Annotated in this window: 49 protein-coding genes and 3 pseudogenes (2 of these 52 cut by a window edge); 26 read left to right on the top strand and 26 right to left on the bottom strand. The window is 71.5% G+C overall.

Annotated features, from left to right (window positions below; translation table 11 throughout):
• Together IEZ11_RS15870 and IEZ11_RS15865 are read right to left on the bottom strand one after the other, a co-directional pair.
• A protein-coding gene (locus IEZ11_RS15870) for a sensor histidine kinase (RefSeq protein WP_189263369.1) crosses the window boundary here: on the bottom strand, positions 1-1,061 show its 5' portion. The gene continues 10 nt to the left of window position 1, outside the view; the window shows 1,061 of its 1,071 coding nt (coding positions 1-1,061); it begins with the start codon at positions 1,059-1,061; its stop codon lies beyond the left edge, outside the window.
• Positions 1,054-1,758, bottom strand: a complete 705-nt coding sequence (locus tag IEZ11_RS15865) for a response regulator transcription factor (RefSeq protein WP_189263368.1) — start codon at positions 1,756-1,758, stop codon at positions 1,054-1,056. Before IEZ11_RS15865 ends, IEZ11_RS15870 begins: the two co-directional genes overlap by 8 nt.
• Positions 1,759-1,845: 87 nt before the next feature.
• On the opposite strand from IEZ11_RS15865, the gene IEZ11_RS15860 reads away from it, so the two are divergent.
• A complete protein-coding gene (locus IEZ11_RS15860; RefSeq protein ID WP_189263367.1) occupies positions 1,846-2,979 on the top strand; it encodes an endonuclease/exonuclease/phosphatase family protein in 1,134 nt (377 codons plus the stop codon).
• A gap of 102 nt (positions 2,980-3,081) precedes the next feature.
• Positions 3,082-3,237, top strand: coding sequence for a DUF6131 family protein (locus IEZ11_RS15855; protein WP_189263366.1), 156 nt, complete (start codon positions 3,082-3,084; stop codon positions 3,235-3,237).
• A 138-nt stretch (positions 3,238-3,375) separates the two neighbouring features.
• Here the strand turns inward: IEZ11_RS15855 and IEZ11_RS15850 are convergent, their stop codons facing one another.
• On the bottom strand, positions 3,376-4,335 hold the full coding sequence (locus IEZ11_RS15850; protein WP_189263365.1) for an FUSC family protein: 960 nt from the start codon (positions 4,333-4,335) through the stop codon (positions 3,376-3,378).
• Between the two features lie 242 nt (positions 4,336-4,577).
• Here IEZ11_RS15850 and IEZ11_RS15845 point away from each other — a divergent pair, with 242 nt between their 5' ends.
• On the top strand, positions 4,578-5,369 hold the full coding sequence (locus IEZ11_RS15845; RefSeq protein WP_189263364.1) for a bestrophin-like domain: 792 nt from the start codon (positions 4,578-4,580) through the stop codon (positions 5,367-5,369).
• Positions 5,370-5,373: 4 nt separating this feature from the next.
• Here the strand turns inward: IEZ11_RS15845 and IEZ11_RS15840 are convergent, their stop codons facing one another.
• On the bottom strand, positions 5,374-6,072 hold the full coding sequence (locus IEZ11_RS15840; protein WP_189263363.1) for a DUF4232 domain-containing protein: 699 nt from the start codon (positions 6,070-6,072) through the stop codon (positions 5,374-5,376).
• Between the two features lie 186 nt (positions 6,073-6,258).
• Between IEZ11_RS15840 and IEZ11_RS15835 the strand changes: the two genes are divergently transcribed.
• Both IEZ11_RS15835 and IEZ11_RS15830 read left to right on the top strand, forming a co-directional pair.
• Positions 6,259-7,785, top strand: a complete 1,527-nt coding sequence (locus tag IEZ11_RS15835; protein ID WP_189263362.1) for a helix-turn-helix domain-containing protein — start codon at positions 6,259-6,261, stop codon at positions 7,783-7,785.
• Between the two features lie 310 nt (positions 7,786-8,095).
• On the top strand, positions 8,096-10,861 hold the full coding sequence (locus IEZ11_RS15830; RefSeq protein WP_189263361.1) for a SpoIIE family protein phosphatase: 2,766 nt from the start codon (positions 8,096-8,098) through the stop codon (positions 10,859-10,861).
• Positions 10,862-10,888: 27 nt separating this feature from the next.
• On the opposite strand, the gene IEZ11_RS15825 is transcribed toward IEZ11_RS15830, so the two are convergent.
• The gene (locus IEZ11_RS15825; RefSeq protein WP_189263360.1) at positions 10,889-11,575 is read right to left on the bottom strand and encodes a DUF2848 domain-containing protein; all 687 of its coding nucleotides are present in this window, start codon (positions 11,573-11,575) and stop codon (positions 10,889-10,891) included.
• Positions 11,576-11,835: 260 nt separating this feature from the next.
• Here IEZ11_RS15825 and IEZ11_RS15820 point away from each other — a divergent pair, with 260 nt between their 5' ends.
• The gene (locus IEZ11_RS15820; protein ID WP_189263359.1) at positions 11,836-12,192 is read left to right on the top strand and encodes a cupin domain-containing protein; all 357 of its coding nucleotides are present in this window, start codon (positions 11,836-11,838) and stop codon (positions 12,190-12,192) included.
• On the opposite strand, the gene IEZ11_RS15815 is transcribed toward IEZ11_RS15820, so the two are convergent.
• Together IEZ11_RS15815 and IEZ11_RS15810 are read right to left on the bottom strand one after the other, a co-directional pair.
• Complete coding sequence (locus tag IEZ11_RS15815) at positions 12,189-12,815, bottom strand: GntR family transcriptional regulator (protein WP_189263358.1); 627 nt, start codon at positions 12,813-12,815, stop codon at positions 12,189-12,191. The genes IEZ11_RS15820 and IEZ11_RS15815 overlap by 4 nt on opposite strands.
• Positions 12,816-12,903: 88 nt before the next feature.
• Positions 12,904-14,226: a phosphatase PAP2 family protein gene (locus IEZ11_RS15810; RefSeq protein WP_189263357.1), complete on the bottom strand. Its 1,323-nt coding sequence runs from the start codon at positions 14,224-14,226 to the stop codon at positions 12,904-12,906.
• A gap of 296 nt (positions 14,227-14,522) precedes the next feature.
• Here IEZ11_RS15810 and IEZ11_RS15805 point away from each other — a divergent pair, with 296 nt between their 5' ends.
• A complete protein-coding gene (locus IEZ11_RS15805; RefSeq protein WP_189263356.1) occupies positions 14,523-15,863 on the top strand; it encodes a S53 family peptidase in 1,341 nt (446 codons plus the stop codon).
• A gap of 212 nt (positions 15,864-16,075) precedes the next feature.
• Here the strand turns inward: IEZ11_RS15805 and IEZ11_RS15800 are convergent, their stop codons facing one another.
• Entirely contained in the window at positions 16,076-17,116 is a 1,041-nt protein-coding gene (locus tag IEZ11_RS15800; RefSeq protein WP_189263355.1) for a LacI family DNA-binding transcriptional regulator, read from the bottom strand.
• 495 nt (positions 17,117-17,611) lie between these two features.
• Here IEZ11_RS15800 and IEZ11_RS15795 point away from each other — a divergent pair, with 495 nt between their 5' ends.
• Positions 17,612-18,706: a sugar ABC transporter substrate-binding protein gene (locus IEZ11_RS15795; RefSeq protein ID WP_373294910.1), complete on the top strand. Its 1,095-nt coding sequence runs from the start codon at positions 17,612-17,614 to the stop codon at positions 18,704-18,706.
• Positions 18,707-18,715: 9 nt separating this feature from the next.
• Here the strand turns inward: IEZ11_RS15795 and IEZ11_RS15790 are convergent, their stop codons facing one another.
• A complete protein-coding gene (locus tag IEZ11_RS15790; protein WP_189263353.1) occupies positions 18,716-19,645 on the bottom strand; it encodes an AraC family transcriptional regulator in 930 nt (309 codons plus the stop codon).
• Between the two features lie 103 nt (positions 19,646-19,748).
• Between IEZ11_RS15790 and IEZ11_RS50805 the strand changes: the two genes are divergently transcribed.
• Complete coding sequence (locus IEZ11_RS50805) at positions 19,749-20,807, top strand: MBL fold metallo-hydrolase (protein ID WP_373294909.1); 1,059 nt, start codon at positions 19,749-19,751, stop codon at positions 20,805-20,807.
• Here the strand turns inward: IEZ11_RS50805 and IEZ11_RS15785 are convergent.
• Together IEZ11_RS15785 and IEZ11_RS15780 are read right to left on the bottom strand one after the other, a co-directional pair.
• Positions 20,708-21,988, bottom strand: a pseudogene (locus IEZ11_RS15785) (hypothetical protein); the annotation flags it as partial. The gene IEZ11_RS50805 and the pseudogene IEZ11_RS15785 sit on opposite strands and share 100 nt — an antisense overlap.
• Before the next feature lie 288 nt (positions 21,989-22,276).
• Complete coding sequence (locus IEZ11_RS15780) at positions 22,277-24,544, bottom strand: (Fe-S)-binding protein (protein ID WP_189263352.1); 2,268 nt, start codon at positions 24,542-24,544, stop codon at positions 22,277-22,279.
• Positions 24,545-24,744: 200 nt separating this feature from the next.
• On the opposite strand from IEZ11_RS15780, the gene IEZ11_RS15775 reads away from it, so the two are divergent.
• The 5 genes from IEZ11_RS15775 (at position 24,745) to IEZ11_RS15755 (ending at position 30,032) form a co-directional block, all read left to right on the top strand.
• Positions 24,745-25,764 (top strand): MraY family glycosyltransferase, encoded by a 1,020-nt coding sequence (locus tag IEZ11_RS15775; RefSeq protein WP_189263351.1) that lies wholly within the window; start codon positions 24,745-24,747, stop codon positions 25,762-25,764.
• Positions 25,765-25,858: 94 nt separating this feature from the next.
• A complete protein-coding gene (gene dnaK, locus IEZ11_RS15770) occupies positions 25,859-27,694 on the top strand; it encodes a molecular chaperone DnaK (RefSeq protein ID WP_189263350.1) in 1,836 nt (611 codons plus the stop codon).
• Positions 27,691-28,347 (top strand): nucleotide exchange factor GrpE, encoded by a 657-nt coding sequence (gene grpE / locus IEZ11_RS15765; protein ID WP_189263349.1) that lies wholly within the window; start codon positions 27,691-27,693, stop codon positions 28,345-28,347. The genes dnaK and grpE overlap by 4 nt, the downstream gene beginning before the upstream one ends.
• 36 nt (positions 28,348-28,383) lie before the next feature.
• A complete protein-coding gene (dnaJ, locus tag IEZ11_RS15760) occupies positions 28,384-29,565 on the top strand; it encodes a molecular chaperone DnaJ (protein ID WP_189263348.1) in 1,182 nt (393 codons plus the stop codon).
• Positions 29,566-29,570: 5 nt separating this feature from the next.
• Positions 29,571-30,032, top strand: coding sequence for a heat shock protein transcriptional repressor HspR (locus tag IEZ11_RS15755; protein WP_189263484.1), 462 nt, complete (start codon positions 29,571-29,573; stop codon positions 30,030-30,032).
• 66 nt (positions 30,033-30,098) lie between these two features.
• On the opposite strand, the gene IEZ11_RS50800 is transcribed toward IEZ11_RS15755, so the two are convergent.
• Complete coding sequence (locus IEZ11_RS50800) at positions 30,099-31,754, bottom strand: PA14 domain-containing protein (protein WP_229713039.1); 1,656 nt, start codon at positions 31,752-31,754, stop codon at positions 30,099-30,101.
• 292 nt (positions 31,755-32,046) lie between these two features.
• On the opposite strand from IEZ11_RS50800, the gene IEZ11_RS15745 reads away from it, so the two are divergent.
• A complete protein-coding gene (locus tag IEZ11_RS15745) occupies positions 32,047-33,156 on the top strand; it encodes a sugar ABC transporter substrate-binding protein (RefSeq protein WP_189263347.1) in 1,110 nt (369 codons plus the stop codon).
• Positions 33,157-33,369: 213 nt separating this feature from the next.
• Here IEZ11_RS15745 and IEZ11_RS15740 read toward each other — a convergent pair whose 3' ends face one another.
• Genes IEZ11_RS15740 through IEZ11_RS15730 form a run of 3 tightly spaced genes read right to left on the bottom strand, consistent with a single transcriptional unit; the run spans position 33,370 to position 36,690 of the window.
• Positions 33,370-34,212 carry a transglutaminase family protein gene (locus IEZ11_RS15740; RefSeq protein ID WP_189263346.1) on the bottom strand — a complete coding sequence of 281 codons (843 nt, stop codon included), beginning with the start codon at positions 34,210-34,212 and terminating at the stop codon, positions 33,370-33,372.
• A gap of 1 nt (position 34,213) precedes the next feature.
• A complete protein-coding gene (locus IEZ11_RS15735; RefSeq protein WP_189263345.1) occupies positions 34,214-35,146 on the bottom strand; it encodes an alpha-E domain-containing protein in 933 nt (310 codons plus the stop codon).
• Complete coding sequence (locus IEZ11_RS15730) at positions 35,143-36,690, bottom strand: circularly permuted type 2 ATP-grasp protein (RefSeq protein WP_189263344.1); 1,548 nt, start codon at positions 36,688-36,690, stop codon at positions 35,143-35,145. The genes IEZ11_RS15735 and IEZ11_RS15730 overlap by 4 nt, the downstream gene beginning before the upstream one ends.
• A gap of 395 nt (positions 36,691-37,085) precedes the next feature.
• Here IEZ11_RS15730 and IEZ11_RS15725 point away from each other — a divergent pair, with 395 nt between their 5' ends.
• Entirely contained in the window at positions 37,086-38,138 is a 1,053-nt protein-coding gene (locus IEZ11_RS15725; RefSeq protein WP_189263343.1) for a helix-turn-helix transcriptional regulator, read from the top strand.
• Here the strand turns inward: IEZ11_RS15725 and IEZ11_RS15720 are convergent.
• From IEZ11_RS15720 to IEZ11_RS15710, 3 genes are read right to left on the bottom strand one after another with little or no spacing between them, the layout of a single operon-like run.
• Positions 38,101-39,078 (bottom strand): helix-turn-helix domain-containing protein, encoded by a 978-nt coding sequence (locus IEZ11_RS15720; protein ID WP_189263342.1) that lies wholly within the window; start codon positions 39,076-39,078, stop codon positions 38,101-38,103. The genes IEZ11_RS15725 and IEZ11_RS15720 overlap by 38 nt on opposite strands.
• Positions 39,075-40,073: a helix-turn-helix transcriptional regulator gene (locus tag IEZ11_RS15715; protein ID WP_189263341.1), complete on the bottom strand. Its 999-nt coding sequence runs from the start codon at positions 40,071-40,073 to the stop codon at positions 39,075-39,077. Before IEZ11_RS15715 ends, IEZ11_RS15720 begins: the two co-directional genes overlap by 4 nt.
• Positions 40,070-41,035: a helix-turn-helix domain-containing protein gene (locus tag IEZ11_RS15710; protein WP_229713038.1), complete on the bottom strand. Its 966-nt coding sequence runs from the start codon at positions 41,033-41,035 to the stop codon at positions 40,070-40,072. Before IEZ11_RS15710 ends, IEZ11_RS15715 begins: the two co-directional genes overlap by 4 nt.
• A 171-nt stretch (positions 41,036-41,206) precedes the next feature.
• Between IEZ11_RS15710 and IEZ11_RS15705 the strand changes: the two genes are divergently transcribed.
• A complete protein-coding gene (locus IEZ11_RS15705) occupies positions 41,207-41,434 on the top strand; it encodes a hypothetical protein (RefSeq protein WP_189263339.1) in 228 nt (75 codons plus the stop codon).
• A gap of 40 nt (positions 41,435-41,474) precedes the next feature.
• Positions 41,475-41,771: a Rieske (2Fe-2S) protein gene (locus tag IEZ11_RS15700; RefSeq protein WP_189263483.1), complete on the top strand. Its 297-nt coding sequence runs from the start codon at positions 41,475-41,477 to the stop codon at positions 41,769-41,771.
• Positions 41,772-41,951: 180 nt separating this feature from the next.
• On the opposite strand, the gene IEZ11_RS15695 is transcribed toward IEZ11_RS15700, so the two are convergent.
• Positions 41,952-42,365 carry a pyridoxamine 5'-phosphate oxidase family protein gene (locus IEZ11_RS15695; protein ID WP_189263338.1) on the bottom strand — a complete coding sequence of 138 codons (414 nt, stop codon included), beginning with the start codon at positions 42,363-42,365 and terminating at the stop codon, positions 41,952-41,954.
• 113 nt (positions 42,366-42,478) lie between these two features.
• Between IEZ11_RS15695 and clpB the strand changes: the two genes are divergently transcribed.
• Positions 42,479-45,100: an ATP-dependent chaperone ClpB gene (gene clpB / locus IEZ11_RS15690; protein WP_189263337.1), complete on the top strand. Its 2,622-nt coding sequence runs from the start codon at positions 42,479-42,481 to the stop codon at positions 45,098-45,100.
• A gap of 156 nt (positions 45,101-45,256) precedes the next feature.
• Positions 45,257-45,784: a type III secretion system chaperone family protein gene (locus IEZ11_RS15685; protein ID WP_189263336.1), complete on the top strand. Its 528-nt coding sequence runs from the start codon at positions 45,257-45,259 to the stop codon at positions 45,782-45,784.
• Between the two features lie 9 nt (positions 45,785-45,793).
• Here the strand turns inward: IEZ11_RS15685 and IEZ11_RS15680 are convergent, their stop codons facing one another.
• From IEZ11_RS15680 to IEZ11_RS15660, 5 genes and pseudogenes are all read right to left on the bottom strand, one after another.
• Positions 45,794-46,975, bottom strand: a complete 1,182-nt coding sequence (locus IEZ11_RS15680; protein ID WP_373294908.1) for a putative hexosyltransferase — start codon at positions 46,973-46,975, stop codon at positions 45,794-45,796.
• A 135-nt stretch (positions 46,976-47,110) separates the two neighbouring features.
• Positions 47,111-49,066, bottom strand: coding sequence for a hypothetical protein (locus IEZ11_RS15675; protein ID WP_189263335.1), 1,956 nt, complete (start codon positions 49,064-49,066; stop codon positions 47,111-47,113).
• Between the two features lie 269 nt (positions 49,067-49,335).
• A pseudogene (locus tag IEZ11_RS15670) lies at positions 49,336-49,689 on the bottom strand (aminotransferase class I/II-fold pyridoxal phosphate-dependent enzyme); the annotation flags it as partial.
• Between the two features lie 157 nt (positions 49,690-49,846).
• Entirely contained in the window at positions 49,847-50,107 is a 261-nt protein-coding gene (locus IEZ11_RS15665; RefSeq protein WP_046730454.1) for a Txe/YoeB family addiction module toxin, read from the bottom strand.
• A gap of 10 nt (positions 50,108-50,117) precedes the next feature.
• Entirely contained in the window at positions 50,118-50,375 is a 258-nt protein-coding gene (locus IEZ11_RS15660) for a type II toxin-antitoxin system Phd/YefM family antitoxin (protein WP_189263334.1), read from the bottom strand.
• Between the two features lie 541 nt (positions 50,376-50,916).
• On the opposite strand from IEZ11_RS15660, the gene IEZ11_RS15655 reads away from it, so the two are divergent.
• Positions 50,917-53,991 carry an FG-GAP-like repeat-containing protein gene (locus IEZ11_RS15655; RefSeq protein ID WP_189263333.1) on the top strand — a complete coding sequence of 1,025 codons (3,075 nt, stop codon included), beginning with the start codon at positions 50,917-50,919 and terminating at the stop codon, positions 53,989-53,991.
• Between the two features lie 337 nt (positions 53,992-54,328).
• On the opposite strand, the pseudogene IEZ11_RS15650 reads toward IEZ11_RS15655, so the two are convergent.
• A pseudogene (locus IEZ11_RS15650) lies at positions 54,329-54,766 on the bottom strand (aminotransferase class I/II-fold pyridoxal phosphate-dependent enzyme); the annotation flags it as partial.
• 128 nt (positions 54,767-54,894) lie between these two features.
• On the opposite strand from IEZ11_RS15650, the gene IEZ11_RS51940 reads away from it, so the two are divergent.
• The gene (locus IEZ11_RS51940) at positions 54,895-55,023 is read left to right on the top strand and encodes a hypothetical protein (RefSeq protein ID WP_268239909.1); all 129 of its coding nucleotides are present in this window, start codon (positions 54,895-54,897) and stop codon (positions 55,021-55,023) included.
• Positions 55,024-55,032: 9 nt separating this feature from the next.
• The gene (locus IEZ11_RS15645; RefSeq protein ID WP_229713037.1) at positions 55,033-55,407 is read left to right on the top strand and encodes a Uma2 family endonuclease; all 375 of its coding nucleotides are present in this window, start codon (positions 55,033-55,035) and stop codon (positions 55,405-55,407) included.
• Positions 55,408-55,489: 82 nt separating this feature from the next.
• Here the strand turns inward: IEZ11_RS15645 and IEZ11_RS15640 are convergent, their stop codons facing one another.
• Complete coding sequence (locus IEZ11_RS15640) at positions 55,490-55,690, bottom strand: hypothetical protein (protein WP_189263332.1); 201 nt, start codon at positions 55,688-55,690, stop codon at positions 55,490-55,492.
• Positions 55,691-55,811: 121 nt separating this feature from the next.
• Here IEZ11_RS15640 and IEZ11_RS15635 point away from each other — a divergent pair, with 121 nt between their 5' ends.
• From IEZ11_RS15635 to IEZ11_RS15625, 3 genes are all read left to right on the top strand, one after another.
• Entirely contained in the window at positions 55,812-56,081 is a 270-nt protein-coding gene (locus IEZ11_RS15635) for a type II toxin-antitoxin system Phd/YefM family antitoxin (protein WP_005483715.1), read from the top strand.
• On the top strand, positions 56,074-56,328 hold the full coding sequence (locus IEZ11_RS15630) for a type II toxin-antitoxin system RelE family toxin (protein WP_189263331.1): 255 nt from the start codon (positions 56,074-56,076) through the stop codon (positions 56,326-56,328). The genes IEZ11_RS15635 and IEZ11_RS15630 overlap by 8 nt, the downstream gene beginning before the upstream one ends.
• Before the next feature lie 117 nt (positions 56,329-56,445).
• Positions 56,446-56,677: the 5' end (the start) of a prevent-host-death family protein gene (locus IEZ11_RS15625; RefSeq protein WP_229713036.1), read on the top strand. The gene runs 254 nt beyond the window's last position; only the first 232 of its 486 coding nucleotides appear in the window; its start codon is at positions 56,446-56,448; its stop codon lies off the right edge, out of view.

The raw sequence follows: 56,677 nt of genomic DNA, 5'->3' as shown, positions 1-56,677 counted from the left end.
GGTGCGGGCAGTTCCACGGTGATGCGCAGTCCGCCGGCGGGGCGCGGGGTGAGGGTGAGCGTGCCGTCGTGTGCCTGGGCGATGGTCTTGACGATCGCGAGGCCGAGACCGACGCCCGCGTGGTCGGCGTGGGTGCGTTCGGTGCCGCGCTGGAACGGTTCGGTGAGGGTCGCGGCCAGCTCGGGGGCGACCTGTTCGCCGGTGTTCTCGACGGTGAGCACCGCGGCCCCGGGGCGGACGCCGGTGCGTACCCACACGGTGCCCCGGCCGGGCAGGTTGTGGACGATCGCGTTGTGCACGAGGTTCGTGGTCAGCTGGAGCAGCAGCGCCGCCGATCCGCTCGCGGGGGTGATCTCGCCGCCGGTCTCCAGGGTGACGCGGTGCTTCTCCGCGAGGGGGAGCAGGGTCTCGGTGGCCTCCTCCGCCAGGAGGGACAGGTCGACGGGTTCCCGGGTGAAGGACCGCTGGTCCGCGCGGCTGATCAGGAGCAGCGCCTCGGTCAGCTCGATCGCCCGGGTGTTGACGGCGTGCAGGCGGCCGAGGATCTCGCCGGTGTCGTGGTCCGGGTCGGCGCGGGCCACGTCGAGCAACGCCTTCGAGATCGCCAGCGGGGTGCGCAGCTCGTGCGAGGCGTTGGCGGCGAACCGCTGCTGTCCGGCGACGTGGGCTTCGAGCCGGGCCAGCATCGTGTCGAAGGCGTCGGCCAGTTCGCGGAACTCGTCGTTGGGGCCCGGCAGCCGGATCCGGTGGGAGAGCGACCCGTCCGCGGCCGTGCGGGTGGCGTCCGTGATCCGGGTCAGCGGGGCGAGCATGTGGCCGGCGAGCAGCCACCCGCCCGCGAGACCGAACACCAGCAGGAACGTCAGCACGACGGCCGCGGTCGGGGCGAAGGCGCGCAGGACGGCGTAGCGGTAGCCGGGCATGAGGATGAGGCCGACGTGGTTCACCCGGTTCAGGAACACCCACGTGGCCGAGAGCAGCAGCACGCCGGCGACCAGGAGGAACCCGGCATAGCTGAGGGTGAGCCGGAAGCGGACGCTCCACCCGGGTGCCCTAGCCACGCCCGCCGTCCTCCTGGTCCCGGCCGGCCGCCGGCGGCCGGCTGTCGATGCGGTAGCCGACGCCCGGCACGGTGGCGATGATCCAGGGTTCGCCGAGCCGTTTGCGCAGGGCCGACACGGTGATGCGCACGGCGTTGGTGAACGGGTCGGCGTTCGCGTCCCACGCGCGTTCCAGGAGCTCCTCGGCGCTGACCACACCGCCCTCGGCGGCCACGAGGACGTCGAGCACCGCGAACTGCTTCCTGGTCAGCGCGACACAGCGGCCGTCCCGGTGGACCTCCCTGCGGAACGGGTCCACGCGCACACCCGCGATCTCCCGCACCGGCGGCCTGCTGTGGCCGCGTCTGCGGTCGAGCGCCCGGAGCCTGAGGACGAGTTCCTGGAGCGCGAAGGGCTTCGTGAGGTAGTCGTCGGCGCCGAGTTCGAACCCGGACGCCTTGTCGTCGAGCCGGTCGGCCGCGGTGAGCATCAGGATCGGCATACCGCTGCCGGAGGCGACGATGCGGGCGGCGACCTCGTCACCGGACGGTCCGGGGATGTCACGGTCGAGGACGGCGATGTCATAGGCGTTGACACCCAGCAGCTCCAGCGCCGTGTCCCCGTCCCCCGCGATGTCGGCCGCGATCGCCTCCAGACGCAGACCGTCGCGCACGGCTTCGGCCAGGTAGGGCTCGTCCTCGACGATGAGCACACGCATGCCGTCGAGGCTACGAGCCTGTACGTATCGCCGGCGTATCGAAATCCGCATACGCGCCGGCAACACGGCGCCGCCTTGGCTGACGGTATGCATCGATCCCCACGACCGGCGGGTACGACGCCCACCCGGACCCCGAGGGCCCGGCGGCCGCACCCGGCGGAGACCGCGACGGGCGGCCCCGTCCGCCCGAACCCCGGTGGTCCGGGCACCGCCTGGCGGGCGCGCCTGGGCCGGGCGGTCCGGGCCGGTACCCGGTCCGGGCCCTGGAAGCGCGGGCCGCTGCTCACGGCGTCGGCGCTGCTGCTCGGCCTGCTCATGCTGCTGCACGCGTGGATCACCGACCTCGCGGGCCTCGGCAGCCTGGTGGAGACCTTCCTGCCGTGGTTCGGCCTGTTCGTCCCGGTACTGCTGGCCGGGGCGCTGTGGCGGCGCTCCGCCGCGGCGGCGGCCGCGCTGGTGCTGCCGGTCACGGTGTGGCTGAGCCTCTTCGGCGGGCTGCTCGGCGACAGGTCCCGTCCGGGCGGCGACCTCACGCTGGTCAGCCACAACGTGGACGCGGGCAACCCCGACCCGGCGGGCACCGCCCGCGACCTGGCCGCCTCCGGGGCGGACCTGCTGGCGCTGGAGGAGCTCACCCCGCAGGCCGAACCGCTGTACGAGAAGGGGCTGGCGAAGGCGTACCGCTACCACGCGGTGCTGGGCACGGTCGGGCTGTGGAGCAGGCTGCCGCTGTCGGACACCCGGCCGGTCGACATCGAGACGGACTACGGGCCGCTCGCGGCCACCAGGCCGGCCGCCGTCAAGCTGGCCTACAACCGGGCGCTGCGCACCACGGTGACCACCCGCCACGGGCCGCTCGCGGTGTACGTGGCCCATCTGGGGTCCGTACGCCTGCTTCCCGGCGGCGGGTTCTGGACGGAGAGCCGGGACCGCGGCGCGAAGGCGCTCGCCGCGGCCGTCGCCGCCGAGCCCGACGAGCGGGTGGTGCTGCTCGGCGACCTCAACGGCACCATGGACGACCGGGTGTTCGCCGGCCTCGCCGCGCGGCTGCGGTCGGCGCAGGACGTGGCCGGGGACGGCTTCGGCTTCAGCTGGCCGGCCGGGTTCCCGGTGGCGCGGATCGACCAGATCCTGGTCCGCGGGGTGCGGCCGCGGAGCTCGTGGGTGCTGCCCGCCACCGGCAGCGACCACCTGCCGGTGGCGGCCCGGATCAGCTGGTGAGCGCCGGGCCCCGCCGGGTCCGGCATGACCCCGCCGCTTCGGGGAACCCGGGAGACGAACAGAGGTCATGGAAAGGCAGACGGAAAGGCAGGAGGGACAGTCATGATCGCCATCGGCATCATCCTGCTCGTCATCGGATTCGTCATGGGCATATCGATCCTGTGGACTCTGGGCATCATCCTGCTCGTGGTCGGCGCGGTCTTCTGGATCATGGGCTCCACGGGGCACGCGGTCGCCGGCCGACGCCACTACTGGTGAGCGGGACCCGCCCCGAAGTCACGGACGAAGGCCCGCACTTCAGTCACGGACGAAGGCCCGCACTTCGCGAAGGTGAGCCGTGCCCGGAAGCGGTAGCCGGTGGGCGTGGTGTCACCGGCGTACGGCACCGGGCTCCGCTCAGCTCCGGGAGTCGTCGCAGAGGTCGAGGATCCTGGTGAACGGCCTGCGGAGCACCACTCCCATCGGCTCCGGGTCCTGCCTCGCGTACCGGGCCAGTGCGGCGCGCGCGGTGTCCGTGTCCGTGCGCGGGTCCCGCCCCGCGAGGACCGACTCCAGGGCGCGCCCGGTGGCCTCGGCGACCGGGAGAAGAGCTGTCCGGGCCCGGGAGAGAGCCGGGGCGGGCCCGTCGCGCACGCTGAAGAACTCGACCTCGGCGGCCAGGGCGAGGAGATGCGGCACCGCCCGGACGGCGCGGTCGATCCGGTCGCCCAGTTCGGTCACCTCGGCGCGGTGGCGCCGGCGCAGCGGATTGAACCGCATCGCCTGCTCCGCCTCCCGGGCCTGCGTGCCGTAGCGGCGCAGCCGGTCCGCCTCCGCCCGCGCCGCCGTCCGGTTGGCGCCCGCCGCGTCCGCTGACCCGATCGCGCGCGTGCTCCGTACGAGGCCCTCCGCCAGGCCGGCCGCACACTCCCGCGCCAGCGTCGCCGCCTCCCGGCAGGGGTCGCGCGGCCAGAGCAACGGAGCGAGGACGGCGGTCACGGCACCCCCCAGCGCGTTCTCCCACAACCGGGCGAAGCCGTACGCCTCCGGCGAGGGATTGGCGAAGACCAGCAGCGAGGTCACCGCGACCTGCACATTCAGGGTCGTACCGGAGCTGATGACGGTCCCGCAGAGCAGGGCCAGCGCCATCACGACGGCGAGCACCAGGGTGGTCGGCCGGAAGAGGCTGACCATGGTGACGCCCAGCGCCACGCCGGCCATCACGCCGAGGATCCTCAGCAACAGGGCCACCAGGGAGGAGGCGGAGTCGCCGCGCAGGCTCAGCAGCGGAACGATGGCGGCGAACACCGGCGGCTGATCGGCACCGGCCCACAGGGCGGTCTGCCAGCAGAGCACCGCGATCACCAGAATCCGCAACGCCGCCGGCCCCTGCACCCGAACCCTGCGACACACCTGCCCCCACGGGGCAACACCCGTCACCCGCCCAACATAGCCACACACCACACGCTCGACACCCCGGGTGCGCCGTGGGTGGCACAGGGCGTGCTGCCCGGGAAGACGGGGCTCTCACTCGAAGGCGTGAACTTCTACCCTTATAGGTGTAGTTGCCGCTGAACGCGTGATTTTGGGCTGCTCTGTCCGGCCTAGACTCCACGCACATGTCGCTGTGGCTGCTCAACCATTTCAGCACGTTCATGCTGGCCGTCGTCACCGTCGGCGGCACCGTCCTCCTGGCCGTCACCGGCAGTGTGCTGCTGCGGCGCAGGTACCCGTCGCTGGCCGGCGGGGAGCACAACGACATGGTCGGGGTGACGCTGGGGATGTTCGGCGCCATCTACGGGATCATCCTCGCGTTCGTGATCGTCACGCTGTGGACGCAACTGGAGGAGACCCAGACCATCGTCGCCTCCGAGGCCACCGACGCGGCGCTCATCACCCGCGATGCCGCCGCGTTCCCGGCGGTGGTGCGGTCCCGTCTCGACTCCGCCATGAGCGGCTACGTGCACGCGGTCGTCGAGGACCAGTGGCCGCGGATGCGCGCGGGGCACCCCAGCTACGGGGCCACCGAGACCCATCTCCGGTCCGCCTTCCACGTGTTGCAGACGTACGCCCCGAAGACCGAGCAGGAGCAGGTCTTCTACGAGCAGACCGTCAGCCATCTCGACGACGTCGCCTCCCAGCGCCGCGCCCGCATCACCATGGCCCGCCAGGAACTGCCCGTGCTGCTCCAGATCCTGGCCGTCGGCGGCGCCCTGGTCCTGGTCCCGCTCACGTTCCTCTACGGCATGCGCAAACTGAGAGTCCAGATCCTGTTCGTGGCCTCGGTCGCCGGGCTCGTCGGCTTCAGCCTGCTCCTGGTCTTCGTCCTGGACCGCCCCTTCGCCGGCGACCTGAGCGTCAGCCCCGCCCCGTACCGGGAAGGCGCCCTCGCCCAGTACTGGACCCGGTGAGCCGTCACCAGCCGACGGCGTCGTCCATCGACTGCTGCCAGTAGGTGACCTTGAGCGAGTCGTCCACGTAGAGACCCTGCGCGGGCAGCGACGGGTGCGCGCCCGTGCCGACGCTCTCGTTGCCGGAGCGGCCCTGGAAGTAGACGGTCAGCGACTTCACGGTGTGGCCGTGCGTGCCGCTGCCGTCGGTGGCGGACAGGTTCACCGAGGCGTAGCCGGACTCACCCGGCGCGAGCGTGACGACCGCCTGCGGCTTCGAGTCCCCGATGACCGGGGGCACGGCCTGCGCCTCGCCGAAGCGGACGGCCGGGTAGCCGTAGAGGTAGCAGCTCCTGCTGCCGGTGTTGGTCACCGTGAGGAGCATGTGGTTCACGGGGCGGGTCAGCGGGGCCGCGACCGTCCTGGTGACGGACCCCTCGCAGGTGACCGGCCGGCCGGCCGCGGCGGGCGTCTTCGACGCGGAGGTGCCGGCCGCGGAAGCGGGGGTGGAGGTGCCCGACACGGAGGACGAGGACGAGGCCGCGGACGAGACGGGGGAGGGGGAGGAGGAGTGCGTGGCCGGGGTGCCGGCCGTGGCGACCTCCTCGGCGCGGACGCCCGTGCCCTCGGAGCACGCGGTCAGGGACAACGCGGCGAGTACGACGGTCGTGGCGGCGCCGACGAGACGGGTGCGGGAGGTGCGGGAGGCGCGGAGGTCGGACATGTGGCTGTGCCCCTTCGGTGTTCGGGTGGCGGTGGTGATTGGATGACCGAAGCCTGCGAGGCGATCTGTCCCAACTGCCAGCCACGGCGGGCAGTTGGGGACACCGGAACGCGAAAATGCGCTCTGGCCAGGGAGGATGTGGTGGCCCTGGAACGCGCGACTGGAACGTGAGGGGACGGGAAACGGGTGTCAGGGGCAACAGGGGCCGACGCGACGGAGGCGTTCGCGCTGCTGCTGCGGGAGCTCAAGGACCGCTCGGGACTGAGCTACGGGGCGCTGGCCAAGCGGCTGCACATGAGTACGTCGACCCTGCACCGCTACTGCAACGGCACGGCGGTGCCCGTCGACTACGCCCCGGTGGAGCGCCTCGCACGGCTCTGCCGGGCGACACAGCAGGAACTGGTGGAACTCCACCGACGCTGGATCCTCGCGGACGCCACCCGAGGAAGCCGAGCGGACCACCCCGCACCGCAGCGACCCGACGGAGAGAAGAAGAACGAGCCCGAGACCGGCGACCCGGCGGTCCCGGGAGGCCCTGGGGGCCTGGCGACCCCGGGAGGTCCGGCGGGGCCGGGAGGCTCGGTGGGGCCGGGGGTCCCGGGAGGTCCGGGGGGCCCGGTGGGGCCGGGAGGTCCGGTGGGGCCGGAAAGTCCGGCGGTCCCGGAGGCCGCGGCGGTCCCGGTGGGGCCGGGAGGGCCGGTAGCGGCGGCGGCCCCGGCGGGATCAGTGGTCCCAGCAGCACCGGCAGCATCGGGAGCACTGGCAGCCTCTGTGGTCCCCGCTGTCGTCGACATGCCGCGCGGGCCCACGGCGGCGCAGCCTCGGCGGCGTACCGTGCTGATCGTCTCCGTCGCGGCGGCCGCCGTCCTGGGGGCCGTCGTACTCGCCGTGAACCTGCCGGGCGGTGGCGCGGGTGGCCGGCGGGCGGCCGGTGACACCGCCGTGATCACCGGTGCGGCGGATGTCGGGAGGACGTCCGCCGCCTCGTCGTCATCGCCGTCCTCGTCCTCGTCCCCGAGCGCGACGGGACACCGGCCGTCCGGTTCCGCCTCCGCCACCCCCACCGACTCGCCGAACACCGGGGCCGGGAGCGCGGGGGGCGGGGCCGGTACCGCCGTCCCGCTCACCGTGAACACGCGGCCCTACGTCTACGACGACCCGTGCAGCCAGCACTTCCTCGTCGACAGCGAGCCCGCACAGGTCGGCCCGCCCGCGAACGAGCAGGACGCCCCGCGCTGGGCCGCGGCCTACGGGGCGGTCTCCTCGGGCGAACAGGAGATCGCCCTCACCGTCCAGGGCACCGGCGCGGAGACCGTCGTCCTGGAGGCGTTGCACGTGCGCGTGCTCAGCAAGGGCGCGCCGCTGGCCTGGAACGACTACTCGATGGGCGTCGGCTGCGGCGGTGGCGTCGGGACCAAGTCGTTCGACATCGACCTCGACAACGGCAGCCCCACGGTCACCGCCAAGAACGGCCAGCGTGACTTCCCGTACAAGGTCAGCGAGTCCGACCCGGAGGTCTTCTACGTCTTCGCCCGTACCAAGGCGCACGACGTCCGCTGGGACCTCACCCTGGACTGGTCCAGCGGGAGCCGCCACGGCACCGTCCGCGTCGACAACGCGGGCACCGCGTTCCGCACCAGCGCCGACGAGGGCCGACCGGGCTACGACTACCCGCTGGGCGGCAGCGAGTGGATCGCCCGGGAGGGCGGCTGACGTCAGCCCCGCTGTGCCGGGGTCTGCTTGCTGCCGTCGGCGACGGCGCGTCGCATCACGGCGCTGTCGCTCAGCCACCTCCCGGACGGCGCCTGACGAACAGGGACGGGCGTCTTCCCGTCCTTCACTCACCGCCAGGCGGTCTGGTAGCTCACCCCCACCCTCCCGAACGGACGGCCCACGCCACCGGGCCGTGTTGACGGGCCGTGCTCACGTGCCGTACGCGGCCGGATGCGGAGTGCCCCGGTGGCGCGAGCGGATGCCGTCCAGGGGTGATGTAGTCGTGGGTGTTTGGTGTTATATGAGCCGTATGCACCAACTGCTCCGGCGGGTGCGGTCCTGGTACGGGATACGCAGCGTTGCCGGCCAGATGTTCCTTCTGCAGGTCGGAGTCGTCCTGGTTCTCGGGGCGACGGCGGTCGCCGCCCTCCTGCTCCAGTCGCGGGCCGACGCCGAACGGGAGGCCCGCAACCGCACTCTCGCGGTGGCCTCCGCCGTCGCCTCGGACCCCACCGTGCGACAGGAGCTGGCCGGTACGCATCCCACCGCCGTGCTCCAGCAGTTGGCGGAGGAGACCCGTAAACGCTCGCACGTGGACTTCGTCGTCGTGATGAGCCCCAAGGGCATCCGCTACACCCATCCGAACCCCGCCCAGATCGGCCGCCGCTACATCGGCAGCATCGCGGCGGCGCAGCGCGGCGGCGTCGTCACCGAGACGACGACCGGGACCCTGGGGCCCTCCGTGCGCACCGTCGTGCCCGTGATCTCCGCCCAGGGCACGGTGGTCGGGCTGGTCTCCGCGGGCATCACCGTCCACCAGGTGAGCCTCGCGGCCGGCCGGCAGGCGCCGCTCGTCCTGGCGGGCACCGGGGTGGCGCTCGCGGCCGCCACCGCCGGCACGGCGCTCGTCGGCAGACGGCTGGGCCGCCAGACGCACGGCCTGGGGCCGGTGCAGATGACGCGCATGTACGAGCATCACGACGCCGTTCTGCACTCGGTACGCGAAGGCGTCCTCATCGTCGATCCGCACGGCCGCCTGCTCCTGGCCAACGACGAGGCCCGGCGCCTGCTGGGGCTCACGGCGGAGGTGGACGGCCGGCCCGTCACGGACCTGGGGATCGCCCCGGCGGCCGAACGGCTGCTCGCCTCCGGCCGGGCGACCACGGACGAGGTGATCGAGGTCGGCGACCGGCTGCTGGCCGTCAGCCAGCGCCCCACGGACCGCCCACCCGAACCGCCCGACCCACCGGGACCGCCCGACCCACCGGGACCGTCCGGGCTGCCCGGATCACCCGGATCACCCGGATCACCCGAAGCACCTGGACCGCGTGGACCGGGCGGCTGGGTCGCCACCCTGCGGGACACGACCGAGCTCAGCGCGCTGATGGGCCGGATCGAGGTGGTCCAGGAGCGGCTCAGGCTGCTGTACGACGCCGGACTGCGCATCGGCACCACCCTCGACGTGCGCCACACCGCGGCGGAACTGGCGGAGTTCGCGGTACCCAGGTTCGCCGACTACGTCACCGTCGACCTGACCGACGCCGTGCTGCGCGGCGAGGAACCGGACGGGGTGAACGCGGCGGAGCTGCGCAGAGTGACCCTGCACGGCATCCGGCCGGGCGTACCGCTCTACCCGCCCGGTGCGCTCATCCACTTCGACCCCTTCACCCCGCAGGGCGAGGGCTTCGGTTCCGGGCGGATGGTGCTGGAGGCCGACATGGCGGCCTTCACCGGCTGGCAGGCCCAGGACCCCGAACGGGCCCGGCAACTGGTGGCCTACGGCATCCACTCCATGATCGCCGCTCCGCTGCGGTCCCGCGGAGCCGTCCTCGGGGTGGTGACCTTCTGGCGCTCCAAGGAGCCGACCTCCTTCACCGGGGAGGACCTCTCGCTCGCCGAGGAGCTGGTCGCCCGCGCGGCGATCAGCATCGACAACGCACGCCGCTTCACGCGGGAGCGCACCATGGCGGTCACGCTCCAGCGAAGCCTGCTGCCGCACGCCCTGCCGGAACAGAACGCGGTCGACGTGGCGCACCGCTATCTTCCGGCGGGGGCGGGACCCGGCGGCGTCGGGGGCGACTGGTTCGACGTCATACCGCTGCCCGGGGCGCGCGTCGCGATCGTGGTGGGCGACGTCGTGGGGCACGGACTGCACGCCGCCGCCACCATGGGCCAACTGCGCACGGCCGTGCACAACTTCTCGACGCTCGACCTGCCGCCCGACGAACTCCTCTGGCACCTGGACGAGCTGGTCACCCGCATCGACCAGGACCGGGACGGCAACGGCGGAACCCCGACGCTCACGGGCGCCACCTGCCTGTACGCGATCTACGACCCGGTGTCCCGGCTCTGCACCATGGCCAGGGCCGGCCACCTGGAACCCATCATCGTGCCCCCGGACGGCCACGCCCACCTGCCCGGAACGCCGGCCGGCCCGCCGCTCGGACTGGGCGGCATGCCCTACGAGCGGAGCGAGGTGGTGCTGCCCGAGGGCAGCGGCATCGCGCTCTTCACCGACGGCCTGATCGAGGACCGGCGGGAGGACATCGACGAGGGCATCGAGCGCCTGCGCCGGGCCCTGGCGGTGCCGGGGCGCACGCCGGAGCAGATGTGCCGCGCGGCGATCGACGCCATGGTGCCCAGGGCGCCCCGCGACGACGTGGCCCTGATCGTCGCCCGTACCCGGGTGCTGGACGACAAGCACACCGCGTCCTGGACCGTGCCGTCCGAACCCTCGGCGGTCGCCGGTGTCCGGGCCGCGGCCACCGAGCTGCTGCACGACTGGGGGCTGGAGGAGGAGGCGTTCACCCTGGAGCTGATCCTCAGCGAGCTGGTCACCAACGCCATCCGGCATGCGACGGGCCCCGTCGGTGTGCGGCTGATCCGGGACCGCAGCCTCATCTGCGAGGTGTCCGACGGCAGCAGCGTCTCTCCGCACCTGCGCCGGGCCACCACCATGGACGAGGGCGGCCGCGGGCTCTTCCTGGTGGCCCAGTTCGCCGACCGCTGGGGAACCCGCTACACCGACGACGGAAAGGTCATCTGGACCGAGCAACGGCTCTCCACCCAGCTGTGAGCGGCGTCGGCCGACGCCGCCTCGGCCTCAGCCGATGGGCGCCGGCAGGGGCCGGACGTCGTAGTGCAGCCGGATCGTGTCCCCGGTGGCGGGGTCGGCCAGTTCCACGCTCCAGCCGTCGCCGAACTGGTCGACGCCGGGAGCCATCGGGATGGTGCCGGAGACCAGGACGGTGCCGGGGGTGAGCGCGCCGCGGGCACGCAGCACGTCGATCCAGTAGGCGGGGGCGAGGAGTTCGGCGAGGGCGCCGTGCTGGATCTCGGTCCGGGTGTCGCCGTGGGTGACCCAGGCGCGCAGGGTGAGGTCGTCGACGCGGGACTCCACGTCGGCCAGGCGCCAGGCACGCCGGGCGAGGACGTCCGGTCCCGCGTTCTTGCTCCAGGCCACGCCGAGCGCCTCCAGGTCGCGGTCGGTGTGGTCGCAGGCGGCCGTCAGCAGCAGCTCCCCGCCGTCCGCCACGACCAGCGCCCACTCCGCCTCGCCGGAGGTGTGCCCGTGCTGCGCGTGGACACGGTCGGTCTGCTGGGCGAGGTAGGGGGCGAGGGGGTAGAGGGCGGGCGTCACGGCCGGTCCGGGCACGCCGAGCTCGGCGAGCTCCGCGACATGCGCGGCAACGTCCTCCTGGCGGCGCCCGGCGTACCCGGCGTTCAGGACCTGGACGACGTCGACCTCGCGTGTCGAGCCGTCGGGCAGTTCGAAGGTCAGCAGGGCCATGGGCACTCCGGTGAAGTTCTCGCGCGGGGCTTGCGCATACGACCTGTATACAAGAAGTATGCCGAAAGGTCGATGTCCGCGATCGAGCAGGATCGAGCAGGATCGAGCGGGATCGAGCGGTATCGAGTACGGACGTCCAAGGACGTCCAAGGACGTCCAAGCACGGCCAAGCACGAGCGAGGAGGGCAGTACATGCCTGGCATGGCGAGGGGCGCCGCACGCGGCGACGCGAAGGACGGGTGCCCGGAGGTGGTGCGGCGGTGAGCAAGCCGGAGCTGGAGTTCCACCTCCCCGACGGCCCGTGGCGGACCCCGCCCGGCGCCGGCCCGGGGGTCGAGGAGCGCGTCCTGGCCGACGACCCCGCACGCGGATCCCGTACGGCGCTGGTCCGCTGGGCGCCGGGCACCGACACCTCGGCGGACGGCGTGACCCGCCACGACTTCTGGGAGGAGGTCTACCTCGTCGAGGGCGCGCTGCACGACCTGACCCTCGGCCGCACCTTCACCGCCGGCATGTACGCCTGCCGCCCACCCGGCATGCCGCACGGCCCCTGGACCACCCAGGACGGCGTCACCATGCTCGTGATCACCTACCCCGAGGCCTCCGCCCGCCCCTAGCCCGCGAGCAGCACCTTGAGCGTCGACTCCAGGTGGTGGTCGATGGCGGTGCACGCGGCCTGTGCGTCACCGGTCTCCAGGGCGTCCAGGATGGCCTCGTGCTCCTTGAGCACCGCCTCCTGGCGGCCCTGCCGGTTGAAGAGGGCGACCGCCCCGGCACGGACCTGGCGGCCTCGCAGGCCGTCGTAGTGCCGGTCGAGGAGGGTGTTGCCGACGGCGGACACCAGGGCCGCGTGGAAGCGGTGGTCCACGGCGATGAACTCCCGGGCCTGGTCGGCGCCGGTGAGTTCGCGCTGCCGTGCCAGCAGGGACCGCAGCTCCGCCGGCGGCGCCCCGCCCGCGCCGACGAGCTGCTGGGCGGCGTACCGCTCGACGATGCCCCGCAGCTCCATGAGCTCGCGGATCTCGCGTCCCGTCAGCGGCGACACCCGGGCGCCCCGCTTGGGCACCAGCTCGACCAGGTCCTCGGCCGCGAGTTGCAGCAGCGCTTCCCGGACGGGCGTGCGGGAGACGCCGACCCGGTCCGCGAGCTCCTGCTCCGACAGGAAGGCGCCCTGCATGCCGGGATCCGTCAGCACCGTGTCCTTGAGGTACGCGTACGCCTTCTCCCGACCGGACGTCACGGTGGCCCCCAGCTCTCGTATACAGCCTGTATACCAACGGACGCTACCACGCATCCGGCCCGCTCTCCGCGGGCCGGATGCTCCGGGTTCAGATGAGTTCGGGCAGGGGCGCCGGGTGTCGTGCCGTCGGCTCGGGGCTCGGTTCCCAGCGCTTGACGGTGCGCAGGTAGTCGTAGACCACCGAGGCCATCGCCAGCAGCAGGAGCGGTCCGGACAGCCAGGGGCGCGTGGCCATCTCCAGCGGCAGCCAGCGGTAGCAGACCAGGAGCGCGGCGAAGACCGCCGTACCGTGGGCGACCAGCCGGACGCCCGCCGGGTCCCAGTCGCGGTCGAGGGTGCGCAGCGCCGCCTCGACCGTGAGCGCGAACACCACCCCGGCGATGAGATCCGCGCCGTAGTGGTAGCCGAAGCCCAGCGTCGCGGTGAGCGTGGCGACCAGCCAGAACGCGCCCGCCCAGCGCAGCGCCCGGGGAGCCTGCCGGGAGTGCACGAAGATCGTGGTGGCCCATGCCGTGTGCAGGCTGGGCATGCAGTTGCGCGGGGTGAACCCGTCGTAGCGGATGGGGCGCGGGGCGCGCATCGGCGGGACCCTGCGCGGCCACAGGTCGGGCGACGGCCAGTGTCCGCCGTGCGGCGGCCGCTCCGGCCAGAGGCTGACCGAGGCCCAGTGCTCGGCGCCGGTGCCGTAGGCGAAGACCGGTCCGACCACCGGGAAGATCATGTAGACGGCGGGCCCGAGCAGGCCGATCACCAGGAAGGTGCGCACGAGATGGTGGCGCGGAAAGCGGCGTTCGGCCGCCACGCCGCGCAGTTGGTACAGCGCGACGGCGACCGCGGCCACGGCGAGCTGGCCGTAGACGACGTCGAGAAGGTTGAAGCCGATCGGGCCGCCGGCCGTGACGATCCGGCCCGCCAGCCAGGACGGGTTGCCCAGCGCGTGGTCGGCGGTGGCCACGTACTGGTCGAGCACCATCGGGCGGGTCTTCGAGGTGATGAGCAGCCAGGCGTCGCCGGTCTTGCGGCCGGTCACCAGCAGCAGGCCCAGCCCGACGCCCTTCAGCAGCAGGACGCGTTCGTGGCCGGTGCGGCGGGTCACGGCGACGACGGCGCAGCCGAGTATCACCCACAACGCGCCGTTGCCGAACGGCTGGCCGCGGGTCGCCTCGACACCGAGCGCCCAACGGACCGTCGCGAAGCCGAGGTCGACGGCGACGGCGGCGCCGAGGGCGATGAACCGCTCCCGCCAGGTGAGCACCACCATCGTCAACGCCAGGCCCGCGTACAGCAGAAAGCCTGACTTGGGGGGGCATATCACCTCTCTCGCCTGGTTGGTGATCGGCCCCGGCAGGCCGTAGTGCCGTGCGGCGACCTCCAGTGCGACGAGGAACGCGAAGGCCGTGGCAGCCGCCACGGCCCAGAGTCTGAGCGGTGTGTGTCTTCTCAAGGTCCGGCCGATTTGTGTGAGGTTGCGGGTGAGTTGGCGTCCTGTTCGACAAAGGGAGACGGAAAGTCCGCGGCCCGGGTTCCAGCCTTGTCCTCCGCGGCGGGGCGGTCAACCGTGGGATAACGCGGGGTAAAGGGTTCGGCATCGTCCGTTCAACGTACTTGATCTGTGCATGACCCGTTCGATGGGATGCGCGAAGACCACGTCGAGATCTCCTCGGAGACCGAGACCACTTCGTGAGACTCCGAACCACAGGGGGATTCATGCACATAGCCCGTACCGGGCGGGGCGTCGCGGCAGCCGCGTCCGTCGCCGCCCTCGCGGCCACCGCGCTGACGGCCGCCGCGCCCACCGCCGTACCGCACACCTTCGCGGTACCGGCCGTCGTCGGGCACACCCTGGTGCACGGCGTGAGCAGCCCGCTCTCCAACGCGCAGTGCCAGGCCAAGTGGCAGATCAACTGCTACACCCCGCTCCAGTACCGCACCGCGTACGACCTGAACGCGCTGTACCGCAAGGGCGTCACGGGCAAGGGGCGCACCATCGTCATCGTCGACTCGTACGGTTCCCCGACCGTCCAGCACGACCTCGACGTCTACAGCAAGCAGTTCGGGCTGCCGAGCACCACGGTGAAGGTCGTCAAGTGGGGGCACGTGCCCGCCTTCGACCCCAAGAACTCCGACATGACGGGCTGGGCCGGCGAGACCACCCTGGACGTCGAGATGGCGCACGCGGTGGCGCCCGGCGCGAAGATCGTCGTGGTCGAGACGGCGGTCTCCGAGACCGAGGGCACCACCGGCCTTCCGGAGATGATGAACGCCGAGAAGTACCTGATCGACCACGGGGTCGGCGACGTCATCAGCCAGAGTTTCGGCGCCACCGAGAACACCTTCCCCGGCTTCGCCAAGGGCGACTTCTCCAGCATCAAGAAGCTGCGGTACGCCTTCCAGGACGCGAACCGCAAGCACGTCACCGTGCTCGCCGCCTCCGGTGACGGCGGCGCGACCGACCTCCAGGCGGACGGCAAGACGTACTACAAGAAGCGCGTCAACTCCTGGCCGTCCTCGGACCCGTTGGTCACCTCGATCGGCGGCACCCAGCTCCACCTGGACGACAAGGGCAACCGCGTCAAGCCGGACAGCGTGTACAACGACTACGGCTCCGGCGGTGGCGGCCAGTCGCACGTCTTCACCCGGCCGTCCTTCCAGAACGGCGTGAAGAAGGTGGTCGGCACCCGCCGCGGCACCCCGGACATCTCGATGTCCGCGGCGGTCAACGGCGGCGCCTGGATCTACTCCAGCTTCGACCCGACCGCCGTCGGCTGGGACGTCAGCGGCGGCACCAGCGAGGCCACCCCGCTCTTCTCGGGCATCGTCGCCCTCGCCGACCAGGCGGCCGGCCACCGGCTGGGCAACATCCAGCAGGCCCTGTACGACCTCGCCGCCCACCACGCCAAGAGCAACGGCATCGTGGACGTCAACGACGGCACGAACAACACCTACGAGGGCGTGACCGGCTACCAGGCCGTCAACGGCTACGACCTCGCCACCGGCGTCGGCACCGTGGACGCCCTGCGCTTCGTCCCGGCCCTCGCCAAGCAGTAGCCCCACCGCACGTCCAACGGCCCGGGCCCGCCCCGGGCCGTTGCCCGTACCCCACCGGAAAAACAACACCGCCCCCTCCACGACGCCCCCCGGGCCGCCGAGCACTCAAGCTGCCGCCCCCCTGCCCCCCGAGTCCCCGAGCCCCCGAGCCCCCGAGTCCCCGAGTGTTCGGGCTGCCGGGCCCCGACCCCCCGAGCCCCCGCACCGCAGGTTCAGCGCGCCCGTGTCGTGGTCCCCCGGACGATCAGTGTGGGTGCGAGGACGGTCTCGCGGGGCTCGGTGCGGCCGCCGTCGAGGCGTTCCACGGCGGTCGTCACCGCCTGACGGGCCTGCTCGCGGGCGTTCTGGCTGACGGTGGTGAGGTTGAAGCAGCTCAGCCGGGACAGGGTGTCGTCGTCGTACCCGGCGACGGAGACGGTGCCGGGCACCTCCACCCCGGCCGAGCGGAAGACGGTCAGCAGGCCGATGGCACTCTGGTCGTTGTACGCCACGACGGCGGTGGGCAGCGGGCCGTCGTCGAGGAGGCGCCGGCCCGTCTGCTCGCCGGTCTCCTCGGTGCTGCCGCCGCGCAGGACGTGGACGTGCTCGTGGAGGCCGTGCCGGCGCATGGCGTCCCGGTAGCCGCCGCGCCGGTCGGTGGCGATGACGCCCTTGCCGCCGTCGACGTAGGCGATCGCGCGGTGCCCGAGGCCCACCAGGTGGTCGACGGTCTGGCCGACGCCGTCGTCGTCGGCGGTGCGGACGACGTCCAGCGGGGCGCCGGCGATCCGGCGGCCCACGCTGACGACAGGCGCCTTGCGGTCCAGTTCGGCGAGGGTGGCGGCGGGGGCGACCGGGCCGAGCAGGATCAGCGCCTCGCAGCGGAACGCGAGGAGCGTCTCGACGGCCGTGTTCTCGTCCCGGGTCCTGGTCAGGGCGCTCAGGACGAGGTCGTAGCCGACCTCCTCGGCGGCGGTGTGCAGATGCTCGACCAGCTCGGCGTGGAAGGGGCTGTGCACATCGACCATGACGCCGAGCAGCCGGCTGCGCCTGCTGGCGAGGGCGCTGGCGGTGCGGTCGGGGCGGTAGCCGAGCTCGGCGGCCGCCTTCAGGACCCGCTGCCGGGTGCGCTCGCTGGGGCCGGGCACGCCCCGCAGCACCAGGGACACCGAGGCCGTCGAGAGACCGACGCGGGCGGCGACGTCCTCCAGCCGGGGGCGCGCCGGCGACCCGCCGGTGCCGCCCGCCGGGACGGCGGAGCCGGACTCGTGCACACGATCTCCCGCGGATTCGTGACGACCGAGGCGAGGCCTCTGTCTCAGCTGCCTGTGAGGCCATTGATGGTAGCAGTTCTTAAAGCGATTTAAGAAGCGTGGCCGTCATGCGCCGGCGACCGTACCGAGGAGTAGCGACAGCGAAGAAGGTGAAGATCGCGAAGGTGCTGCGAAGGTCCTGCGGAGGGCGTGAAGTCCAGGACGTAGAGAACCTGTTGCCCGCCCGCGGGCCCCGGCCGGTCCGCGGCGCACGGTCCGCCGGCCCCGTGAACTCCCTTTTCACCGGCCTGAACTGGGAGAACCACCGGTGGGCCGCACCCCTCGGGGCAGCCGGTCCGGCATGCTCCGACAGCCGTGTTGTCCTGACGTCTTGACGTACCCCGTCGCTACGCGTTTGCTTCCTTCACACCATCGGTTGCGCATGATGCTCCCCCCACTCGGAAGGCGCCTGATGTGAGCGTTCCTACCCCCCGCGGGACCCCCTTGCCCCGCCTCGTGACGACCCTGGCCGCCTCCGCGTCCGCCCTCACGCTCACCGCGTGCGGGGTCGTCGACGGCATCGGCGGGAGCGGTGACTCCGCGGCCCCGAAGAAGGGCGACGGCATCACGGTCGGGCTGCTCCTGCCCGACCGGGACACGGCCCGCTTCGAGGCCTTCGACCACCCCATCTTCAAGAAGGAGGTCGCCGCGCTCACGCACGGCAAGGGCAAGGTCGACTACGCCAACGCCGAGGCGAGCCAGGAGAAGCAGAGCCGGCAGTTCCGCGCGATGGTGTCCAGGAAGGTCGACATCATCGTGGTGGACGCGCTGGACGCCGCGGCCATCGCGCCGGACGTCAGGAGGGCGAAGGAGGCCGGCATCCCCGTCATCGCCTACGACCGCCTCGCGCAGGGCCCGATCGACGCCTACGTCTCCCACGACAACGAACTCGTCGGCGAGGTGCAGGGCCGTGCCCTTCTGGAGGCGCTCGGCAGCAGGGCGGCGAGCAGCGAGATCGTCATGATGAACGGCGATCCCGCGGACCCGAACACCGCGAGTTTCAAGGAGGGCGCCCTCGGCGAACTCAAGGACAAGGTCCGCATCGCCGAGCAGTACGACACCGCCAAGTGGTCGCCCGCGGCCGCCGGGGCGAACATGAAGAAGGCGATCCGGGCCGTCGGCCTGAGCAACATCGCCGCCGTCTACTCGGCCAACGACGGTATGGCCGGAGCCGTCATAGACGCGCTGAAGGGGGCGGGCGCCACCACGATCCCGCCGGTGACCGGGCAGGACGCGAACCTGGACGCGGTGCAGCGGGTCGTCTCGGGCGAGCAGTACATGACCGTGTACAAGTCGTTCCTCGAAGAGGCCACCGACGCCGCGGAGATGGCGGTGTACAAGGTGCAGGGCCGTGACATCCAGTACGACGCGCTGACCCAGGACAAGGTCGACAGCCCGACCCGGAAGGACATCCCCGCGACGCTCGTGCCGGTGGTCGCCCTCACGAAGGACAACATCAGGGACACGGTGATCGAGGACGGCGTCTACACCGTCGCCGACATCTGCACCCCGAAGTACCGGTCGGCGTGCGCCGCGATCGGGCTCAAGTAACTCCGCCGGTCAGGCCGTCGGGCCCGGACGGTCCCGCAGCTCGGCGCGGAACCGCCCCGGAGTCGCCCCGAACTCCCGCTTGAAGGCGTGCGAGAGGGCGTACGGGGTGCCGTAGCCGACGCGGCGGGCGACGGCGGCCAGCGGTTCCTCGGTGTCACGGAGCAGGGTGGCGGCGAGGGTCAGGCGCCACCAGGTGAGGTACGCCATCGGTGCCCGGCCCACCAGGCCGGTGAACCGGCGGGCCAGGGTCGGGCGGGAGACGCCCACCTCGGTGGCCAGGCGGTCGTTGGTCCAGGCGGCCGCCGGGGCCGCGTGCAGCGCGCGCAGCGCGGCGGCGGTGACCGGATCGGTCAGCACGGCCGGCCAGGCACCGGTCGAACCCTCGGCCATCCAGGACCGGATCAGGTAGACGAACAGCAGGTCCAGCAGACCGGGGAGCACCGTGCCGGACCCGGGCCGCCGCGCGTCCAGCTCCCGGCCCAACAGGTCGATGGCCGACCGGAGTTCGGGGTGGCTGCCGACCCGGTTGGGCAGGTGGACGGCCACCGGCAGCTCCGCCATGAGCGGGTGGGCGCGGCCGCGGTCGAGCCGGTACTTGCCGCACAGCAGCTCCACCCCGCCGAACGCGGTCCGGTCGTCCGGCGCCTCGGCCCCCGCCCAGTCCTCGAACGGCACCGCGCGCCGCACGGCCGCCGCGTCGGCGGGGGAGTCGGCGAGCACATGCCCCGTGCCGTGCGGGAGCAGCACCGCGTCGCCGGTGCCCAGCGCGACGGGGGTCCCGCCGTCGGGCAGCAGCCAGCAGGTCCCCTGCAGTACGACGTGGAAGCCCGCGCCCTCGTAGGGAGCCAGCCGTGCGCACCAACTGCCGCTCACCCGGACCCGGTTGGACGAGGGCCGGCCGATCCTGACGGCCGCGACCGCGTCGCTCAGCACATCCACGGCGGCAGGCTACCCCACCGCGCTCAGTCATGAGCCGTACGCGTATTCCGTTGAGCCCGGCGGGCATTGAGGCGCTCACCCGGTGCTCCCTAGGGTCGATTCCATGGCGAACGAGAATTCCCGAAACATCGAAAGCGCCCGAGGCAACCCGGGCGAGAGCCATGTGCACCGCCTCGTGCTGGGGGAGGTCGAGGTCCTCCGGGTCGTCGAGTGGCAGGGGCCGTTCGCACCGGCCCGTACCCTCGTGCCGCGGTCGAGCGCGGAGGTCTGGACGGACAACGCGGACTGGCTGGCGCCGGACCACTGGGACCCGGCGACCGACCGGGCGGTGGTCGCGCTCGGCACCTGGGTGCTGCGCAGCGGCGGGCGGACCGTGCTGGTCGACACCTCGGTGGGCGAGGGGCGCGAGCGGCCCGGCATGCCGGGGTTCCACCGGCGGCAGGGCGACTACCTCGGGCTGCTGGCCGGGGCCGGGGTGCGGCCGCAGGACGTCGACGTCGTCGTCAACACCCATGTGCACGCCGATCACGTCGGCGGGAACACGGTCGCCGTCGAGGGCGGCTGGGCGCCCGCCTTCCCCAACGCCCGGTACCTCGTCCCGGCCGCCGACGACTTCCACTTCGGGCCGCGGAACGGGTACGGGAACGGGGTGACGGAGGACGACCGGCTGGTCTACGAGGACAGCATCGCGCCGCTGCACCGGGCCGGCCAGGTCGTCCTGTGGAGCGATGCCCACCGCATAGACGACCACCTCACCCTGGAGCCGGCGCCCGGCCACACCCCCGGCTCCTCGGTGCTCAGGCTCGCGTCGGGCGACGACCGCGCGGTCTTCGTCGGCGACCTGCTGCACAGCCCGGTACAGATCCTCCACCCGCACTGGAACAGCTGCTTCTGCCTGGACCCCGCACAGGCGGCGGCCGGCCGCCGCCGGATCCTCGACCGGGCCGCCGCCAACCGCGAACTGGTCCTCCCCGCGCACTTCGGCGGACCGGGGGCCGTACAGGTCCACAAGAGGGCCGGCACCTTCACCCTCACCCCCTACCCGGCCGCCACACCCGGTGGCGGGGGCGCCGCCAGGAACTCGGTCACGGCCAGGGCGAACAGCAGGCACAGGGCGATGCCGATCACCACCCAGCCGGTGGGGAAGGACCACAGCAGGTAGACCAGTACCGCCACGGCCACCAGGATCCAGTTGATCCAGCCGCGGTACCGGCGTACGAAGGGGCCGACCGGGCCGGTGCGCAGGCCGGCGTGGTCGGCGGTGCCGCGTACCGCGCCGATCCCGGACGTCCACAGGCCCCGGACCAGTCCGGCGTACCGGCCGGGGCCGGTGAGCCAGGCGGCCAGGGCGACGACGACGCCCAGGGCCACGACCATGCGCACGCCGGTGCGCAGGAAGTGGGTCAGCGCGTCGTAGACGGCGGCCGCCGCGCCCGGGGAGACGCTCGCGGGCAGCCGGTCCAGGTAGAACACCCGGAACACGCGCAGGCCGATGCCGAGCAGCCCGGTGGTGACGGCGACCCCGAGGCAGGCCGTCACCAGGGCCCGGCGCCGCCGGACCGCGAGCAGTACCCCGGCGGCGACCAGCAGCAGGGCCAGCACGGGCAGCCAGTTCCCGGCGAGCTGCAGCAGCCGTACATAGTTCCTGACCTTGCCGACCTGGTCGGACCGGGCGAGGGTGAAGTCGGTGTGCACGGCGGGGATGTGCTCGGCGGGGGTCAGACCGGCGTCGACGAGCCGCTGCTTGACCTGGTCCACGAGGGGCCCGACGTCGAGGGTGACGGTGTCCCCGGTCAGCTGCACCGCGCCGCCGCCGCTGCCGGTGAGCGCCTTGTCGAGGCTGCTGTGGATCCGGCGGTTGGCGTCGGTCCAGACGGTCCGGAACGCGTCGGACGCGGCGACCTGGCGGGCCTTGTCGTGGACGAAGCTGCGTACGGCCCCTTCGAGCGCGTCGCCGAGTCTGCCGCCCAGCGCCTGCTGGAGCCGGGGCCGGTCGGCGGGGGCCACGTCGGCGAGCAGGGCGGGCAGGTCCAGGTGGCTCATGAGCGCGTCGGTGGCCCGGTTGGCGACGGCGTTCTGCACGTCGGGGTCCGAGGCGAGCGGCGCGACCGTGCTGACGTAGCGGTCGGTGTCGCCCACCTCGTCGGCCGCCCACGAGGCGACCACGGAGAGCGGGGCGAGCAGACACCCGAGGATGATCAGGACGACCGCGAGGAAGCTCCTGGTGCGGTGCCGGGGCGGCCGGGCCCGTTCGCTCTCCAGGGCGGCGACCCGGGCCCGCAGCTCCCGGACGTCGTCGGACCGGCCGGCCTCCCCGTCCGCGTGCGCGCTGTCCTCCGTCACCCGTACCTCCAGATCGCTCCGGTCCTCCTCCAGCCGAACCGCCACGGAGCACCTGCGCGAGCAGAGGGGGGCCGTCCGGGTCACGACGCGCGGGACCGCGCCGCGGCGCCGGACGGAAGCGCCCCGGACGGGAGGCGGACGGCCGCCGCCGGGCAGCCGCTCGCCGCCTTCGCGTACGGCCGACCGCCGGTCCGCGGCGGGTTCGGCGGTCGGCGGGGCGACGGTCCTGGGAAACCGGAACGCCCCCCGGCCCGCAGAGGGTCGGGGGGCGTTCCGTGTTCGCGCGGGTTACTTCACCGGCTCCGGCTCCGGAGCGGGCTCCGTCTCCGCCGCGTCCTCCGGGTCGACCGGGGTGCGGACCGAGTCGAGGAGCAGCTGGGCCACGTCCACCACCTGGATGGACTCCTTGGCCTTGCCATCGTTCTTCTTGCCGTTGACCGAGTCGGTGAGCATGACCAGGCAGAACGGGCAGGCGGTGGAGACGATGTCGGGGTTCACCGACAGGGCCTCGTCGACGCGCTCGTTGTTGATGCGCTTGCCGATCCGCTCCTCCATCCACATCCGCGCACCACCGGCGCCGCAGCAGAAGCCGCGCTCCTTGTGGCGGTGCATCTCCTCGTTCCGGAGGCCCGGGACGCTGGCGATGATCTCGCGCGGGGGCGTGTAGATCTTGTTGTGGCGGCCCAGGTAGCAGGGGTCGTGGTAGGTGATGATGCCCTCGACCGGGGTGACCGGGACCAGCTTGCCCTCGTCCACCAGGTGCTGGAGCAGCTGGGTGTGGTGGATGACCTCGTAGTCGCCGCCGAGCTGCGGGTACTCGTTGCCGATGGTGTTGAGGCAGTGCGGGCAGGTGGCGACGATCTTCTTGGCCGACCTGGGCTTCTTCGTCGACTCGTCCTCGTCGTCCTCGCCGAACGCCATGTTCAGCGCGGCCACGTTCTCCATGCCGAGCTCCTGGAACAGGGGCTCGTTGCCGAGGCGGCGGGCGGAGTCGCCGGTGCACTTCTCGTCGCCGCCCATGATCGCGAACTTGACGCCCGCGATGTGCAGCAGCTCGGCGAAGGCCTTGGTGGTCTTCTTGGCGCGGTCCTCCAGGGAGCCCGCGCAGCCCACCCAGTACAGGTACTCGACCTCGGTGAGGTCCTCGATGTCCTTGCCGACGACCGGGACCTCGAAGTCGACCTCCTTGAGCCATTCCAGGCGCTGCTTCTTCGCCAGGCCCCAGGGGTTGCCCTTCTTCTCCAGGTTCTTGAGCATCGTGCCCGCCTCGGACGGGAACGCGGACTCGATCATGACCTGGTAGCGGCGCATGTCGACGATGTGGTCGACGTGCTCGATGTCGACGGGGCACTGCTCGACACAGGCACCGCAGGTGGTGCAGGACCACAGCACGTCCGGGTCGATGACGCCGTTCTCCTCGGCGGTGCCGATCAGCGGCCGCTCGGCCTCCGCGAGGGCGGCGGCGGGGACGCCGGCCAGCTGCTCCTCGGAGCCCTTCTCCTCGCCCTCCGCGGTCTTGCCGCCGCCCGCGAGCAGGTACGGCGCCTTGGCGTGCGCGTTGTCCCGCAGCGACATGATCAGCAGCTTGGGGGAGAGGGGCTTGCCGGTGTTCCAGGCGGGGCACTGCGACTGGCAGCGGCCGCACTCGGTGCAGGTGGAGAAGTCGAGCAGGCCCTTCCAGGAGAACTGCTCGACCTGGGAGACGCCGAAGACGTCGTCGTCACCGGGGTCGGTGAAGTCGATCGGCTTGCCGCCGGAGGTCATCGGGAGCAGGGCGCCCAGCGAGGTCTCGCCGGTCGCGTTCCGCTTGAACCAGATGTTCGGGAAGGCCAGGAAGCGGTGCCAGGCGACACCCATGTCGGTCTTCAGGGCGACCACGATCATCCAGATGAACGAGGTCGCGATCTTCAGGCCGGCGAAGAAGTAGGTGAGGTTCTGGAGCGTGGAGACGTCCATGCCCCGGAACCAGGACACCACCGGGTACGAGATGAAGAACGACGCCTCGTAGGTGTCCACGTGGTGCTGGGCGCCCTCCAGGGCGTGCAGCGTGAAGATGCAGACGCCGACGATCAGGATGACCGTCTCGACGAAGTAGGCCTGGCCGAAGTTGGAGCCGGCGAAGCGGGACTTGCGGCCCGGCCGGTTCGGCTTGCTCAGCTGGCGGATGACGATCAGCACGAGGATGCCGAGGACCGTCATGGTGCCGATGAACTCGACGAACATGTTGTACGGCGCCCAGTCACCGATGACCGGCAGGATCCAGTCGGCCTGGAACAGCTGGCCGACGGCGTTGACGATCGTCAGCAGGAGCGAGAAGAAGCCGACCGCGACGAACCAGTGCGCCACGCCCACGATGCCCCAGCGGTTCATCCGGGTGTGGCCGAGGAACTCCCTGACCACCGTGACGGTCCGCTGCGCGGGCTCGTCGGTGCGGGTCCCGGCGGGCACGTTCTGGCCGAGCCGCAGGAAGTTGTAGATCTGTAGGACGGCGCGGGCGAACAACGCCACGCCGACCACGATCAGAACCAGCGACACGATGATCGCGGCGAGTTGCATGGGGGCTCCTCGGGCCTGCGAGGTCTCTCGAAATTACTAAGCGGTAACTTATGCAGTCCGTCTGAGACTACCCGCATCTTTACTCGCACTGTAGCCAGGTGCGGAGTGATCTGGATCGCTGAGGCCTGCCTCTGTCGCGGCCCCACAACCTGATCGTGTTATTCGTACAGAATTGTTACATTCAGGTCTAATTTGGACCTGTGCTCTACGGGATCGCCGCCGCCACCACCGCCTTCCTGCTCGCCGCCGTCCTCGCCGCGCTCATCCGGCCCGGTGCCCTCCGGCTCGGCCTCGTCGACCGCAGGCGGGCCCGCCGGGTGCCCGCGCTCGGCGGCCTCGCCGTGGTCGGTGCCACCTGCCTGGTCGCGTGCGCGGGTGACTGGACCGGGGTCGCCCCGCTCGGTACCGGCGTCGGGGAGCTGGTGGCCGCCGGAGGGGCCGTGGCGCTGCTCGGGCTGGTCGCCGACGTGTGGCGGCTGAAGACGCGGTTCCTGCTGCTCGGTACGGCGGTGGCGGCCGCGTGCGTCGTGCCGTACGACGAGTTCGGGGTCGTCGGCGGGCTGCTCGGGGCGGGCTGGATCGCCTTCGTCGCCGTCGCCTTCAAGGGGCTCGACCACGCGGACGGGCTCGCCGGGACCGTCGGGGTGGTGACCGCCTTCGGGGTCGGGGCCTGTGCCGCCGCCGAGGTGATGGACGGGCTCGCCGTGCTGCTCAGCGTGCTCGCGGCCGCGCTCACCGGGTTCCTGATGCACAACTGGCATCCCGCGCGGATCGCCCTCGGTGCCGGCGGCTCGCTGTTCGCCGGGTTCGTGCTGGCCGCGGCCGCGCTGGTGACCCGGACCGGGCACGATCCGGTGGCGAGCGCGGGCGTGCTGTTCGCGCTCACCGCCGTCGCGAGCGCCGACGTGCTGCTCGTCGTGCTGTCGCGGCTCCTCGCCGGGCGGCCGGTGCTGCGGCGCGGGCCCGACCATCTCGCGCACCGGCTGCGGCGCCTCGGGCTCACCTCGCAGCGGGCGACCGTCGTCCTCGGTGCCGGATCCTTCGCCGGGGTGCTCGTCGGGGTGCTCGTGCACGGCGGCTGGGTGGGCCGCACCGGCGCCACCTGCGTCGCCTGCGTCACCCTCGGCGTCGTCCTGCTGCTCCTTCGGGTCCCGGTGTACGGGCCCAGGAGCCTGGAATCATCGCAGGTCAGCGGGCACTTGCGTGTAAGGAGCGGATAAGACTTGAGTCTCACTCGCTCAGGTCTGTTGACCCAGGGCCAGGCTTGATGCACACTTGAGTCCGTTCCACTCAAGTCAGCTGGAGGAAATCACCATGGCACGTGCGGTCGGCATCGACCTGGGCACGACTAACTCGGTCGTCAGCGTTCTTGAAGGCGGCGAGCCCACCGTCATCACCAACGCCGAGGGTGCCCGGACCACGCCGTCCGTCGTCGCCTTCGCGAAGAACGGCGAGGTTCTGGTCGGCGAGGTCGCCAAGCGCCAGGCGGTCACCAACGTGGACCGGACGATCCGGTCCGTGAAGCGTCACATGGGCACCGACTGGAAGATCCAGCTGGACGGGAAGGACTTCAACCCCCAGCAGATCTCCGCGTTCATCCTGCAGAAGCTGAAGCGGGATGCCGAGGCCTACCTGGGCGAGAAGGTGACCGACGCGGTCATCACCGTCCCGGCCTACTTCAACGACTCCGAGCGTCAGGCGACGAAGGAGGCCGGCGAGATCGCCGGTCTGAACGTCCTGCGCATCGTGAACGAGCCCACCGCCGCCGCGCTGGCGTACGGCCTCGACAAGGACGACCAGACGATCCTCGTCTTCGACCTCGGTGGCGGCACCTTCGACGTGTCCCTCCTGGAGATCGGCGACGGCGTCGTCGAGGTGAAGGCCACCAACGGCGACAACCACCTCGGTGGTGACGACTGGGACCAGCGCGTCGTCGACTACCTGGTCAAGCAGTTCGCGGCCGGCCACGGCGTGGACCTCGGCAAGGACAAGATGGCCCTCCAGCGCCTCCGCGAGGCCGCCGAGAAGGCCAAGATCGAGCTGTCGTCCTCCACGGAGACCTCGATCAACCTGCCCTACATCACCGCCTCCGCCGAGGGTCCCCTGCACCTCGACGAGAAGCTCACCCGCGCCCAGTTCCAGCAGCTGACCGCGGACCTCCTGGAGCGCTGCAAGACGCCGTTCCACAACGTCATCAAGGACGCCGGCATCCAGCTCGGCGAGATCGACCACGTCGTCCTCGTCGGCGGTTCCACCCGGATGCCCGCCGTCGCCGAGCTCGTCAAGGAGCTGACCGGCGGCAAGGACGCCAACAAGGGCGTCAACCCGGACGAGGTCGTCGCCATCGGCGCCGCTCTCCAGGCCGGTGTCCTCAAGGGTGAGGTCAAGGACGTCCTGCTCCTCGACGTGACCCCGCTGTCCCTCGGTATCGAGACCAAGGGCGGCATCATGACCAAGCTCATCGAGCGGAACACGACGATCCCGACCAAGCGGTCCGAGATCTTCACCACCGCCGAGGACAACCAGCCCTCCGTCCAGATCCAGGTCTACCAGGGCGAGCGCGAGATCGCGGCGTACAACAAGAAGCTCGGCATGTTCGAGCTGACCGGTCTGCCGCCGGCCCCGCGCGGTGTCCCGCAGATCGAGGTCGCCTTCGACATCGACGCCAACGGCATCATGCACGTGACCGCGAAGGACCTGGGCACGGGCAAGGAGCAGAAGATGACCGTCACCGGCGGCTCCTCGCTGCCGAAGGACGAGGTCGACCGGATGCGCCAGGAGGCCGAGCAGTACGCGGAGGAGGACCACCGCCGCCGCGAGGCCGCCGAGACCCGCAACCAGGGCGAGCAGCTCGTCTACCAGACCGAGAAGTTCCTCAAGGACAACGAGGACAAGGTCCCGGGCGAGATCAAGACCGAGGTCGAGGAGTCCATCGCCGAGCTGAAGGAGACGCTCAAGGGCGAGGACACCGCCGAGATCCGCACCGCCACCGAGAAGGTCGCGGCCGTCTCCCAGAAGCTGGGCCAGGCCATGTACGCCGACGCCCAGGCCGGGCAGGCCGCCGCCGGCGGTGCCCCCGCCGGTGACGCCGCCGACGACGTGGTGGACGCCGAGATCGTCGACGACGAGCGCAAGGACGGTGCCGCGTGACGGAGGAGACCCCGGGCTTCGAGGAGAAGCCCGACGTCCCCTCCGGCGCCACCCCCGACGACGCCGCGCCGAAGGCCGCTCCCGCACCGGGGGCGGCCCCGGCCGGGGACTCAAGCGCACAGCTGGCCGGCCTGACGGCCCAGCTGGACCAGGTACGCACCGCGCTCGGCGAGCGCACCACGGACCTCCAGCGCCTCCAGGCCGAGTACCAGAACTACCGCCGACGGGTGGAGCGCGACCGGATCACGGTCCGGGAGATCGCCATCGCGAACCTCCTGACCGAACTCCTGCCGGTGCTCGACGACATCGGCCGGGCCCGGGAACACGGCGAACTGGTCGGCGGTTTCAAGTCGGTGGCCGAGTCGCTGGAGACGGTCGCGGCGAAGATGGGCCTGCAGCAGTTCGGCAAGGAGGGCGAGCCCTTCGACCCGACGATCCACGAGGCGCTGATGCACAGCTACGCGCCGGACGTCACCGAGACGACGTGCGTGGCGATTCTGCAGCCCGGGTATCGCATCGGCGAGCGCACCATCCGCCCCGCGCGGGTGGCGGTCGCCGAACCGCAGCCGGGGGCGACCGCGGTGAAGGCCGAGGGGACCGAAGAGGCCCCCGCGGCGGGCGACGAGAAGGACAACGGCCCTGAGGAGGGCTGACGTAATAAGTACCGAGCGGAAGGAGGGGCGTCGGGGATGAGCACCAAGGACTTCATCGAGAAGGACTACTACAAGGTCCTCGGCGTCCCCAAGGACGCCACCGAGGCCGAGATCAAGAAGGCGTACCGGAAACTCGCCCGCGAGTTCCACCCGGACGCCAACAAGGGCAACGCCAAGGCGGAGGAGCGCTTCAAGGAGATCTCCGAGGCGAACGACATCCTCGGCGACCCCAAGAAGCGCAAGGAGTACGACGAGGCACGCGCCCTCTTCGGCAACGGCGGCTTCCGTCCGGGGCCGGGCGCGGGCGGCGGCAACTTCAACTTCGACCTGGGCGACCTCTTCGGAGGCAACGCCCAGGGCGGAGGCGGCGGCTTCGGCGGAGGCGGCGGCGGCTTCAGTGACGTCCTGGGGGGCCTGTTCAACCGGGGCGGCGGCACGGCCGGCCGTACCCAGCCGCGGCGCGGCCAGGACATCGAGTCCGAGGTCACGCTGAGCTTCACGGAGGCCATCGAGGGCGCCACGGTCCCGCTGCGGATGTCCTCGCAGGCCCCCTGCAAGGCCTGTTCGGGCACCGGCGACAAGAACGGCACCCCACGGGTGTGCCCGACCTGCGTCGGCACCGGCCAGGTGGCCCGGGGATCCGGTGGCGGTTTCTCGCTCACCGACCCGTGCCCGGACTGCAAGGGCCGCGGCCTGATCGCGGAGCACCCCTGCCTCGACTGCAAGGGCAGCGGCCGCGCCAAGTCGTCGCGGACCATGCAGGTCCGGATCCCCGCCGGGGTGACGGACGGTCAGCGCATCCGGCTGCGCGGCAAGGGCGCACCGGGCGAGCGCGGCGGCCCGGCGGGCGACCTGTACGTGATGGTCCACGTCGACGTGCACCCGGTGTTCGGCCGCAAGGACGACAACCTCACGGTGACCGTCCCGGTGACCTTCACCGAGGCGACCCTCGGCGGCGAGGTCAGGGTGCCCACCCTGGGCGGCCCGCCGGTCACCCTGAAGCTGCCCCCGGGCACGCCCAACGGCCGCACCATGCGCGCCCGCGGCAAGGGGGCGGTCCGCAAGGACGGCACCCGCGGCGACCTTCTGGTCACCGTCGAGGTGAGTGTGCCGAAGGACCTGTCGGGGAAGGCTCGTGACGCGCTGGAGGCGTATCGCGAGGCGACCGCGGGCGAGGACCCGCGGGCCGAGCTGTTCGAGGCCGCGAAGGGAGCATGACAGAGATGGACGGCCGTCGACGCGGTGACACTTTTCGTGGGCCGTATGAACTGACCGAGGAGACCCCGGTCTACGTCATCTCGGTGGCGGCCCAGCTCTCCGGCCTGCACCCGCAGACGCTGCGCCAGTACGACCGCCTCGGCCTGGTCTCCCCGGACCGCACGGCCGGGCGGGGCCGCCGCTACTCGGCCCGCGACATCGAACTGCTCCGCCAGGTGCAGGCGCTGTCGCAGGACGAGGGCATCAACCTGGCCGGCATCAAGCGCATCATCGAACTGGAGAACCAGGTGATGGCGCTCCAGCAGCGGGTCGCCGAACTCCAGTCGGCGGTGGACGGCGCGGCGGCCGCGATGCAGCAGCGCGAGGCCGCCGTGCACGCCTCCTACCGCCGCGACCTGGTCCCGTACCAGGAGGTCCAGCAGACCAGCGCACTGGTCGTGTGGCGGCCGAAGAAGGCGAAGGACTAGGCGCGGACCGGCACGGTCGATGCGCAGGGGCCCGGAGGTTCACCGACCTCCGGGCCCCCGCGTGTGTCACCGGCCGACGAAGAACTCCAGCGACGAGCCCTGCCCGCTCTGCCGTCCGTAGGCGTCCACGGCGTACACGGTGGCCGTGCAGGGGCCGTTGTAGGGCGGCTTCCAGGAGATGTCGCCGGTGGCGGACAGGTTGACGCCGCTGCCCCCGCAGGCTCCCTCGATCTCCCAGGAGTACCCCTGGAGCAGCCGGTTCTCGTCACCCGCGCCGGGTGCCGCCGTCAGCACGACGGGGGACCGGGCCGGAATCCCGGTGCTGACCAGGGTCAGCCTGGGGGCGGCCGGCCCGGTCGCGGTGGCCGGGGTGAGCCGTTCGACGGCCGGCTCCGCCGAGGGAGCCGACTCGGCCCCGTCGCCGTCCACGGCGGTGACGTAGTAGTACGACTTCCCCCGCGGGGCCGAGGTGTCCGCGAACGACGCGGTGGCGGTGGTCCCCAGCGGCGTCCAGCCGCCGTTGTGGACGGTCCGCCGGTAGACGCGGTAGCCGGTGACGGCCGGGTCCCCGGACGGGGTCCAGTCCAGCCGGGTGGCGGCGTCGGCGGGCGTGCCCGTCAGCCCGGCCGGGGCGGCCACGGCGGACGCGGCCGGACGGGCCGCCGTCACCGGCGCCGAGACCGGGGAGATGTTCCCGGCGGTGTCCACGGCCTGCACGGTGTACGTGTAGGCCGTGCCGACCTCCGCGGTGGCGTCGGTGTGGTCCGCGGAGAGCAGGAACTCGGGCCCGTCCGGGTCGGGCTCGCCGCCCCGCGAGGCCCACAGCTCGTAGTGGTCCAGGTCCTTCGCCGAAGAGGCCTGCCAGCTCACCACGTTGCCCGCGGTGCTCGCGCGCACGGCCACCCCGCTCACCCGCTCCGGAGCGGTGCGGTCGGCGGTGGTGACGCCCTGGTCGGCCGAGCCCGCCGAGACGTTGCCCGCCCTGTCGTAGGCGCGGACCTCGTAGTAGTAGGTCCTTCCGTCCGCGGGCAGCGAGCTGTCGGTGTACGACGTGGAGCCGGTCGTCGCCAGCGGCGTGGCGCCGAACGAGGAGCCCTGCGGGCGGCGGTAGACGCGGTAGCCGGCGAGGTCCATCTCCTTGTTCTTCGACCAGGTCGTCCGGGCCCTGCCGGTGGCGGAGTCGTAGGAGACCGCCGCTCCGCCCGGGGCGAGGGGCGCGACCTTGTCGGCGCTCGCGGAAGTGCGGGGCGCGTAGCCGAACTTCACCTTGGCGGCGCCGGTCCAGTTGACGTGGTCGATCCGCAGGGTGTGCCTGCCCTTGGGGACGGTCACGTCGACGGTCCTGCTCACCGCCTTGCTGGTGTCCTTCCACAGGTCGACCTTGCGGACGCCGTCGAGGTACACCCGGATCCCGTCGAGGCCGGCGGCGGTGAGGGTGAACGGCCCGCCGGAGCCGAAGTCGCGGGTCACGGTCCAGCGGACGCCGAAGCCGTCCTTCGGGAGCCCCGACGCGGGCGCGCCGCTCCAGCTCTGGTCGATCGCGCTGTCGCAGTCGGTCTTCCTCGGGGTGCCCTTGAACGTGGTGTTCGCGAACAACTGGCGCTGGTAGACCGGGGCGGTGCAGGTGGTCGCCGCCGAGGCGGTCGCGGTGGCGCCGCCGAGCAGGGTGCCGACGGTGGCGAGTCCGACGGCGGTGGCCGCGGCGGTTCTGGCTGGCTTCATTCGATCCTCTGGTCGTATCCGTACGGCGGGGCCGGCCGCCGACGATCACGACTCGCGAGGAAACGACTTGGTTGTACTGATCTTTGCCTGCGCATGAACTCCCGTTGGATGGAGGGTCCGTAAAGAGTGTTTGGAGATGGTTCCGCTCCGCCTTCACAGGTGCAGCGGAGCGTGGTGTTGCGCACTCGTTAAGTAGTTCCGCTTGACGCCGGGTGTGGCGTGCGCGTTGGCTTTTCAGACATCTGGGTCGCGAAGCGCCCACGTCCGGAACGCACCTGAAGTGAGCCCCCGTATGCGTCGTATAGCCCTGTTTGTGGCCGCGTCCACGATGACCCTTTCGCTTGCCGGCTGCGGCGTGCTCAACGCGACAGGGTCATCGACGTCCGCGACCCCGACGAAGGGCAACGACATCACGGTGGGTGTGCTGATGCCGGACAAGATCAACACCCGCTACACCAACTTCGACTACCCGATCATGAAGTCGAAGATCGCCGAGCTGACCAACAAGCAGGGCCAGGTCGACTACCAGAACGCCGCGTCGTCCGCCGCCACGCAGGCGAAGCAGATGCAGAAGATGATCGACGACAAGGTCGACGTGATCATCCTGGACTCGGTCGACGCGCACGCCATCGCCGGCACGGTGAAGAAGGCCAAGGCCGCGGGCATCCCGGTCATCGCCTACGACCGCCTCGCCGAGGGCCCCATCGACGCCTACGTCTCCTTCGACAACGAGCTCGTCGGCGAGGTCCAGGCCCGTACCCTCCTGGAGGGCCTCGGCAGCAACGTCGACACCTCCGACAAGGTCATCATGATCAACGGCTCGCCGACCGACCCCAACGCCAAGCAGTTCAAGACGGGCGCCATGTCGGAGCTGGGCGGCAAGGTGACGACCGCGGGCCTCTCGTACGACACCAAGGACTGGGACCCGGTCATCGCCCAGCAGGAGGTCACCAAGGCGGTCAACTCGATCGGCAAGGACAACGTCGCGGCCGTCTACTCCGCGAACGACGCCATGGCGGCCGGTGTCGTCAAGGCCCTCAAGGCGGCCGGCGTCACCACCATGCCGCCGATCACCGGCCAGGACGCGGACCTCGACGCCATCCAGCGGATCCTCACCGGCGAGCAGTACATGACGGTCTACAAGCCCTACCCGGACGAGGCCGAGGCCGCCGCCGAGATGGCCGTGTACAAGGTGCAGGGCAAGGACATCCAGTTCGACGCGCTCACCCAGGACACCGTCGACAGCCCGACCAAAAAGGACATCCCGTCCCAGCTGGTCCAGGTCAACGCCGTCACCAAGAGCAAGATCAAGGACACCGTCGTCGCCGACGGCATCTACAAGATCTCGCAGATCTGCACAGCCGCGTACAAGACCGCTTGCGCGGAGGCGGGCCTCAAGTAGGCGCCGGCGGGCGGCAGCCGGGGGGTGGGGACGCTCACCGGCGCTTGCCGGGTGCCGCCGCGCCCACCCTCCCCCACTCTCGGCTTCGCTCGAGCGGGGGGACCCCCATCGCCCTGCGGCACGCCTGCCCGCGGCTGGGGAGACGCGGCGGCTGCAGCGCCCCGTCAGGGGCGCGGGGAACTGCGCGACCAGCCCCCACGGCCCCGCAGACGACTACGCGACCCTCGTGAACTCCACGGTGACCTCCGGCGCCCCTCCCGGCACCCCCCGGTAGATCCCCTTGTGCGGCGTGACGTCGTCGTAGTCGCGTCCCCGGCCCACCACCACGTGGTCCTCCCCGGCCCGCACCCCGTTCGTCGGGTCGTAGCCGCACCAGTCGCCGGCCCAGTACTCGATCCACGCATGGCTCTGCCCGGCCACCGGCCGGTCCAGCTCGGCCTCCCGCTCCGGGTGCAGGTACCCGGAGACGTACCGGGCCGGCAGCCCCAGCCCCCGCAGCAGGGCGATGGTGAGATGGGTGATGTCCTGGCAGACCCCCGCCCGCTGCTCCCACGCCTCCGCGGGCGAGGTGTTCACACCGGTCGCCCCCGGCAGGTAGGCCACCCGGTCGGCCACCATCCCGGAGACGGCCACCGCGGCCTCGTGCGGTCCCAGCCCCGCCGCGGCGCCCCGTGCCCTCTTCACCAGCTTCTTCGGCACGGACGTACGGGAGGTCGCGCCGGAGAACTCCAGCAGCCTTGACCCGGCCGCCCGTTCGGCCAGCTCCGCCCACCCCGGCGCGGCCGGCAGCGGCCCCGGCGCCGAGGTCTCCACCAGACTGGACGCGGTGATCGTCAGATCCTCGTGCGGGTCGATCAGGTCGAACCCGGTGACCTGGGTGCCCCAGTAGTCCCAGTACGACCAGACGGCGGTCGCCGGCTGCACGGTGACCCGCGCGTCCAGCGTGGTCTGCCCCGGCAGGGTCAGCGGGGTCATCCGCACCTCGTTGTGCGAGGAGCTGGCGGGCTGGGCGTAGGGGACCCGGGTGGTGTGCCGGATACGGAGGCGACGAGCCATCTCAGGCTCCTTCCTGGGCCCACTCGACGGGCCCCTGGTACGGGAAGAACCGCTCGGCCACCGCGTCGGCGGACGCCATGCAGGCCTGCTGGAGGTCGCGCAGCAGGACCGGCAGCTGTTCCTCCAGGGAGGCGGTGTCCAGGTATTCGAGGCGGGTGCGGGCCCGGCCGACGGGGGAGCGGGCCGGGTCCTGGCGGGGCCGGCCGAGCGCCGCCAGGCACTCCTCGGCCGTGGTCAGCGCGTGCAGCGCCGACCGCGGGAAGTCCCGGTCCAGGAGCAGGTATTCGGCCACTCTCGGGGTGTCGCCGAACCCGCTGTGCACCCGTGCGTACGCCTCGTCGGCGCCGCTCGCGCTGAGCAGCGTCGGCCAGTCCGGCGCGTGCGCCGCGTCCAGCACGCGCACCGAGAGCAGCCGTACGGTCATGTCCACCCGCTCCAGGCTCCGCCCGAGGACCATGAACCGCCAGCTGTCGTCCCGGCTCATGGTGGAGTCGGCGAGGCCGAAGAAGAGCGCGGCGCGGCTGCGGACCAGCTCCAGGTAGGCGTAGGGGCCGGTGCGGCGGGCCGCGCGGCGCCGGTCGCCCAGCGCGTGCCAGGTGGAGTTGAGGCACTCCCACATCTCGGAGGAGACGGCCTCACGGGCGCTGCGCGCGTTCAGCCGGGCGGCGCCCAGGGCGCCCTCGATGGAGCACGTGGAGCGGGCGTCGAAGGCCAGCTGGTCCAGGACCTGCTGCATGTCGACCCGGTCCGCACCGGCGTCCACGCCGAGGATCGCGTACAGCGACCGGCAGGCGGCGTCCTCGTCGCGCCAGGGGTCCTCCAGCATCCGGTGCAGGTAGGCGTCGAGGATCCGGCCGGTGGCATCGGCCCGTTCGACGTACCGCCCGGTCCAGGTCAGCGACTCGGCGATACGGGAGAGGATCACGTCGTTCACTGCTGCTGGGCTCCTTCCGGTACGACGGCACGGGTGCCGTCCGGGCCGAGGCGGCGCGGGGCGACGGCGGGGATCGGGCCCGCGTCGACCGGCTCGGGGCGTTCGGCGGGACCCTCGGCGAGTACCCAGGTGTCCTTGGAGCCGCCGCCCTGGCTGGAGTTGACGATCAGGTTGCCCTCCTGGAGGGCAACCCGGGTGAGGCCGCCGGGCAGCACCCAGATGTCGTCGCCGTCGTTCACGGCGAACGGCCGCAGGTCGATGTGGCGCGGCGCCATCCGTTCGCCCGACAGGGTGGGGGAGGTGGAGAGGGCGACCGGGCGCTGCGCGATGAAGCCGCGCGGGTCGGCGGCCACGGCTTTGCGGGTGCGATCCAGAGTGGCCTTGTCGGCCTTCGGGCCGATCACGATGCCCTGTCCGCCGGCCCCGTCGACGGGCTTCACCACCAGTTGGTCCAGCTGGTCGAGGACGGCCTCCAACTGGCCTGGTTCGTCGGGTCGGTAGGACTCCACGTTGGGGAGGACCGGTTCCTCGCCGAGGTAGTAGCGGATCAGGTCCGGGACATAGGTGTAGAGGAGTTTGTCGTCGGCGATGCCATTGCCGACGGCGTTCGCGAGTGTGACGTTCCCCGCGATGGCGGCGCTCAGGATGCCGGGGCAGCCGATCACCGAGTCGGGGCGGAAGTGCAGCGGGTCGAGGAAGTCGTCGTCCAGGCGCCGGTACACGACGTGCACGGGCACCTCGCCGCGGGTCGTGCGCATCCAGACCCGGTTGCTGCGGCACACCAGGTCGTGCCCCTCGACCAGCTGCACGCCCATCAGCCGGGCGAGCAGGGCGTGTTCGAAGTAGGCCGCGTTGCTGGGCCCGGGGGTCAGGACGACCACCCGGGGATCGCCCGCCGCCCCGCCGGGCGCCGCCGCCCGCAGCGCGGCCAGCAGCCGCTGGGCGTACCCGTCGACCGGCAGGACGTGCTGCTCGGCGAAGAGCGAGGGGAAGATCCGGGTCATCGCCCTGCGGTTCTCGATGACGTACGACACCCCGCTCGGCACCCGGACGTTGTCCTCCAGGACCCGGAAGGCGCCGGCCTCGTCCCGGACCAGGTCGATTCCGGCCACATGGATGCGTACCCCGCCGGGCGGTTCCACCGCGTGCGCCGCCCGGTGGAAGTGCGGCGAGCCAAGGAGCAGCCGCCACGGGACCACCTCGTCCTCGAAGGCCCGCGCGTGTCCGTAGGCGTCGGCCAGATAGGCCTCCAGGGCCCGGACCCGCTGGGCCACGCCTCTTCGTACGAGATCCCATTCCAGGGCGTCGAGGATCCTCGGCACCAGGTCCAGCGGCCAGGGCCGTTCCTCGCCCGCGAAGGCGTAGGTCACCCCCCGGTCGGTGAAGGCCCGCGCCATCTGGTCGGCCCGGAAGCGCAGTTCACTCGGTTCGATCGGCTGGAGCGCAGCCAGTACCGGCTCGTAGGCGGTCCTGACCTCACCCGGCCGCACAAACATCTCGTCCCACGCGTCGGCCAACGCGTATGCGTCAAATATGTCCGCCATGAGGGGACGTTAGAGCGGGCACGTAACACGGCGATCACTGGCGGATTTCGGGGATTCGCCGAGACCGCCGCGTCACGCGCCCGCGAGCGACCCTCCCTTGCAACGCACCTCCCCCGTAGGTGCGTTGCAAGGGGCCCCGACCCAAACGGGGGAGGATGGTCCGGGGCCCCGCCGGGTGTACGGCAACACCCGTGGGAAGCGGGTCCCACGATGCCCCGCGGGCCCTGTGGCCACCACCGTCATCTTGTTGCAACGCGGCCTGCGGAGGCGGTGTGAAATCCGGTCGTACCCGGGTATTACGACGCCCCGCACGAGGGGAGCCGTGTTGCGGACCCGGTCCGGACCGCTCATAGTTGCGCTGCGGAAGAGGCAGCAAACCGGGGGTGGAATGGGCGATGGCCGGGCACGGGACGGAGGAGCATCCACACGGTGCCGACCGGCTGTGCACCGTCGGGGACCGCGTGTACTCCCGGGCCGTGCGCCGGGGCCGGGTGCCACGCACGGACGCCGACGCGGTGCCCTGCCTGCTGGAACTGGCGCTGCTGCACCCCGACCCCGATGACATGGACTGGCTGGTGCCGACCGCCCCGCAGGAGGTCATGACCCGGCTGCTGCGCGGGGTGTACGACGAGGTGGCGGACAGCCAGCGCCGGATGGGGTCGGCGGTCGAGGCGTTCGAGTGGTACGCCGGTCTGGGACGGCAGCTGCAGGCCGTGTCGGCGTCCGCGGAGGGCACGGTGGCCATCCGGGTGCTCGACGGGCTGTCCCGGATCCAGGCGGCCATGGACGAGGCGACGGAGGCGTGCACGCAGGAGGTGCTGACCGTGCAGCCGGGCGGTATCCGGCGCGAGTCGGAGCTGACCGAGGGGCTGCACCGGGCGGTCGCCCTGCGCGGCCGGGGCGTGCGCATGCGCGACCTGTACACGCATGTCGCCCGGCACGGTCAGGGCCTGCTCAACTACCTGGAGCTGATGGGCGACGCGGTCGAGGCCCGCACTCTCGACGAGGTCATCGACCGCCTCATCCTCTTCGACCGCACGGTGGCCTTCATCCCCGCGAACACGGACCGCACGATGGCCCTGGAGCTGCGCCACCCCGCCCTGGTCGAGTACTTCGTCACGGTCTTCGAACGCCTGTGGCGGCTGGCGATCCCGCTCACCGCGCCGCTCCCCGACACCGGCATCGAGGGCATCTCGCACCGGGAGCAGTCCATCGCCGCGCTCCTCGCGGAGGGTCACCAGGACGCGGTGATCGCCGAGCGCCTCGGCATCAGCGTCCGCACCTGCCGGGCCCACATCGCCCGTCTCTCGGAGACGCTGGGCGCGGCCAGCCGTACCCAACTGGGCGTGCGCATAGCGCAGGTGGGCCTGGACCGGCCGCCGGGCGGTACGAGCGCGGCCCCGGCCGCGGTCAGCCTTCCCGATCGAGAATCCCCGAGCGTCCGATGAGGTAGCCGAGCTGGGCGCGGCTGTCGCTGCCGAGGGTGGTGGCGAGTTTGGCGATGTGGACGCGGGCGGTGCGGATGTTCATGCCGAGGCGCTCGGCGATCACGGCGTCGGTGTGGCCTTCCACGAGGAGGGCGGCGATGGCCTGCTGGCGGGGGGTGACGCCGTTGACGGTGGGGCGGTGTTCGAGGGTCGGGTAGAGCGGGGTGGCCAGCCGCCACAGGCGGTCGAAGGTGGTGACGAAGTACTTGATCAGTGCCGGGTGCCGGGCCTCCAGGGCCAGGGAGCCGTCGGCGGCGGCCGGCAGGAAGGCGATCGCGTGGTCGATGACGATCAGCCGGTCCGGGGTCTCGTCGAGGCCGCGCACCTCGACGTCGCCGCGCAGCCGCTCGAAGCCGCCGTACACGGCCGGGACATGGCGCAGGGTGTGCTGGTAGAGCGCGCGGATGCGGGCGCCGCGGTCCAGGATCTCCTGGTCGCGGTCGCGGGCGGCCGCGACGGCGGTGCGGGCCCCGGGACCGGTGAGCCCGGTGTGCGACTGGATGCAGAGCACCTCCTGGCCGGCCCCGGCCATGGCGTCGGTGATGGCCTGGTTGATGGGCCTGGTACCGCGGTGCAGGCGCAGCGTGGGGGTGTCGCCGCCGGGGCCCGGGTCACCGGCCCGCAGCAGCGGTTCGAACTGCTCCAGCAGCCGTGCCTCGCGGCGCCGTTCGTCGGCGATCCGGGCGGCCGAGGAGCGCAGCAGCCGGTGCAGGGCCGCCGCGGCCGGCACCGGCTCCAGCCGGTCCAGGTCGTCGAGGGCCGGGTGCAGGAGGCCGAAGTCGGTGAGGCAGGTGGCCTCGGCGGCGTCCTCGGCCGTGATGTGCCCGGCGCGCAGGGCGCGTTCGTACAGCTTCGCGCCGACCGGGCACAGCTCGTCGACACCGTGCTCGCAGCCGGTCACCGCTCGTCGTCCCGGTCCTTGAGGATCCCGGACTGCCCGATGAGGTAGCCGAGTTGGGCCCGGCTGTCGCTGCCGAGGGTGGTGCCGAGGCGGGCGATGTGGACGCGGGCGGTGCGGATGTTCATGCCGAGGCGCTCGGCGATCACGGCGTCGGTGTGGCCTTCCACGAGGAGGGCGGCGATGGCCTGCTGGCGGGGGGTGACGCCGTTGACGGTGGGGCGGTGTTCGGCCTTGGGGAACATCGGGGTGGCCAGCTGCCACAGCCGCTCGAAGGTGGTGGCGAAGTACTTGATCAGTGCCGGGTGCCGGACTTCGAGAGCCAGGCTGCCGGGGCCGTCGGCGGGCAGGAAGGCGACGGCGTGGTCGAGGACGATGAGCCGGTCCGGTACCTCGTCGAGGCCGCGGGCCACGCTGTCGCCGTGCATCTCCTCGACGTAGACGTACACGTTCGACACATGGCGCAGGGTGTGCTGGTAGAGGGTGCGGAACCGGCCGCCGCGGTCGAGGAACGCCTGGTCGCGTTCGAGGGCGACGGGGTAGGCGACGCTGCCGCGCGGGCCGACCAGACCGGCGTGCGGCTGGATGCACAGGATTTCATGCCGTGCCTCGGCCATGGCGTCGGTGATGGCCTGGTTGATCCGCCGGGTGCCGCTGAGCAGCCGCAGGGCCGGGGAGTCCGACGACGTGCCGGGCCCGCGTTCGACGCGGGTCAGCGGTGCGAAAAGTTCCACCAGCTGTTTCCTGTGCCGCCATTCGTCGGCGATCCGGGCCTGCGGGCCGGACAGGAGCCGGTTCAGGGCGACGACGGGGGCGACGGGCTGCAGCCGGTCCGCGTCGTCCGGCGCCGGGTACAGCAGGCCCAGGTCGGTGAGGCAGGGGGCGCCGGCGGCTTCCGGGGCGGTGATGCGGCCTTTGCGGAGGGCACGCTCGTAGAGCTCCCGGCCCTCCGCGCACAGGTCCTCGGCACCGTGTTCGGGGTGTGGGGCGGAGGTCACGGGGTGGTGCCCTCTTCGGGAAGCGTCTGGTCCAGGATTCCGGACTGGGCGATCAGGAAGCCGAGCTGTGCGCGGCTGCCGCTGCCGAGCACCTGGGCCAGTTTGGCGATGTGCGCCCGGCAGGTGCGGACGTTCATGCCCAGCCGGCGCGCGATGGCCTCGTCCACATGGCCCTCCACCAGCAGCTTCGCGATGGAGTGCTGGATCTCGGTGATGCCGTGGGAGGCGACCTCGTAGTGCCCGCCCGTGCTCAGCGGGACCGAGCGGTTCCACATGAACTCGAAGACCCTGATGAGGTAGCGGACGAGGCCCGGCTGACGCAGTTCCAGCGCGACCTGCTGGTCCTCGCGGATGGGGATGAAGGCGACCGTCTCGTCACAGATGATCAGCCGCTCCACGAGTTCGTCGATGGTGCGGTACTCCGCCTTGCCGTCGGCGAGATGGGCGGCGTACGCCAGCTTCTCCGGGCTGTAGCGGGCGGTGTGCTGGTACAGGGTCCGGATCCGGACACCCCGTTCGTTCAGCGGCCTGTCCCGCTCCAGGGCCCGCTGCATGCTCTGTTCGGAGAGGCGGTCGCTCGGCTGGATCGTGAGCACCTCGGTCCGGCACTGCTCGGTGGCGAGATTGAGCGCGGTGTTGATCCGCTCGCTGCCCTCCAGGACGGTGACCGAGTCGCTGTTCGTCATGGCGTGGGAGCCGAGCGCCATGAAAGGCTCGAAGGCGGTGGCGAGTTGGGTGGACAGTCGGCGGCGCTCGGTGATCTCGCGCTCGATCGGGCCGAGCCGGTGGGTCAGGGCGAGTGCCGGGGGAACCGGCAGCAGCCAGCTCGGATCGGCCGGATCCGGCTGCAGCAGAGCGAACTCCATCAGGCAGGGCGCGTCCTCGACGGCCGAGCGGGCGACGCGTCCCGCACGCAGCGCGGCGGCATACAGACGGCTGCCTTCCTCGCACAGATCCGCCATCGCGTGGGGATGTGTCGCTTTCGCCCTATTCGCCACTGAATCTCCACCCCCCAGGGTCCTGAACATGCAGGAACATGATGCACCGATCGTGTGGCCATGACGTGCCCGAATGAGCCATCGTCTTATTCGTACGGGGGAAGAGGGGACCTTCAAGTGAGGACGAAGCCGAAGATGAGCAAGAAAATGCTTCGCTCGGTACTTGTGGCCGCCTTCTCCGTCGTGGCACTCGGCGGCATGTTGAGCGGTCTGTCCGATGCGAAGGTCGATGTCCGGGCCAACACGGGCTGGCCCTCCGACGTGCAGGCCATCAACACCGGCTGGCCGGCCGTGGTGGCGACGGACACAGCTGACAGCAGCACCACCGATGGGCTTGTCTCGACCGATGGAGCCGGGAGCTGAAGTGACCACCCCACCCGACGACCGATCCTTCCGCCGCGAGATGGCGACCGCCTACCGATCCGGCTGGCACTTCATCGACCTGGTCACCGCCATCCCCCACAGTGGTGACTCGTTGATGGTGACCGTCTTCGGTGAGCCGGTCGTCGTGACGCGGGACGAGGACGAGGACGTACGGGCGTACCGGTGCCTGCGCAAGCCCCGGGGTGCGCCGCAGCCCGTGCGGTGCGCGATCCGGTACGGAATGATCTTTGTGAATCTGGACCAACGGGACCACCGGCTGGCTGAGCCGGACATCCCGGACGTGAGGACCATCTCGGCCACCCCCCGCAGTGCCTGACGCGATTCCCCCGTCGTAAAAAGATCGCTCAGGTGCTTCCCCCCGCAGCGGCGTCACCGTGACCTGAACACGGTGACGCCGCTGCAGTTTCCGGGGGACATTTCGCCGTATCGACAGGTTTGGGCCATCTCGCATGGTGGCTGAAACCAGCCGTCAGAACGGGTCGGTCACCCTGGCCTGTCATCCCCGCCCGAGCGCCCGCTCCACCGTGATCTCGATCACCACCCGGGTCGGGTTCTCCCGGGGCGTCCGCCCGTACCGCCCGGCGTACCGGCGCTCCGCCTCGCCGACCTTCTCCGGCTCGGTCCGGACCCGTCCCCGCCCCTCCAGTGTGGCCCACCGCCGTCCCGCCACCTGGCACACCGCCACCCGGGCCCCGTCCGGCCCGGCGGCCCGCACGTGGGCCGCCTTGGCGCTCGCCCCGTCCGTGATCACCCGGGCCAGTCCCGCCTCCGGGTCGTAGGTCACCCCCACCGGGACCACGTGCGGGCTGCCGTCGGGGCGCAGGGTGGTGAGGGTGCACAGGTGGTGCTCCTGCCAGAAGCGCAGGTAGGCCTCGTCCGGCGCGGCGGGGTTCACGCGGTGTGTACTCATGATCCGGAAGGTAGTCCCCGGAAGGGCTCCCGATCGCACCTTGAGTGGAATAGACTCAACTTTGTGTACGTTGGCTGAGTCAGCCGTACGGTGCCGAGGAGGAGAACGCGAACGTGGACGCAGAGCTGACCAACAGGAGCCGGGACGCGATCAACGCGGCCAGCAGCCGGGCCGTGACCGAGGGGCATGCCGACCTGGCCCCCGCTCACCTGCTGCTGGCTCTGCTGGCGGGGCAGGACAACGAGAACATCACCGACCTGCTCGCGGCCGTCGACGCCGACCAGGCCGCCGTACGCCAGGGCGCCGAGCGCGTGCTGGCCGCACTGCCCAGCGTGACCGGTTCCACGGTCGCGCCCCCGCAGCCCAACCGTGAACTGCTCGCGGTCCTCGCCGACGCCGACGAGCGCGCCCGGGACCTCGGCGACGACTACCTCTCCACCGAGCACCTGCTCATCGGCATCGCCGCCAAGGGCGGCGCGGCCGGCGAGGTCCTCGACCGGCAGGGCGCCACCGCGAAGAAGCTGGTGGAGGCCTTCCGCAAGGCGCGCGGCGGGCGCCGGGTGACCACCGCCGACCCCGAGGGCCAGTACAAGGCGCTGGAGAAGTTCGGGACCGACTTCACGGCCGCCGCCCGGGACGGCAAGCTCGACCCCGTCATCGGCCGGGACACCGAGATCCGCCGGGTGGTGCAGGTGCTGTCCCGCCGCACCAAGAACAACCCCGTGCTGATCGGCGAGCCCGGCGTCGGCAAGACCGCCGTCGTCGAGGGACTGGCCCAGCGGATCGTGAAGGGGGACGTCCCCGAGTCGCTCAAGGACAAGCGGCTGGTCTCGCTGGACCTGGGCGCCATGGTCGCCGGCGCCAAGTACCGCGGTGAGTTCGAGGAGCGCCTGAAGACCGTCCTCGCCGAGATCAAGGACTCCGACGGGCAGATCATCACCTTCATCGACGAGCTGCACACGGTCGTCGGCGCGGGCGCCGGCGGCGACTCCGCGATGGACGCCGGCAACATGCTCAAGCCGATGCTGGCCCGTGGCGAACTCCGCATGGTCGGCGCCACCACCCTCGACGAGTACCGCGAACGCATCGAGAAGGACCCGGCGCTGGAGCGCCGCTTCCAGCAGGTGCTGGTCGCCGAGCCCACCGTCGAGGACACCATCGCCATCCTCCGTGGCCTGAAGGGCCGTTACGAGGCCCACCACAAGGTCCAGATCGCCGACAGCGCGCTGGTCGCCTCCGCGACCCTCTCCGACCGCTACATCACCTCCCGCTTCCTCCCCGACAAGGCCATCGACCTGGTCGACGAGGCCGCCTCCCGGCTCCGCATGGAGATCGACTCCTCCCCCGTCGAGATCGACGAACTCCAGCGCTCCGTCGACCGGTTGAAGATGGAGGAGCTGGCGCTGGAGAAGGAGACCGACCCGGCCTCCCGGGAGCGCCTGGAGAAGCTGCGCCGCGACCTCGCCGACAAGGAGGAGGACCTGCGCGGCCTCAACGCCCGCTGGGAGCGCGAGAAGCAGTCCCTGAACCGGGTCGGCGAGCTCAAGGAGAAGCTCGACGCTCTGCGCGGCACCGCCGAACGCGCCCAGCGCGACGGTGACTTCGACACCGCCTCCAAGCTGCTGTACGGCGAGATCCCGCAGCTGGAGAAGGAGTTGGAGGCCGCCTCGCAGGCCGAGGAGGAGACGTCCAGGGACACCATGGTCAAGGACGAGGTCGGCTCCGACGACATCGCCGACGTGGTCGCCGCCTGGACCGGCATCCCGGCCGGCCGCCTGATGGAGGGCGAGACCCAGAAGCTGCTCCGCATGGAGGACGAGCTGGGCCGCCGCCTCATCGGCCAGACCGAGGCCGTACGCGCCGTCTCCGACGCCGTCCGCCGCTCCCGCGCGGGCATCGCCGACCCGGACCGCCCCACCGGCTCCTTCCTCTTCCTCGGTCCCACCGGCGTCGGCAAGACGGAACTGGCCAAGGCCCTCGCCGACTTCCTCTTCGACGACGAGCGGGCGATGGTCCGCATCGACATGTCGGAGTACAGCGAGAAGCACAGCGTGGCCCGGCTGGTCGGCGCCCCGCCCGGATACGTCGGCTACGAGGAGGGCGGCCAGCTCACCGAGGCCGTCCGCCGCCGCCCGTACACCGTGGTCCTCCTGGACGAGGTGGAGAAGGCCCACCCCGAGGTCTTCGACATCCTGCTCCAGGTGCTGGACGACGGCCGCCTCACCGACGGCCAGGGCCGCACCGTCGACTTCCGCAACACCATCCTGGTCCTCACCTCGAACCTGGGCAGCCAGTACCTGGTCGACCCGGTCCTCGGCGAGGAGGAGAAGAAGCGGCAGGTCCTCGAAACCGTCCGGATGTCCTTCAAGCCGGAGTTCCTGAACCGGCTGGACGACCTGGTGGTCTTCTCCGCCCTGGCCAAGGACGAACTGGCCCGGATCGCCCGGCTCCAGATCGACCGCCTCGCCAAGCGCCTCGCCGACCGCCGGCTCGCCCTGGAGATCACCCCGGAGGCCCTGGCCTGGCTCGCCGAGGAGGGCAACGACCCGGCTTACGGCGCCCGCCCGCTGCGCCGCCTGGTCCAGACCGCCATCGGCGACCGGCTGGCCAGGGAGATCCTGTCCGGCGAGGTCAAGGACGGCGACACGATCCGGGTGGACGCGTTCGGCGAGGGCCTGATCGTGGGCCCGGTGACTCCGGAACCCGCCGCCGGACCCGTCGGCAAGAGCCTGTGACGAACCGGATTCCGGTTTTCACCTCGTTGAGCAGGCGCGAATCGGCGGCTCGGGCCCGAGCAGGTTGCCGGTCGCGGTCCAAGGGAGAGAGGGTGGGTCTTACGTCTGGTCTCAGCGATGACCGGACGATCCAGACGACAGCAGGAGTGTCCACGTATGTCCATCGACCCGTCCTCGATTCCGAGCTTCGGGGGCCAGCCCGAGCCGCAGCCCCAAGGACCGGCGGGCCCCGTCGTCCCGGATCAGGATCTTGTGAAGCAGCTCCTCGACCAGATGGAGCTGAAGTACGTCGTCGACGACGAGGGCGACCTCGCGGCGCCGTGGGAGCAGTTCCGTACGTACTTCATGTTCCGCGGCGAGGACGAGCAGGCCGTCTTCTCGGTGCGGACGTTCTACGACCGCCCCCACAAGATCGACGAGAAGCCGCAGCTGCTGGAGTCCATCGACGACTGGAACCGGCGGACCCTGTGGCCCAAGGTCTACACCCACACCCATGACGACGGCACCGTCCGTCTCATCGGTGAGGCCCAGATGCTGATCGGCACGGGCGTCGACATCAACCACTTCGTCTCGTCCACGGTCAGCTGGGTGCGGGCCGCGCTCGAGTTCGACAAGTGGCTGGTCGAGCAGCTCGGCCTGGAGGAGGCCGTCAACGAGGCCGAGGAGTCCGAGGACGACGAGTAGTCCTCGCTCCTACAGCGGTGTGCGCGCGTACACGACGAGGTACGCGCCGTAGCCGAACGAGAGCCCGGCCAGGGCCGTGACCACCACCGTCGCGTGCCAGGGCCGGGCTCTCGCCGTGCGGACCAGCGCCCGCGCCAGCGGGAGCAGCAGCGGGAAGGCCGGCAGCAGGAAGCGCGGCTTCGACTCGAAGAAGCCCGACCCGCCGAGCGCGATCAGCAGGAGTACGGCGGTGTAGGCGAGGAGCGGGAGCGGGGCGCGGTCGACGGCCAGCAGGGCGAAGAGCACGACCGCGGCGGCCACGATCACCAGGGCCATCGGGAAGACGAAGCGGTCGCCGCGCAGCAGCAGCGTACGGACGAAGGCCAGCGAGCCCCGGCCGAAGTCGAAGCGCGAGCCCCACAGCCGCTGTACGGCGAAGTAGCCGCCCAGCCGGTTCCCCTTGCGGTGTCCCACCCACAGGACGTACGCCGTCCAGCCGAGCGGGGCGAGCGCCGCGCCCGTCCACAGCCTGTGGGTAACCCGGCCGCGGGTGCGGCGCAGCTCGCACGCGGCGGCGACCAGGACGGCCGCCGCGACCGCGAAGCCGTTCGGGCGGGACAGCCCCGCCAGGGTGGCCAGGGCGCCCGCCCATACCCAGTTCCCGGCCAGTACCGCGTACAGCGACCAGGCGGCGAAGGCGGTCAGGACCGGTTCCGTGTACGCCATGGACAGCACCACGGAGTGCGGCAGCAGGCCCCAGAGCAGTACCAGGGCGGTGGCCACCGCACGGCCGTGCAGGCGGGCGCCCACCGCGTAGACGCCGGCGGCGGCGACGGCGGCGGCCGTCCAGGACACCAGCAGCCCGGCGCCGGCCCCGCTGAGCGGGGTGACGGCGGTCAGGGTCCGGATCAGGGCCGGGTAGAGCGGGAAGAACGCCAGGTCGCTGTGGATGATGCCGGGGCCGAAGTACAGGGTGCGGCCGTAGCCGTGCGCCGCGATCCCCAGGTACCACGCCGCGTCCCACGACCTCCCCAGCAGGGTCAGCGGATGCCGGCCGCCCGCCCAGGCGGCCAGCGCGAGCACGGCCGCACCGGTGAGCCGGGCCACCGCGAACAGGCCCACGGCGACCCCGCCGGCGGCGACGGCGGACAGCCGGGCGCCGGGCTGCTGCGCGACGGACGGGGCGAGGGCGGCGGTGCTGGCGTGGCTCACATTCGCACAGTGCCGGTGATCGCCCCGGGGAGCGAGAAATACACGTCCGGTCGGGGTAGGCCCCGAGTGCGCCCAGTGGGACGACGGCCCCCCGATCAGCCCCGATCAGCCCGGATCGACCCGGGTCAGCCCGGATCAGCTGACCTTGACCGTCCACGTCGAGGAGTAGGTGTCCGTCAGGTCGGTGGTGGCCGGGCGGTAGACCCGGAGCGTCCACGTTCCCCTGCGCGGGAAGGTGATCTTCGCGGTGGCGGTGCCGCCGGTGGTGAGGGTGGCGCTGGTGAGGGTCACCCAGGTGCCGTTCTTCTGGCGGGCCTGGAAGCGCAGCGCGGTTCCCTTGACGTAGGGGGAGCTGTGCGCGGTGAAGGACACGGGCTTGCCGTGGACCGCCTTGGTGGCCGGCTTGCCGACCGTGAGCACGGCCTTGACGTGCGCGGTCAGGGTCTTGCTGGTCGAGGACGCCCACGTCAGGTTCTTGGCCGCGGTGACCGCACGCCAGACGCCGTTGTACTTGGCGGTCGTGGCGTAGGAGGCCTTGCCGGCGCTGTCCGCGGTGACGGTGCCCTGGGTCTTCCAGGTGGTGGTTCCCGCCCGCTTGTACTGGAAGCTCACCTTGGCGCCGGCCGCGGCCTCGGCGCCGGTCCGGGTCACGGTCGCGGTGAAGGTCGCCTTGCCGCCGTAGGTGCTGGTGGCCGGGCCGGTCAGCTGGGTCGTCGTGGCGGCCAGGACGCGCGTGGACACGCTGCGGACGGTGGTGTCGCCGTACTGGGAGACGATGGTCAGCGTGACGTCGTGCACCCCGGTCGTCGTGGTCTTCCAGGTGCCGGCGGGCTGCGCGGGATAGCTGCCGGTGGCGAAGGCGGTGCCGTCGACGTCGAGGGTCCAGTGCTCGGCCCGGCTGACGCCGTCGGCGGCGGACGTCGTGGCGGCGAACTTCCTGCTGCTGCCCGCCACGGGGAAGTCCTGGAAGCCGTCCGTCCAGGTCGGCGTGACCTCGGAGACCACCCTGACCGGCAGGTCCGTCCGGCCGTGGGCGCCGCGGTTGTCGACCGTGTCGAACGTCAGCGTGTGGGCGCCGTAGGGCAGCTCGCCGAGGTCGGCGAGGAAGCCCGCGGTGTTGCCCTCGTAGGTGGAGTCGGTGACCGGCGTCGTCGCCTGTGCCGTGCCGTCGAGCGACACGGTGGTGCTGACCGGGTAGGCGTAGTTGAGGTTGGCCGGGAACTTCTTGTCGAGCGCCGACGGGTAGGCGTAGGTCACGCTCGCCGTCGTCTCGTCCGGGCGGATGACGCTGTCGAGTTTCGGCGTGATGGTGAAGCCGTGGTCGACCAGCGTGTCGGCCCGGACCGGGGAACCCGCGCGGCCGTCCTTGTCGTAGGCCACGACGTAGACGCCTCCGGCGTACAGGCCGGCCGGGACCGCGCTCGTGTCCAGGGTGGTGGTCCACGTCGTGCCGCTCTTCGGGGCGGTCAGGTCGACGGGGGCGGGCCACGCCGTGCCGGAGCTGAAGTACCGGACCCGCGAGACTCCGTCGGCGCCGGTCGCGGTGGCGCGCAGCGACAACTCGTCGTCCGCGGACAGACCCACGGGCTGGTAGCTGGTCCAGGCGGCGTCGCCGGGCAGATCGGGCAGGGTGACGGTCGGCCGCCCGTTGTCCACGGTGACGGCGGTGTTCGCCGTGACGGTCCGCGGGCGGGGGCTGTCCACCTCGACGTGGACGGTGTTCGCGCCGTCGTTGACCAGCGGCGCGGCCACCCCGTTGGTGGCGCCTGCGAACTGCCGGGTGGCGGCGGTGTCCAGGGTCGCGTGCAGGGTGCAGGAGGGCAGGCAGTCTCCCGGGTTCAGGGCGAAGGTCTGCTTGACCGTGCCGGTGCCCTGGTACGCACCGCTGCCGGTGATGCTGACCACGGCCTCGGTCGGCTCGTCGTCCGGGTCCGCCTGCACCGTGAAGGTGACGTCCGTCGTGCCGGTGACCGTCTGCCCGGCGCTGACCGTGCCGTCACCCCCGGCGTCCGAGGAGATGCCGTCGAACGTGATCACGGCACCGGTGTCGTCCGCGACGGCGGCCGTCGCGGACGCGACGGAGCACAGCACGGCGGCACTCGCGGCAACGGCGAGCGACCTGACAGATCGGGATATACCCACGTCTCTCCTCCTGCGCCTGCCCCCGGCCCGGCGGAGGCGCCGGGTGCGGTCCGCGGGCCGCCCTCCGCCCGGGGCTCACCTGCCTGACCTGGGCGGACCCGGAAATGAGCGGCGGAGTGCGGGAGCAGCGTGAAGATCTTGAAGGGACTCCGATCGCGTGTCAAGGCCCGTCCGTCCGCCGACCGGGAGCCGCCCCGTTCAGGACGCCAGGCGCCGCAGCCGGCGTCGGGGTCGTCGTAGAAGACGGAGTTGGGGATGGCGACGACGCCGCAGCGTTCGGGCAGGGCCCGGCAGAAGGCGTGGGCGTCCTTCTCGCCCAGGGGGGCGATGTCGGTGGTGATGAAGTACGTGCCCTGGGGCTGGTAGACCTGGAACCCGGCCGCGCGCAGCCCCGCGCCGAGCAGGTCGCGCTTGCGGCCGAGGTCGGCGCGGAAGCCGTCGAAGTACGCGTCCGGGAGGGCGAGGGCCTGCGCGACCGCGTACTGGAAGGGGCCCGAGGCGACGTACGTCAGGAACTGCTTCGTCGAGCGCACCGCCGTGACCAGCTCCGGCGTCGACGTCACCCAGGCCACGCCTCCTTCGTGCACCCATTCACGCGTGGCGCACCGGGCCCACCGGGGTCAGCCGTCGCCGACCGAGGCGCGGGCCGAGAAGTCCGCTGCTCTCCGTCGTACGACTGAACGCACCGTGCGGATGGGACGGGACCGGCGGATCGCCGCGGTTCACCGGTCAGCTCTCGTAGTGGTAGCGGCACTGTGCGATCAGGACGGCGTCCTCGGTGGCCTTGTAGATCAGTCTGTGCTCGTCGTTGATGCGGCGCGACCAGTAGCCCTGGAATCCGTGCTTGAGCGGTTCCGGTTTGCCGATCCCCTCGTTGCCGTTCCGGGCGATGTCCGCGATGAGCGTGTTGATGCGCTTCAGGATCTTCCGGTCCTGAAGCTGCCACCACAGGTAGTCCTCCCAGGCACGGGAGGAGAAGGTGATCTTCAACTCGGGGCCCTCATCCGTCGGTCGCCAGCTCGCGTACGGTGCCGCCGCCGTTCTCCAGCTCGTCGATGGAGGCGAGCAGGCGCCGGGCGTTCGCCGGGCTTCGCAGCAGGTATGCGGTCTCCTTCAGGGACTCGTAGTCCTCAAGGGAGACGATGACGACCGGCTCATGTCCGGCCCGGGTGATGACGACCTCCTCGCGGTCGTCGGTGACGGAGTTGAGCACCTCGGCGTACCGCGCGCGGGACTCGGAATACGTCATGGTCTTCACGATCAACCCTCCTTCGACGTACAAGAAATTGTACGTATCGCTCTGTGGTGCGGCAAGCGCCGTTACCGCGGCCGAGAGCATGCGGCCTCCGGTGCGGACGTTCCGGGCGGGTGGGGCGGGGCGGGCGACGGGGAATGCGAGGACCGACCTGCGGCGGCGGTCGGTGCGCGAGCGCTTTGCGGAGCCTTTCCGTCGCATCCGGCAGCACCTCGGTGCGTTTGCGGAATGCGAGCCGGACGCAGGGGACGCCCGCTGCGGAAGGGAGCGTTTTGTCCGGCGCGCGGCGACGGCATCGACGTCACCGACAACGGCAGGTGCGCCGAGAAGGGACCCGGGGTCGCCGACGCGGTGGCCGTCGCGAAGACGATCAGGATCTCGTCCTACCGGTGCCGCAGAGAAACCTGTGGCCACTGTTATCCTCAACTCGCCGCGTGTGGGGGGAAGTTCGGGGGCGAATATGTCGCGGCAGCATCGACACACGCCTTCCCGGCCGTCGACCTCCGGCACGTCTCTTTCCGCCGGAAGCCCCCAGGAGGCGACGATGGCTCGTCGTACCACCGCTCGCGGCGTCGTCGCCGCGCTGGCAGTCCTCACCGTTGTCGCCGGTCCCGGTCCGCTCGTCGGCACGGCCGATGCGGGCGACGGCACCGGGAGCGCCGCACTCGCGACCGAGAAGGTCTTCCAGTCCGACCGTTACCAGCCCCGCGCCGACCGGCTCTACAGCGCCGGTGCCGACGGCTATCTGCACGCCCAGGAGGGGCGCTCCGGCTATCTGTGGACGTCGTACGCCACCGGTACGACGACCGAACTGGGCGAGCTGTCGAGACTCGAACTCGCCGGCTACCTGGGCGCGTCGTCCGACATCGTGACCGACGTCGTCTCGCCCACCCAGAAGGTCGTCCTCCGTGACCTCTCCTCCGCCACCAGCGCCGACGTCACCCTCACCCACGGCACATACATGGCCACCTACGGCGCCCATGTGCTGACCCAGGCCCAGGACACGGACGGCAGCCGCACGCTGTGGCTCTACGGCGGCGACGCCCCCGCCGAGGGCACCCTCGTCGACGGGTGGCCGACCGGGATCACCTCGAACTTCCAGGTGCTGGGCGGCGACAGCGGCACCGCCGTCGTCGGCTACGCACTGGGGGGCGCGCAGCACCTGGCGCTGGTGGACCTGGCCGCCGCGAAGGTCACCGGCGACGTGACCGTGTCCGCCGCTCCGGCAGGCGTCGCGCTGAGCGCGGACCGGCTGGTCTGGTACCCGTCCGGCATCACGCCGGTGGCACACGTCCTGGACCGCGGCGACCTCACCGCCCCCGGGACGACGGTGACCCTGCCCGGCACCGAGGGCACCCCGTCGGTCGGCATCGCCGGGGGCTGGCTGGTGGTGGCCCGTACCGTGCCGTCGGACCCCTCCGATCTGGCCGACGAGTCCGGCGAGCAGCTCATGGCCGTCCCCGTCACGGGCGGCGCCCCGGTCACCCTGCTCCGGCACGCGAACAGCTCCGTCGTCCCCGCACCCGACGGCGGCCTGCTGGTCGTCGGCGGCGCCGACGCCGGGCACTGGGCGGTACGCCGGGTCACCGACACGGGCGCGGCCACCCCGGCGCTGACCGGACTGACCGCCGTACCGCCGATGGCGGCGAAGATCACGCGGCTGTCGCTGGAGAACGGCACCCTGGCCACCGACGAGGCCGACAGCAGCTTCATGGGTGCGTTCTACACCCGGCCGATCGCCGCGGACGGCACGCCCGGCACCCGGACCTGGCAGAAGTGGGACGGCCTCGACACGGGACCGTACGCCACCGGGGACGGTCGCGCGGTGACGTTCACCGCCGACGCCGACCCGGCCGGCTCGTACGTCCAGTCCGTCGACCGCAACGACCAGGCCGGCTTCTTCTACCTGCCCTCGGCCGCCGGCACCCTCCTCGACGTCACCGGCCGCTACGCGGTCGTCAACGGTTCCTCCCCCAGCAAGCAGTACGTCGGCGACCTCGGCGTCTACACCGACCTGCAGCCCGTCCTCACCCGCTCCGTCACCGCCGCCTCCGTCTGGGGGACCAGCCTGTGGACGCCGGGTTCCGGCAACGGTGTCGTCACCGCCAGGAACCTGAAGACCGGCGCGACCGCCACCACTGTCAGCACCGGCGCCCCGTGCGTCCCCAAGGAGCTCCAGGTGGTGAGCCGCTGGATCTACTGGTCCTGCGGTACGGGCGGGACGGCCGGTGTCTGGGACCGTACGGCGAAGAAGAACATCCCCGTCCCGTCCGGCCAGGTCCAGCTCGGCGACGGATACCTCGTCCGGCAGGACACGACCACCGGGACGCTGCTCCTCACCGCCTTCGCCGACGGCACCGCGACCACCCGTGAGATAGCCGACCTCCCGGCGGGTACGTCCGGCGGGCGCGGGACGACCTGGACCGTGGACAAGTTCGGCGGGCCCGTCGCCTACGTCGACGCGGAGAACCGGATCCACCTGGTGTCCAGCGGGGTCGCCACCCAGCCGCTCTCCGCCGTCGAGTCCGAGACGACCGGCAACGCGGGGGAGAGCAGCGCGGCCGACAGCCCGTGGTGGCAGTGGCGCGGGCTCCTCTCCAAGCCGGCCGCCTCCTGGACGGCGACCCTCACCAGCAAGGCCACCGGTGCCGTCGTCCGCACCCTCTCCGGCGGGGCGGTGCAGGGCAACCTGACCGCGCGGTGGGACATGCGTGACGCCAAGGGCGCGCTCGTCCCCAACGGCACCTACACCTTCACGGTGACGATCCCGCCCGCCGACGGTTCGGGACGCGCGCTGACCGTGTCGCAGACGGTGAAGGTGTCCGACGGGGCCGCCGCACGCCACGACTTCACCAGCGCCGGTTCCTGGGCGCCTGACGGAACCGGCGACATCCTGACCCTCAGCTCCTCCGGCACCATCAGCTACCAGCCAGGCACCGGTACGGGCACCCTGGGCAAGGCCATGTCCGCCTCCGGCTGGCCCGCCTCCGTGAAGCTCGTCCCGTTCGGCGACCTCAACGCCGACCGACGCAACGACATCCTCGTCCGGTTCAGCAGCGGCGAACTGCGGGTGTACCGGACCATGCTCGGCCAGGCGTTCCTCACCAGCACCCCGCACACCTCGCTGGGCAAGGGCTGGAACCAGTACGACGTCCTGACCTCGCCCGGCGACATCAGCGGCGACGGCCGTCCCGACCTCATCGCCCGCAACTCCGCCACCGGCGCGGTCTATCTCTACAAGGGGACGAGCACCGGAAAGCTCTCCGCGCGCGTGAAGCTCTACGCCGACTGGAAGACGTACAAGAAGATCGTGGGCGTCGGCGACCTCAACGGCGATGGCATCGGCGACCTGGTCACCCAGGACCAGTCCAACAACCTGTACCGCTACCTCGGCACGGGCAAGGGCACCTTCTCCGCACGCGTGAAGCTGTCCTCCTCCTGGGGCGGCTCGTACGACACCGTCATCGGCGCCGGCGATCTCACCGGCGACGGCAAGGCCGACCTCCTGTCCCGCGACACCTCCGGCAACCTGTGGCGCAACAATGGCAACGGCAAGGGGGCGTTCGGCGCCCGCACGAAGATCGCCACCGGGTGGCGGGGGTACAAGGGGATCTTCTGAGTGGTGACGAAAAACGCGCCACGGGGCTGGTCGACCTCGAACCCGGCTGCCCGTAGGCCGTTGCCGAGCAGGTCGCGCTTCGGCGGAGGCCGGCGCCGAGCGGGCCGTTGGCCGTGACCCTGCCGGAACCGTGTTCACGCACCCGGTCGCGTGCCGCGCGGCAGGCCCCGCGGAGGGAGGCCGGCGAGGTCGGTGGACCGGCAGTCGCTCCACCCGGTCGGGCCGCTCCGTGTCAGCAGTCGCGCTCGTCCCTCCACCGCGCCGCTCCATGGCCTGCGTCATCCACGTGCTGCGGTGTGAGTCAGGCCCGGACCCTTGCTGGTACGGCTGTCGGCTGTCACCCGGCCAGCGTCTTGAGCCGGGTGGCGGCCTCCTCCAGCACCCCCATGCGCTTGCAGAAGGCGAACCGTACGAACGGCGCACCCTGCTCGCGGTGGTCGTAGAAGACCGCGTTGGGGATCGCGACCACCCCGCAGCGCTCCGGCAGCGCACGGCAGAAGGTGAAACCGTCGCTCTCACCGAGGGGCCGGATGTCGGTGGTGATGAAGTACGTACCGGCCGGGCGGAAGACCTTGAAGCCCGCCCGCTCCAGGCCGCCCGCGAGCAGGTCCCGCTTGGCCAGCATGTCCGCGCGGAAGTCCGCGAAATATGAGTCGGGCAGGCGCAGGGCCTCGGCCACGGCGTACTGGAAGGGCCCGGAGGCGACGTACGTCAGGAACTGCTTCGTCGAGCGCACCGCCGTGACCAGCTCCGGCGTCGACGTCACCCAGCCGACGCCTCGTTCGCACACCTATTCGTCTGCCGTGCGGCGTCGTGTCCGGACCAGGTTCACAGTCGTACCGCCGGGTTCGGTGACACGGTGCTGTCCGTCGTATCTTGACCACACACGGGAAGGAGCCGTTGATGAGCGTCGACGCGATCGTGCACACCGAGTTCCCCAAGGGGTACACGGTCCTGTTCGGGGCTGACGGAAACGTGATCATGGCTCCGCAGAGCTTCGAGCACTCCAGCACGATCAAGTCGATGCAGTAGGACACGATCGTGTCGCTCGGACGCCACGCGAAGACCGCCTCCGATCTGGCGATCCTGCGGGAGGACGCCCGCCGGGAGGGCAAGCGCTACGGCTTCGAGGACGTCCTGCTGCTCTCCGGGGTCGTCTCGACATCTTCCGCACGCAAGGACTACGACGACTGCACGGCGAAGTACGGCCGCTACGGCGTCCCGATCTACCTGGTCGTGGACCCCTACGCCCAGGAAGTCGCCCTTCACGCCCAGCCGACCGCCACTGACTACATCGCCGCCCACACCCACAAGTACGGCACCGGCAAGCTCTTCATCCCCCTGGCCGACGGCCGCACCTTCACCCTCGCCCTCGACGAGCTCCCTCGTCCGCAGCCCGAGTCGGACGCCCGCTGACCAAGGACTCCCCGCCGGACGTGGTCGTTCCTGGTCGGGGCAGTCGGTTGGGATGGCCTGGCCTTTCGTCGATCGAGATCGGTCACGGGCGTGACGTTCCGCGCCGCGAGTCCGCGCGGCCCGGTTCCAGCCGTAGAGACACCGCGAGGCCCGCATCGCGGTCGGCGGCGACCTCCGCCGCCCGGCCTCGCTGCTCGGACACGGCCTGCGGGGCGCGTACCGCGAACGCCGGCCCGCCGGTCACCTGGCGGGCGGCGGGAGGGCGGGCGAGGGAATCGGCCATGGCGTCCAGGAAGGCCCGCAGCAGCGGCTCGGCCGCCGGAAGCGTGAGGGGGGAGACTCCGGGGACCGCGATCGCGAGTGAGCCGTTGTGTACACATGGGACACTCGGTACCCTTGGGTGCATGACGCAGCCAATGCCCATAGAGTCGATCCGTGATGTCCGGGCGCACCTGGCCGAGGTCGTGGAGCGGGCCGACCGGGACGACGTGCCTACCGTCATCACCCGGCGCGGCAAGCAGGTCGCCGCCGTGGTGTCCATCGAGGTGCTGCGCAAATACCAGGAGTGGGAAGAGCGCGAGATCAACCGGATTATCGACGAGCGCATGACCAACCCGGCACCCGGCATCCCGATCGAGGACATCATGAGGGAGACGCTGGCGCGCAGTGAGTGAGTACCGCACCGTCTTCCGAGCCGAGGCTCAGGCCGAACTCCGCAAGGTCCCGCGAGACATGGCCCTCCGCATTCTGGCCAAGCTGACTGAGCTGGAGAACGACCCGACGGGGTTCAACACCACGGCCCTCGTCTCCCAGCCCGACCGGCGCCGCCTGCGGGTAGGCGACTACCGCGTGATCTACACAATCGACAACGGCGATCTGGTGGTGTGGGTCGTACAAGTCGGGCATCGCTCCACCGTCTAGGACACCTGAGCAAAACCCAGGTCACGCCGTGTTCACACACCCTGTTTGTCAGGACCTTCGGCTTGCTGTCCCCTTGCCTGATCAGCATCAGAGCGTAAATCGGATGACGGTCTGAGTGTGAGCATCGCGCACTGGGCGTCCGAGTCGGAAGCCGTCACGTTCACCGATCTGTCCCGGAACCCGAAGGCCGTCGCTGCCAGGGCCGCCGCGCTGGGATGCCTGCGTGTCACGCACCGGGACGCGCCTGACATGGTGCTGACCACGGCCGTACACGCAGAGCGCACCGAGGAGAACCTGACCACCGAGTCCCGGTTGTTCCTTGCCCTGATGAAGCAGGACGACGGCGCCA

This window comes from Streptomyces fuscichromogenes, assembly GCF_014645815.1.
In the GTDB taxonomy this organism is placed as follows: domain Bacteria; phylum Actinomycetota; class Actinomycetes; order Streptomycetales; family Streptomycetaceae; genus Streptomyces; species Streptomyces fuscichromogenes.
The sequence above is the reverse complement of the archived record's forward strand: the minus strand, read 5'-3'. Positions and strand labels throughout refer to the sequence as shown.

Bases quoted from the DNA above. Each gene is read 5' to 3' on its own strand.
- IEZ11_RS15730 (WP_189263344.1), bottom strand. From the start codon at position 36,690: ATGGCGGACATATTTGACGCATACGCGTTGGCCGACGCGTGGGACGAG.
- IEZ11_RS50805 (WP_373294909.1), top strand. From the start codon at position 19,749: ATGGCGAACGAGAATTCCCGAAACATCGAAAGCGCCCGAGGCAACCCG.
- IEZ11_RS15700 (WP_189263483.1), top strand. From the start codon at position 41,475: ATGGCGACCGCCTACCGATCCGGCTGGCACTTCATCGACCTGGTCACC.
- dnaK (WP_189263350.1), top strand. From the start codon at position 25,859: ATGGCACGTGCGGTCGGCATCGACCTGGGCACGACTAACTCGGTCGTC.
- IEZ11_RS15710 (WP_229713038.1), bottom strand. From the start codon at position 41,035: ATGGCGGATCTGTGCGAGGAAGGCAGCCGTCTGTATGCCGCCGCGCTG.
- IEZ11_RS15860 (WP_189263367.1), top strand. From the start codon at position 1,846: ATGCATCGATCCCCACGACCGGCGGGTACGACGCCCACCCGGACCCCG.
- IEZ11_RS15855 (WP_189263366.1), top strand. From the start codon at position 3,082: ATGATCGCCATCGGCATCATCCTGCTCGTCATCGGATTCGTCATGGGC.
- IEZ11_RS15840 (WP_189263363.1), bottom strand. From the start codon at position 6,072: ATGTCCGACCTCCGCGCCTCCCGCACCTCCCGCACCCGTCTCGTCGGC.
- IEZ11_RS51940 (WP_268239909.1), top strand. From the start codon at position 54,895: ATGAGCGTCGACGCGATCGTGCACACCGAGTTCCCCAAGGGGTACACG.
- IEZ11_RS15865 (WP_189263368.1), bottom strand. From the start codon at position 1,758: ATGCGTGTGCTCATCGTCGAGGACGAGCCCTACCTGGCCGAAGCCGTG.
- IEZ11_RS15705 (WP_189263339.1), top strand. From the start codon at position 41,207: ATGAGCAAGAAAATGCTTCGCTCGGTACTTGTGGCCGCCTTCTCCGTC.
- IEZ11_RS50800 (WP_229713039.1), bottom strand. From the start codon at position 31,754: ATGAAGCCAGCCAGAACCGCCGCGGCCACCGCCGTCGGACTCGCCACC.
- IEZ11_RS15845 (WP_189263364.1), top strand. From the start codon at position 4,578: ATGTCGCTGTGGCTGCTCAACCATTTCAGCACGTTCATGCTGGCCGTC.
- IEZ11_RS15685 (WP_189263336.1), top strand. From the start codon at position 45,257: ATGTCCATCGACCCGTCCTCGATTCCGAGCTTCGGGGGCCAGCCCGAG.
- IEZ11_RS15635 (WP_005483715.1), top strand. From the start codon at position 55,812: ATGACGCAGCCAATGCCCATAGAGTCGATCCGTGATGTCCGGGCGCAC.
- dnaJ (WP_189263348.1), top strand. From the start codon at position 28,384: ATGAGCACCAAGGACTTCATCGAGAAGGACTACTACAAGGTCCTCGGC.
- IEZ11_RS15755 (WP_189263484.1), top strand. From the start codon at position 29,571: ATGGACGGCCGTCGACGCGGTGACACTTTTCGTGGGCCGTATGAACTG.
- IEZ11_RS15830 (WP_189263361.1), top strand. From the start codon at position 8,096: ATGCACCAACTGCTCCGGCGGGTGCGGTCCTGGTACGGGATACGCAGC.
- IEZ11_RS15780 (WP_189263352.1), bottom strand. From the start codon at position 24,544: ATGCAACTCGCCGCGATCATCGTGTCGCTGGTTCTGATCGTGGTCGGC.
- IEZ11_RS15655 (WP_189263333.1), top strand. From the start codon at position 50,917: ATGGCTCGTCGTACCACCGCTCGCGGCGTCGTCGCCGCGCTGGCAGTC.
- IEZ11_RS15695 (WP_189263338.1), bottom strand. From the start codon at position 42,365: ATGAGTACACACCGCGTGAACCCCGCCGCGCCGGACGAGGCCTACCTG.
- IEZ11_RS15640 (WP_189263332.1), bottom strand. From the start codon at position 55,690: ATGGCCGATTCCCTCGCCCGCCCTCCCGCCGCCCGCCAGGTGACCGGC.
- IEZ11_RS15805 (WP_189263356.1), top strand. From the start codon at position 14,523: ATGCACATAGCCCGTACCGGGCGGGGCGTCGCGGCAGCCGCGTCCGTC.
- IEZ11_RS15745 (WP_189263347.1), top strand. From the start codon at position 32,047: ATGCGTCGTATAGCCCTGTTTGTGGCCGCGTCCACGATGACCCTTTCG.
- IEZ11_RS15740 (WP_189263346.1), bottom strand. From the start codon at position 34,212: ATGGCTCGTCGCCTCCGTATCCGGCACACCACCCGGGTCCCCTACGCC.
- IEZ11_RS15825 (WP_189263360.1), bottom strand. From the start codon at position 11,575: ATGGCCCTGCTGACCTTCGAACTGCCCGACGGCTCGACACGCGAGGTC.
- IEZ11_RS15725 (WP_189263343.1), top strand. From the start codon at position 37,086: ATGGCCGGGCACGGGACGGAGGAGCATCCACACGGTGCCGACCGGCTG.